This window comes from Exiguobacterium sp. s36, assembly GCF_018618345.1.
Lineage (GTDB): Bacteria > Bacillota > Bacilli > Exiguobacteriales > Exiguobacteriaceae > Exiguobacterium > Exiguobacterium chiriqhucha.
Map to the genome: position 1 here is coordinate 171225 of NZ_JACSLW010000002.1, position 57671 is coordinate 228895.

A 57671-nucleotide genomic window follows, 5' to 3' on the forward strand; every position below is an offset into this window, starting at 1 on the left:
TAGGCCGGTCTTTTCTTTCTCGTCTAAAAATAGCTCCAGTTCGGCGAGTGCAGTCTCGAGCGGACCGTCGATTCGGTCGACGGCCGGCAAACTGTTGATGAACTGCTTCCCATAACGGGTCGTCTCGACACGACGGTCAAAGACGAAGATGGCGCCGTAATCCTCTTTCGAGCGAATCAGACGGCCGACCCCTTGTTTAAAGCGGATTACCGCTTGCGGGAGTGACAGCTCAAAGAATGACGATTTGCCTGTCGCCTCGATTTTCTCGGACCGCGCCTGCATGACCGGTTGGTCGGGCGGGGCGAACGGGAGTCGGACGATAATGAGGCAAGTGAGTGCCTCGCCCGGAATGTCGACGCCTTCCCAGAAGCTGGCCGTCCCGAACAAAATCGATTGGTCGATGCGCTTGAATTGTTTCGTCAAACGGCTGCGTGATCCGCCGCTGACGCCTTGGGCGAGGAGCGTATAACCTTCATCAAGCTGGTCTTTGACGGCCTCGTGCGTCAACCGCAACAGTTCGTTCGATGTGAACAAGACGAGCATCCGTCCTTTCGTCACATTGGCGATTTGGGCAATCGAGCCTGCAATCTGTTCGACGAACCGCGGCAACGGAACCTCGTTGATGAGCGGGATATCGGATGGCACGAACAGTTTCGCTTGTTTCTTGAAATCAAACGGTGACGCCAGGACGACGCGACGGACATCCTCGCCGTCGAGTCCAAGACGGCGTTCGATGAATCCGAATCGGCCCGAAACGGTCATCGTCGCCGACGTCAAGACGGTCGAACGCTTGGCGAACAGTCGTTCATGCAAGAGCAGACCGATTTCGACCGGTTGCGTATACACCGAAGTCAACTTACGATTGGCCAGGTTGAGTTCGACCCAACTGACAGCATCGTCATCCCGCGTGAGCATCGTCTCGTAGAGCACGCTCTCGATATCGCGCACGTCCCCGATGAACGCCTTCAAATCCCCGAGTACGGCCCGTTGTTTGAACGTCATATGTTCTTTATGCTCATCGAGAAGGCGATGCAGTTGCCGGAGCGTCGTCCGGAGTGTCCGCAGACGGTCTTCGAGTCGCTTCGCCACTTCCCGAATCGGACGGAACGGCTCCCCTTCCCGCTCAAAGCGGACGGTTTGACGTTGCTCCCGCTTTTTACCGAGCGACTGGAGCGCCGTGAGCAAATCGTTCAGTTCATCGTCGACGCGGGCGAGCGCTTGATCGGTCGCCTTGCTGAACGCCTCGGCTTCTTCTGCGACGGCCGTCAAATCAGCGAGTCCGAGCACGCGTGAATGGAACTTGCCATCGGCGCCGTAACCGAACCACTTGAACAAGCGGTCGAACTGAATCGCGTCGAACGTCACACCGAAGTGATGCGACGCGACTTCCTCGACTTGATGGGCCTCATCTAAGATGAGCGGCGTATCGGTCGGAAGAATCCCGGCCTGATGCTGCAAATCAGAGAACAATAAGGCGTGGTTCGTCACGATGATATCGGCCTCTTTCGAGCGCAAGACGGCCCGGGTGAAGAAGTCCCGGCTATACCACGGGTCAAAGCGGCCGAAGTCCGAGGCCGCGTCGGCTTGGATGAGCCGTTTGAACGAGGCCGGCCCTTGTGACGCCGCGCCTGGTAGCGACAACTCTTCCAAGTCGCCTGTCACGGTCTCGGTCAACCAGACGAGTACCATCGCCTTGCACATCGCTGGGAGCAAGCCTTCGTTCTCCTCCTCGAGAATCATCTCGAACTTGCGGAGGTCGATGTAATTGCGTCTCCCTTTCAACAACGTGAATTCGACTTCAGGGAAAATCGCTTTTAAAATCGGCAAATCTCGAGTCAACAGCTGTTCCTGCAATTGAATCGTATGTGTGCTGACGACGACCGGTCGTTTCGTCTCGAGCGCGTGATGTGCGCTCGGAATCAAATACGCCAACGTTTTTCCGGTCCCTGTCCCCGCCTCGATTAACAGTGTCGCTTCGTCATCGAGCGCTTTATAGACGTGGCGCATCATCTCGAATTGACTTTGCCGCGGCTCGAATTGCCCGAACAATGCCGGGAGCGTCTCTTCAATCGTCCGGTGAAGGAACGGCTCGAACGGCTCGCGTTCGATGGCGGGTTCGAACGTGTCGACGAGACGTCTCAGTGCGATTTTCCGATGAATATCGTACGTCGTCTCGTCGTCGGCCCGGATCCCGACTTGAATGATCAACTCATCGAGCAGCGGCTCGACGTTGCTCGTCCACGACTCGGACAACCGCCGCAATTGTTTTAGCGTGACGAGCGGTAACGCTCGCAACCGCTCGACCAAGCGAACGAACAGTTCAGCCGTTGCCTCGGCGTCGCTGAGCGCGCGGTGCGCGTCGGTGTGGACGAGGTTGAACGTCTCGGCGAGCGACTCGAGTGCGTGGCTCTCGAGCGTCGGGTATAGAATCCGCGCCAGCTCGACCGTGTCGATGGCCCGGCCCTGGAACGGGATATACCCGGCCAACTCTAAGCTTTCATTCAAAAAATTCAAATCAAACGATACATTATGGGCGACAAAAATCCGCCCGTCTAGCATCTTCCATATATCTGGGATCACTTCCTCAAACGTCGGGGCTTCCGCCACGTCTTGATTCGTGATCGTCGTCAACTGCGTGATAAAAGGAGGGATTGGGCGACTCGGACGAATCAAGGTACTGTAGCGCTCAATCACTTCACTCCCTTGAACGACCACCGCCGCAAATTCAATCAATTCGTCGCCGGACTTGACGGAATGACCAGTCGTCTCCAAATCCACTATCACATAGGTGTCCATAACATCCATCCCATCTTCGGCACGCTCGTGCTTTCTGTCTGTCTCATCTTACCATAGAACGATACACGAAAAAACGGGGATGCCTCTCGCGGACATCCCCGTTCGTCTTATAAAATCGTATGGGCGATTTCTTCGTATAGAAGTTGATCAATCTCGTTTCGCTCGTTCAAGACGGCGACTTTCGGACGATGTTGTTTCGCTTCCTCGGCCGTCATTTGACCGTACGCCATGATGATGACGACGTCCCCGACTTGGAAGTGACGGGCCGCAGCCCCGTTCAAACAGACGACACCTGAGCCTCGTTCGCCCTTGATGACGTACGTCTCGATGCGAGCCCCGTTATGGTTGTTCGTGATGTGGACATGCTCGTTCTCCATGATCCCGACCGCATCCATTAAATCTTCATCGATCGTGATCGAGCCGACGTAATGTAAATTCGCCTCGGTGACGGTCGCCTTGTGTAGTTTTGCGTGCATAAATGTTCGAATCATTGGATTCATCCTTTCTTCCAAATCACATTATCAATCAAGCGGGCCCGTTCGAACTGCACCGCTACAGCAATCAATAGTTCGGTTGACGCGGAGGTCACCTCGGTCAACGTCGGATAGTCTTTGATTTCGACATAGTCGATCGTACTGCTCGGAATGTGCTTCAAGCGGTCCTCGAGCCGTGCCATCACGTCTCGAATCGCCTCACCTTGCGCAAGGGCGTCTCGCGCCTCAATCAAGGCACGGTTGATGTCACTCGCATCCGCCTTCTCTGACTCCGACAAATAGACGTTACGGGACGATTTCGCAAGGCCCGACGGTTCACGGATAATCGCACAGCGGCGAATCTCGACCGGGACGAAATAGTCGCGGACGTAACCTTCGATTAGAGCAACCTGTTGCGCATCCTTCAACCCAAAGTAAGCGCGGGTCGGACGGACGAGATTGAACAGTTTCGAGACGACGGTCAAGACGCCATCGAAATGACCGGGACGACTGGCCCCGCATAAGACGTCAGCGCCGGTGCGCACCGTCACACGTGCCATGTCGAGCGGATACATCGTCTCCGTGTTCGGGTAGAACAAGACGTCGACACCCGCCTCGCGAGCGAGTGCCTCGTCCCGCTCGAAATCACGCGGATAGCGGTCGAGGTCTTCGTTCGGTCCGAACTGGGTCGGGTTGACAAAGATACTCATGACGACGAGGTCGTTTTCTGACTTGGCCGCTTCGACGAGACTGAGGTGCCCTTCATGCAAATAACCCATCGTCGGGACGAAACCGATCGTCCCGACACCTGTCAATGCTTCTTGTAACGAACGTGGGGTCGTGACGATGTTCATGCCTTGCCCCCGTAGAGCGTGTCGAGCAATGACTCATCCATCGTGAACGTGTGCCGTTCGAGCGGGAACGAGCCGTCTTTCGTCGCATCGACGTAATTGCGGATTGCTGTCGTCGCTACTTCATTCACGTCGGCATATGCCTCGACGAACTTCGGAAGGCGGTCGACGCCATATTTCAAGATATCGTGATAGACGAGTACTTGGCCATCCACATCGGCACCCGCACCGATTCCGATGACCGGGATGCTGAGCGCCTCGGCAATCTTTTTGGCCAATTGATGCGGCACACACTCGAGGACGAGCATCTTCGCGCCGACCCGTTCCGCCTCGAGGCTATCGGCAATCAACTGTTCTGCGTCTTCGAGCGACTTGCCTTGTACTTTATAACCTTCGAGCACACCGACCGATTGCGGAGTGAGACCAAGGTGGGCGACACACGGCATACCGACTTTCGTCAGACGCTCGATCGTTTCAAGCACCTCACCCGCCCCTTCAAGTTTAATCGCATCGGCTTGTCCGTCTTGGAACAACGTCGCGGCCGCTTGAAGCGTGCGGTCGAAATCACCGTGGTATGTCGCGAACGGCATATCGACGATGACGAACGTGTCACGGGCCCCGCGGCGAACCGCTTTCGCGTGATGGACCATGTCCGAGATTGTCACAGGAATCGTCGAATCGTAACCGAGCACGACCATCCCGAGCGAGTCCCCGACTAAAATGATATCGACGCCTGCAGTCTCGGCCAGTTTCGCGGACGGGTAATCGTAGGCAGTCAACATAACTAATTTTTCTTCTTGCTTCATCTTCTTCAATAACGAAGTCATCGTATGCATATAGTTCTCCTCCTAATGTGGAGACAGGTTAGAAAAAACGCCTTCCTACACGAATGGTAAGAAGGCGCACGAAAACAATCTCAAGTAGATGAGTGTCCTTCTGTCCCTGTCAAAATGATCAAGGCAGACAAAAAAATGTAGTGACGGTCTGCAGTACTGGTACACTTCGCGAGCGATAGCGTCCGGCACATTCATTATAGACCACGAACCCGTTTCCATCAATCATTCCAAACTGCGATCTCGGCAGAATAAATCGGCTCGACCGTTCCTTCATGTTCCAACAGGAGTGCCCCTTCCTCTGAAATGCCGCGCATCGTCCCGCGTCTTGGCTTCCCTGACGCCGTCAACGTCACCGGTTCGTTTAGATAGGCGGCGTGTTCGAGCCAATGGGCGCGCACAGAATCAAATCCTGAGGCGAGGAACAAATCGTATTCCGTCTCGAGCTCGGCGAGCAAGTGCGCGAGCAACTCGCTTCTCCGATACGTCTGATTCGTTTCAAGCTTGATGGACGTCGCGCGATGGGCGAGCTCGTCCGGGATGACATCGCTATTGACGTTCAACCCGAATCCGAGGATGACGGCTTGAATCCGGTCACCCTCCGTCTGCATCTCGGTCAAGATGCCGCCGATTTTTTTCCCATTGAGCAACAAGTCATTCGGCCATTTGATGGTAGCCGGGATACCTTGCGCATGCAGGGCGCGCGCGAACGCGCTCGCCGCCATGAGCGTCAGCTTCGAGGCGTCGCGAATCGGCAACGCCGGGCGCAGGATGACACTCGCCGCGATATTGACGTGGCTCGGATTATACCAGTTCCGGCCGAGTTGGCCTCGTCCCGCTGTCTGCTCCTCGCTGATGACGAGCGTTCCTTCGAGGACGCCTTTTTGCGCCAATTCATGGGCGATGCGTTGGGTCGTATCGACTTGATCAAACGCATGGACGGATTGTCCGAAGCGTCCTATTCGGAACGATACGAACGCTGGCTCATCGAGTCGGTCGGTCTGGCCGAACAATTGATACCCTTTTCGAGGAATCGTCTCAATCGCATACCCATCTTGTTTTAACATCTCAATATGCTTCCAAATAGCGGTACGTGAAATATTTAATTGACGGGCCAACTCCTGACCACTCCAGACGGTCCCGTCCTGCAACAGGTTTAATACTTTTCCGCGTGTTGAAGCCATCGTTTCGCCTCCTTTCGTAACGGTTCCGGTTCGTTGGCGAGCTCGCCTTCCAGCACGAGCCGTTCGACGTGGGCGAGCACTTGTTTGATGAGCGGACCCTTGGCCCCGATTTGGAGCGCGTCACGGCCGTCGAAGCGAAGCTCCCGGCGCGATTGAATCGGCAACTGCCGCTTCAACTGTTCAGCCGTCTCCGTCCGACCCGACATGTCGAGATACGTCGAGAGCGTCGCCGTCGTCGTCTCGTAAATCGTGAACGTGTCGAGGCCGGTCGTGAACAACCGGGCGAGCACGTTCGCTTCCCGTTTCAGCGCGTTCGAGCGTTTCCACGGCGTCAACCAATCGGTCGCAGCGGCATGATGGACGAATAGCGCCCAGCCGCCGACCGGATTGACCGGCGTCCGTCTGTCGGCGATGACGCGCTCAATCAGTTCTTCCGAGACGTTCGGTAAGTACTGATGGATGCCGAGGTCCAGTATCGCCGCCAGCGCTTTTCGATACGCCGGACCGACCATCAGCTTCTCAAACTCGATGGCGACCCGCTCCATCGCGATGTCTTGCAGTTTATGACCGAGTTCGCGGGAAGCCCGTTGCACGTCGTCATCGAGACGGAAATCGAGCTGGGCCATGAAGCGGAACGCCCGCATGATGCGGAGCGCGTCCTCATTGAAGCGTTCGTACGGGCTGCCGACGGTACGAATGACACGCGCCTCAAGATCCATCCGACCGCCGAACAAATCGACGACGTTGCCATCGTGGAACGCCATCGCGTTCATCGTGAAGTCGCGCCGTTTCATATCCTCCTCGAGCGAGACGCCGAGCGACACGTGGTCGGGCCGTCTCGAATCCGAATAGGTCCCTTCCGACCGGAACGTCGTCACTTCGAACGGATGATGGTCGAGAATGACCGTCACTGTGCCGTGATCGATTCCGGTCGGTACCGATTTCGGGAACAAGCGCATGACTTCGTCCGGAAAGAGCGACGTGGCGATATCGATGTCATCCGGAAGCGTACCGCGCATATAGTCGCGGACGGCCCCCCCGACGATATACGCTTCGCCGCCGTGGGCGTTAATCGTTTCGATAATCTGTTTGGCGTATTCCCATTCCGTCATGGGCGCACCACCTGTTCATAAAGCGATTCATATGCCGTGACGATATCGGCCGACGCGAACTGTTTGGCCCGTTCGAGCCCGTTCGTGCGGAAGCGTGCATGCAGTTCCCCGTCAAGCAAAATCGCTTCGAGCGCTCTCGTCGCCGCGAGCGCGTCGCCGCGTTTGACGACGAACCCTTCCACGCCGTCAGTGATGACTTCCGGCAATCCGCCCGCATCGCTGACGACCGACGGGACGCCCGTCGCCATCGCCTCGAGCGCGACGAGACCGAACGCCTCTTTGTCCGATAACAGGATGTGGACGTCGCAAATCGACAAGAGCGCCGCCACTTGTTCTTGCTTCCCGGCGAAGATGACTTGCTCTTCGAGTCCCATTTCGCTCACGAGGCGGCGCATCGCTCCCATGAGCGGACCGTCGCCGACGAGGAGCAGTTTCTTATGTGGGACGTTCATCTGCTGGAACGCCTCGAGCACGAGATCGATTCGCTTCACTTGCCGGAAGTTCGAGATATGGATGACGACCCGGTCTTGATCGGACAAGCCATACCGTTCGCGGAGCGACGTGTCGGCCTGCGGTTGATAGACCGCCTCATCGATGAAGTTGTGGATGACGTCAATCGATAAGTCGGACCCAATCCGCTCGAGCGTCTCTTGCTTCAAACTGTCCGAGACGGCCGTGATGGCGTTCGATTGGCGTAAGCCGTACAAAATCGCCGGCTTCAATTCCTCATCTTCCCCGAGCACGGTGATATCCGTGCCATGGAGTGTCGACACGATCGGTGTCTTTGTCCCCGCCATCTCGCGTCCGAGGGCGGCACAGACGGCGTGCGGCACCGCATAGTGGGCGTGGATGACATCGAGGCCGAACGCCCGGATGACGCTCGCAATCTTCGACGCCAGCGTGATGTCGTACGGTGGATACCGGAACACCGAGTATTGATTGATCTCGACTTGGTGGAACGTGATGTTCGGATGATAGGCGTTCAATCGGAATGGGATGCTCGACGTGATGAAATGGACGTCATGGCCCCGGTCGGCGAGTTTCATCCCGAGCTCGGTGGCGAGAATGCCCGAACCCCCGACCGACGGATAACAGAGAACTCCGATTCGTAGACTCATGTGAGCTCACCTGCCCGATGGACGACGTACGGGCGACTCGTCATCAACCCTTCCGCATATGCGGTCCCGATTAAGCTGCCGAAGTGACGTTCCCGCGCCAACACCCGTTCGAGATAGGCGTCCGTGAGCGGCGTTGCCACGCCGTCGACCGGTGTGAACTGACTGGCATAGGCGCGCAAGGCGTCAAGTTTTTGCTCGATTGTCCCTGTGATGTCGATGCAGACGTCCGGTGTCGTATGGGCGTTAATCATATATTGATAGACGCTCGACGGCCGATATGCCGGGACGTCGGGCATGTATTTACGGATTCCGGCATTAAAGAGCGCCTCCTCGACGAGTCGGGCGCAGGCGCCGTGGTCGGGATGGCGGTCGATGCCGTATGGATACAGGACGTGTGTCGGACGCTCGGACCGAATCAATCGGACGATTGCCTCGATTTGCGTGGTGTCCCCGGTCAGGCCCCGGTCCGGGAACCCGAGATTGATGCGACGGATGCCGAGCACCCGATCGGCCGTTTCGGCTTCGATGCCGCGTGTGACGACGTCCCCGTTCGAAGACAGCTCCGCTCTCGTCAAATCGACGTATAGGACGTCGACCCCGGCCTCGGTCCATTGGGCGGTCATGCCGGCGATTCCGATTTCGATATCGTCTGGATGGGCCCCGATTGCTACTATTTTCATAAAATCACCTCTTCTGTGAAAATTATATCGGACTCATCGCAGAATGTCATATGTAGAGGGTAGTCAATCGAGAGGTTTTTCGAGTACGCTACTAGGTGGGAGGTGAACCAAATGACGGTACAATTACCGATTCGGTTTCGCAATATATTCTTTATTTTAATTGGTTCCTTTATCTTCGCGTTCGGCGTCTATCATTTCAACGTCCAGAACAATTTGGCGGAAGGCGGATTCACGGGCATCACCTTGATTCTGCGCGGTTTGTTCGACTGGTCGCCATCGATCACGAACTTGGCGCTCAACATCCCGCTCTTTTTTGTCAGCTACAAGCTGCTCGGGCGGACGACGTTCATCTATACGCTCATCGGGACGTTCAGTTTCTCGCTCTGGTACGCCCTCATCGCCAAGTACTCGAATCTAATCATCGATTTGACGGACGATATGGTGCTCGCGAGTCTATTCGCCGGTCTCTTCATCGGAGTCGGTCTCGGCATCATCTTCAATAACGGCGGGACGACGGGAGGTGTCGATATCATCGCCCGGCTCGTCCAACGTTATATTGGCTGGTCAATCGGCAAGACGTTCCTCGTGTTCGACTTTTTCGTCATCGTCCTCAGTTTGACGTATCTCGATATCCGCGAGGCAATGTACACGCTCCTCGCCGTCTATATCGGTGCCCGCGTCATCGACTCGATGCAAGAAGGGACATACGCCGGCAAGGCCGCCATGATTATCAGCGACCATCGTACGGCCATCGCTGACGGGATTCACGCCACGATGAACCGCGGGACGACACGGCTCCTCGCCAAGGGCGGCTATTCGAATAAAGAGCTCGAAGTGCTATACGTCGTCGTTGGACGAAACGAAGTCAATCGGTTGAAGACAATCGTCAAACAGATCGACCCGCACGCCTTCGTCACGTTCCACCACGTCTATGAGGTCGGCGGTGAAGGGTTCACGTTCGATGAGAACCGTGTCCCGCTGAAATAAGTCACGACAAACGACGCCCCGTTCGGATGAACGGGGCGTTTCATTATGGCTCGATCTGGACGATCTCAAAATCGAGTGGGCCGCCCGGTGAAGCGATTGATACGGATTGACCGACAACGCCTCCCATCAACCCGCTACCGAGCGGGGACGATACGGAAATCGTTCCTTCCGCCAAATCAGCCTCGAGCTCACCGACGAGGCGATACGTCTCATCGTTCCCGTCCGGTAATTCCCGAATGACGACTCGGCTCCCGAACGCGACGACGTCGGGCCGACCCTCGTCGACGATGACGGCATCAGCGAGCAGACGCTCCAGTTCGATAATTTTAGTCTCAATCCGCTCTTGTTCCCGGACCGCGTCCGCATACGTCACGTCTTCACGGAAATCACAAAACTTCCGGGCCGTCTTGACGCGTTCGAGCGCCTCGCGCCGGCTATCGCCACGCAACGTCTCGAGCTGCTCCTGCAAGCGGAGACGCCCCGCTTTCGTCAATCGTGGGTGATTCATCGGCTGCTCCTTTCAAAAGCGAAATGAAAAAGTCCCGTCACGTGGACGGGACCCTTGATTCTACTCATCACGTGGCATAAAGACGATGAGTGCCAAACGGATCAGTTCGGCGACGGCGACGAGTGTGGCCGCCACATATGTCCAAGCTGCCGCGTTGAGCACTTTGCGTGCGCCCGACTCTTCCGTTGCCGTGACGATACCGTGGCTCGTCAATTCAGCCATGGCCCGTTTCGAGGCATCGAATTCGACCGGTAACGTGACAAGCTGGAACACGACCGCCCCGAGCATCATGATGACACCGAGTTGGGCGAGACCCATCGCGCCGAGCAAGAAACCACCTAAGAGAAGTGGGAACGACAAGTTCGACGTGATGTTCACGACCGGGACGAGACGATGACGGACCCGCATCATCTTATAATCGGTCGCATCTTGAATCACGTGGCCGATCTCGTGGGCCGCAATCGCAGCGGATGAAATCGTCGCGCCTTGATACACTTCGCGCGACAGACGGACGACTTTATTGACCGGGTCGTAATGGTCACTCATCAAACCATCGACCATCTCGATCCGGACGTTATGAACGCCGTTTTGTTTCATGATGAAGTCAGCGACCTGTGCACCCGTGACTCCGCTTTGAATCGGTTGTTGGAGAAACTTTTTGTACGTACTTTTCACTCGCATCTGGGCCCATAACGGAATGAGCATAATCAGTGCAAGATAGAAAATATAGCCACCTAATGACATGTTCTCTATCACCTCTGCGTGTATTTGATAATCTGATTTTACATTCTAATGAACTTATTATCAAGCGAAGTGCGTAGGATGATGTGGTATCCCATAAAAAAACATATTCCGGTCAACCAGAACGACCCGTAGCCGATCCAGGCGATATGTTCGGCCAGTGACGGATAACGCGGCCATTGTCCGAGCATGTAGTCAACGACGTCGTTATGGATGACCCAGATGAGCGTCAAGACGAACGAGCGGACCGTCCATGTCATGAACGGTGCATACAACAGCGCCTGGAACGCCATCGCCCCGTGTGACACCATCAGCATGACGGCCATGAGCACGGTGAACGTCTCGGCATCCGGACCGAGTTCCCGTAAGAACAAGATGTTCATGATGACGGCCCATACCCCGTATTTGATGAGCGTCACGAAGGCGAGCGTCTCCATGAGGGGCGACTTCTTCCCGGCAATCCATAAGCCGAGCACGACCGTGAAGAAGAGCGAAGCTGTCGGACTGTCCGGCACGAACGGCCAATAGATGAGCGGTGTGTCACGGAGCTGGGGCTCATACCAGACATATCCGTAAATCGTTCCGAACAAGTTGATGATGAACAAGAGCACCAAGACGGTCCGATGGGTGAGAATCGGGCGTAGCATATGTATCATTCGTGTATTCCATCCTTTTTTTCTCTATTGTAGCGCAACGGAGGCGAAGTAAAAAGAAGCGTGACCCGTTAGACGGGCCACGCTTCTTGAACCAATCGATTATTGGTTGTTTTCGCCGCCTTCACCGTATGAAGCGATGAATTCAGACATGGCTTGGAGATCTTCATCCGAACCATCCCATTGACCGGCTGGCATCGTACCGACACCGTTGACCGCGATATCCGCGATCTCTTCGGCCGTATACTGTGTGCCGACGAGTGCAGGAGCTGCTGCCCCGCCTTCGAGGTTCTGACCGTGACAGTTCACACAAGACTGAGCCGAGTAAATCTCATAGCCAGGTGCGGCCGTATCGATTTCAGGGCCCTCGCCCGGAACTTCCAAGATCCCTTGTTCATGAACTTGATCCCAGTGCGTCGTTTGAACCGATTCCCACGTCAAGTAGAAAATCGACAACACGCCGAGAAGCATGAAGCTAATGGCGACCGGACGTTTGGCCGGACGGCGTTCGAGTCCTTGGTCGAGCCATGGTGCGATCAAGAGCGCCGTGAAAGCGACCCCTGGCAAGATGACCGTCCCAAGCAAGATCCAATCCCCTGCTGCGAACTGATACTTGAGCAATTGATACAAGAACAAGAAATACCAGTCCGGAAGCGGAATGTATGACGTGTTCGTTGGGTCGGCGATGTTTTGGAGCGGTGGGGCCTCGACAATCGTCAAGGCGATGAATCCGATCAAGAAGACCGAACCGACCATCCACTCTTTCAACAAGAAGTTCGGCCAGAACGCTTCCGTGCGTCCTGGATACTCTGAATAGTCTTTAGCAATATTTTGTTTCCGATTCGAGATTCCTACTCGAGAGTCGGTTACAAATTTCATCCCTTTACCGCGATGCATATCGTTTCTCCTCCTTTTTGTCTTCGATTCGGCTTATAGCGGTCCTGAGATCCCTTGCTTACGAATCATCAAGAAGTGGGCTCCGAGGAGTCCGAACAAGGCCGCCGGTAAGAAGAAGACGTGAATGGCGAAGAAGTTCGTGAGCGTCCGTGCGCCGACGATCTCGCCACCGGCGAGAAGCGTTTTGGCGATACCACCAATAACCGGGACACTCTCGGCAATTTGAAGTGTAACTTTCGTCGCGAACAACGCTTTCATATCCCACGGCAACAAGTACCCTGTAAGACCAAGCGCCAAGACAACGAAGAACAAGAGAACACCGACGACCCAGTTGAGTTCGCGAGGTTTCTTATACGACCCGGTAAAGAATACGCGGAGCGTATGTAAGAACAACATGACGATCGCAACCGATGCGCCCCAGTGGTGCATCCCACGAACGATTTGTCCGTGCGCGATCTCGTTTTGAAGATAGTACACCGACGCGTGCGCGTTGATGATGTCTGGTACATAGTACATCGTCAAGAACATCCCTGACAGAATTTGAATCACGATCGTGAAGAACGTCAGACCGCCGAAGCAATAAACAAATGCTGAAAAGTGATGGGCAGGGTTGACGTGTTCTGGAACTTCATGGTCAGCGATGTCGCGCCATAACGGCGTGATGTCGACGCGTTCATCGACCCAATCATAAATTTTTTGTAACATCGACTATTCCCCCTCTCACAACTGTGCGACTGGACTGCCCAAGTATAGGAAGCCGTCTTTTTCTTCTTTTTCGTAGCGTGCAAGTGGTGCAGTCGGAGGCGTACCAGGAATGTTCGTTCCATCTTTCTCATAGCGACCGAAGTGACACGGGCAGAAGAATTCTGTCGGTCGAGTCGGGTCTCCACCATATCCTACTTGGCAGCCGAGGTGCGTACAAATTGGAGACAAGGCGATGATTTCGCCGCTCTCATCTTTAAATACCCACGCCGAAAGCGTTTCTTCAAATTCATACCAAGCATCTTGCGTTTGTTTCTTAAAGTCGACACGTTGCGGCTCAGTCGTGATGTCATCAAGACTGATGACTTTTACTTTATCGCCCGCTCCCGATTTTTTTAAGACCGGATCGATCGCAAAGTTGACCATCGGACTGATCAATGTTGCCGCCATAAAGCCACCTACACCAGTCAACGTATACGTTAAGAACTGACGGCGTGTGACTTTTGACCCATTTTGAGCCATTTCGTTCCCCCCTCATTCGTGTGCATAACCCCATAATTCTTTATGCATTCTTCACAAAAATTTCTCACTCAACAAAATAGTATATCAATAAAACCTCCACGTCAACCGCTTCATGTCGCCATCCAACGGCTCGAAAGATCGGTAATGACTTGCGTCGCAAAATTTTGAACCATCGTGTGCGACTGCTCGCCGGACATGCCTTTCAACGCAAGCGGCGGAACGAAAATAATCGGCAGTTCAGAGCCCTTGAAACGCAAATCCGAGGAGATGAACAACACGTGGGTAAACCCCGATGCCGTCGCCTGAACAGTAACTTGTTCGGCGAGCGCACGCCCTGCCTCCGCGTCGACATAACTGATTGTCGGGCTTAGCATCGTCCGGCCGGACAATTGGCGCTCGGTTTCAAGTGCCACCGCCTGGATGACTTCGTTTCCTTCGGCTTTCCGCACCATGTCCTCATCAAACGCCAATTCGACGAGCGGGACGACGAGCGTATCGACGTATTGGCGTTCTGAGAGCGACTTCATCGCGTCTAGACCATCGAACCTCATCTTCCTCCTCCTCTCCATTAGACATACATCATTATGTTCATTGTAGCGTACCTACAATCGTTCCCTCTGCGAAACTTATGAACGAAATGTGAAATTATTGTGTATTCCTACGTCATTAATATACCAAAAAACAAGCGCAACCCATAACGGAAGCGCTTGTTTTTATTAAAATAATTTTGAGGCTCGGACTTGATGGAGCTGGCTCGTCAAGTTGCGGAACAATTTCTCGTCCCGTCGGTCGAGTGCCTTATCGATTTCGACGAGCAGACGCTCCTCCTCGAACTGGGCAACCGAGGCCCGAATGACCGTCTGGGCCGACGTCGTCACTTCGTCTTTCACTTCGGCGACGGGTTCGAACGGATTCAATTCCACGATATCAATCCACAGCTCATCAATCATCATGCCTTGAAAGTTCAACTCCACGTAGATGGCGCCGTCGTGGAGCCGGATGTCGTGATACGCCTTCTCGGGATTGACCGTGATGAGGTCATCCCGACGGTAACGGAACGGTTCGCCGTCAAATCCATACGCCGTCATGATCAGACTGCGCGGTGAGACCGAGGCGTTCGTGACGAAATGAACGTTCCCGAGTTTTTCTGGATGTCTGAGCCAGTAGTCGATAATCCACTTGGCTTCTCGTTTACGAAGCGTATGATGAGCGAGGAATCGCTTTAAAAATGTTCTTTTCCGCTCGACCATATGACCCCATCTCCTTTATATCGTTTAATCGTGATCCGTCAACCGTTCGAGCCGCTCTTCAAGTGCTTGGCGGTCATCGACATCGACAGTGTGCGCAAGCGTTTGCTCGAGCACTCGTTGCGCTTGGTCACGCTGTCCTTCTTCTATCAATAGTGTAGCCCATTCAATCGCAAATGACACGTCCTCTTTATAAACTTGCTCGATCGACCGGTATAACGTGACGGCCGTATCATAGTCCTCAAGTTCATAGGCCGCTTTCGCCTTGTACCATGTCATGAGTGGAGACGTCGAATGTTCCTCGAGCGCATCGATTGTCTCGAGGACGGCCTCCATGTCCCCGGCTTCGAACAAGACCGATAAGAGCAGCTCAGTCGCCTGAAGGGACTCCGGATTCAATGCGAGCGCCTCGCGCAGTTCCGTGACCGCCTCATCTGTCCGACCTTGTTTCAAGAACAGTTTCGCTTTTACCGTACGCAACTCGTCGTTATAGTCGTCGCGGTCAATCCCTTGGCCAATCACCTCGAGCGCCTCATCGAAGCGGCCGAGTTCGTCGAGCGCTTCCGTGTAAGGCAGATAGAGCGACGTGAAGTCCGGGTCCATCGAGCGAAGCGACTCAAACTGTTTGACGGCAATTTCGTCACGTCCGATGCGGTGGGCCGTCATGGCGTGACCGAAAATCGTGTTCAAGTTGCGGTCTTCCGCCTTCTCATACTCATCGAGTGCCTCTTCGAACGAACCGATCATCGTGAGCGCCTCGGCGTAATCGGCCTGATAATCGAGTTCTTCCGGCAAGCGCAAGTGCGGCAGACGCGCGTACAGCGGTACCGCCTGTTCGAACGATCCGATCGACGCGTACAACTCGGCCAATCCGTAGATGAGGAGCGGTTCGTCCGGGTTCGTCTCGAGCGCCTCCATCAGTTTCTTGACGGCGACCTCGTCCAACCCTTGTGATTGATATAAATCGGCGAGGAGGACGAGGCTACGCATATGCGCTTCCTTGTCCGTCGTATCGATTTTCTCGAGGACGGCAATCGCCTCTTCTTCCCGGTCACTGTCCAAGTAGGCCTCGGCGAGCGACAAGGCGACGTGCGGGTTGCCCGCATAATCGACATATAGCGCTGCGAGCAACTTGACGGCCCGATCGGCGAGGCCGAGTTCGAGGTAGAGATCGGCGATGGCCAACCGGTCCTCGTCCGACCCTTCCTTCTCGAGCGATTCGAGATGCATGAGGGCATGCTCCGTCTCACCTTTTTCAAGCATCTCAATGATATGGTTTAATTCTGTTTCGTCTAACATCGTCAAAATTCCTCCTAGCGGCTACTCGTATTGACGTTATTCTATCTCACGACCGAGTCGTTGTAAATCGTCACGGAAGCGCGGGTAACTCACGTCCGCTGCCTCGACATCGTCAATCGTCACATGTTCCGTCGTCAATAAGTCCGCAATTTGGAGCATCATCGCCAAGCGATGATCTCCGTGCGAGGAGACGTGTCCCCCGTGCAAACGGCTCGGATAGACGTCAAAGCCGTCATCCGTCTCGCGAAGGTCGACACCGAGCGCCTTCAATTCGCTCGCGACCGTCTGAATCCGGTCCGTCTCTTTCACGCGGAGCTCCCCCGCATCCCGGACTGACGATGGGCTCGACGCCTGCGACGCGACGAGGGCGAATAATGGCAACTCGTCGATTTGATGTGGGATGGCGGTCCCGTCCAACCGGATGCCGTGGAGCGTGCTCGTCGACACGGTGACGTCCCCGACCGATTCTTCTCCGAGTGCGCGGACGTTCGTCACGTCAACGTGCGCCCCCATCCGTTCGAGCGTGCGCAAAAAGCCAATCCGTGTCTCGTTCAAACAGACGTCGGTCGTCGTGACGCGACTATCCGGGACGAGCGCGGCCCCGGCCCACCAAAAGGCGGCCGAGGACGGGTCAGCCGGTACGGCCACCGTCGCGCCTTCCAGGACGGACGGCGACAGCCGAATCGTCCGAACCCCCTCTTCCGAGGTGATGTCAATCTGCCCGTTGAACAGCGGCAGCATGCGTTCAGTATGATCCCTCGACAAGACCGGCTCGCGCACGATCGTCGGGCTGTCCGCACGGAGTCCAGCCAATAAAATGGCTGATTTCACTTGCGCGCTCGCGACAGGCAACGTGTAATCGATGCCCGTCAACGCCCGCCCGCGGATGTGGAGCGGAGCGACGTCACCTGCAAGGTCGGCTCCCATGGCGCGCAACGGGGCAGTGACGCGTCGCATCGGTCTCTTCGAGAGCGAGGCGTCGCCGGTGAGCGTGAACGTCCCGTCGTAGCCTGCAAGCAGTCCCGTCAAGAGACGCATCGTCGTGCCGGAGTTCCCGCAATCGAGTTCCGCCGACGTGAGCGACGGGCTGCCAATGATGACGAGTCGTTCCGCTTGTTCATCGACTTGTGCGCCCAAACGACGGATCGCCTCGAGCGTCGACCGGCAATCATCACCGAGGAGCGGGTCGTACACTGTCGTCTGTCCGTGCGCCACGGCCCCGAGCAATAACGCCCGGTGCGTAATCGACTTATCGCTCGGTACGCGTATCAATCCGTTCAATCCCATCTTAAAACCACCCTTTCAACTGATTATACGCTTCGACGAGCCGTTCGGTCGTGACGCTCGTCACGGTCACTTCTTCACCGAGCAGTACGAAGCGAATCTGTCCAGTTCGATTCTTTTTATCGTGGCCCATCACCTCGAGATACGCCTCGAATGGCTGCCAGAGGACCGGCGTGATTGCTTGCTGTTTCATGAATCCGGCGAGCGTTTCCGCGCGTGAGAAGTCTCCGGCGACGAGGAAGGCGTACACCATTCCGTATAGGATGGCCTCCCCGTGCGCTAGTCGGTACGCCTCGACCGACTCCAACGCATGGCCGAACGTATGACCAAAGTTCAGCCATGCCCTTACGCCGTGTTCCCGTTCATCGGTCTCGACGACCTGTCGTTTCACTTCAATCCCACGTGCGAGCCACGCCTCCCAATCGAGCGGTCCTTGCGCCAAGGCGGTGAACAGCTCGGTCTCGAACGAGTACCCGAGGACGTATCGTGACAAGTAGGCATGTTTAATTAACTCGCCGAGCCCACTCAGCACGTCACGGTCCGTCAACGTCTCGAGGCGGTCGACGTTATAGTGGACGCCCGCTGGTTGATAAAAGGCACCGATCGCATTTTTGGCGAGCGGATGGTTGACCGCGACTTTTCCGCCGACCGCTGAATCGTGGGCGAGAACCGTCGTCGGCACTTGTATGTAATGCAGCCCGCGCATATAGACACTCGCCAAAAAGCCGGCCAAGTCCCCAATCATGCCGCCGCCAAAGGCGACGACGAGCGTGTCCCGGTCACAGCCGGACGTCAACCCGTCCGCGACGAGACGTTCAATCGTCGCGAGCGATTTCGATCCGTCGCCCGGACGGACGACCGACCAGACGATTGGACGCGCGCTTGCCTCGAGACGAGTCCGAAACGCCGTCCCGTGCAGGCGATCTACCGTCTCGTCCGTGATGACCCACACGGTTGAGCACGAGAAGTAAGGGACGCAGTCGAGCCAGGCGTCCCCTCGTTCAATTGTGACGTCGTATGGAGTCGAGGCGTTCACGCGAATCGTCACCACGTGCGAATCTCCTCGCGGTACGCGTCGACGCGCGCTTGGATGCGTCCGACCGTGTCATGTCCGAACGTCTCGCATAACTCACGGGCGAGTTCAAACGCGACGACGGCCTCGACGACGAGTGAGGCGGCCGGGACGGCACAGGCGTCACTTCGCTCGATTTGGGCGAGGAATGGTTCTTTCGTATCGATATCGACGGATTGGAGCGGCTTGTAGAGCGTCGGAATCGGTTTCATCACAGCGGTACAGACAATCGGCATCCCGGTCGTCATCCCACCTTCGAAACCGCCGAGATGATTGCTCAGGCGTGTATAGCCGTCCGGTCCATAGGCGATCGGGTCCATCACTTCCGACCCTGGTCGATACGCCATCTCGAACCCATCACCGAAAGCGACGCCTTTGATGGCGTTGACACTCATGACGGCGCGAGCGATGGCCGCATCGAGTTTCCGGTCATATTGGACGTACGACCCGAGCCCCGGGATGACACCATGCACTTCCGTACAGATGACACCGCCGAGTGAGTCACCGGCTGCTTTCGCCTCATCGATTCGACGCATCATCGCCTTGCCTGCCGTCTCATCCATCGTCCGGACCGGTGACGCCTCGATCGTGGCGCGCAATGTATCGAGCGACTCGTATGAGGCATCGGCCTCGACGCCGCCAATCACTTTGACATAGCTGACGAGCGACATCCCGACAGCAGCGAGCAATTGTTTGCTGAGTGCGCCGACTGCGACCCGAGCGGCCGTCTCACGTGCGCTCGAACGTTCGAGGACGTCCCGTAGGTCACGATGGTCATATTTCAAGCCGCCGACGAGGTCCGCATGTCCGGGTCGTGGGCGGACGACACGGCGTTTGATTTCCACGTCCGCATCAATCGGTTCGGCCTGCATCACGTTCCGCCAATGAGTATGGTCCTTGTTCTCGATCCAGAACGAAATAGGGGCCCCTGTCGTCACCCCGTGACGAATGCCGGCCCTCACCTCGATTCGGTCTGATTCAATTTGCATGCGGCGGCCGCGGCCGTAGCCGGACTGCCGTTTCGCGAGTTCCGCATTGATGGCTTGCACATCGACCTCAAGCCCGGCCGGTACACCCTCGATAATGATTGAAAGTCCAGGCCCGTGCGATTCTCCTGCCGTCAAATAACGCATAGCTGCCACCTCATTCTTCAAATTTTTCGTAGAAGAAGCTCTGCTTCATCTTGTAGCCGTATCGCTTCGGTTGAAAGATCTGCTCGGTCCCTCCGACGAAGAGGACACCGCCTGGTCGGAGCGATCGGTGGAACGATGTATAGACTTTCTCTTTCGCTTCCTCGGTGAAATAAATCAAGACGTTCCGACAGACGATTAAATCAAAATTCCGTTCATACACGTCGGCCAACAGATTATGTTTTTTGAACGTTACTAATTTTTTGATGTCCTCTGTGATGTAATAGTCGTCTCCACGGCGGGTGAAGTAACGTTGCCGAAACTCTGATGGCAAGTCAACGAGCGCCCGCTCATGATACTTGCCTTGTTTCGCTTTTTCGATCACCACGTCATCTAGGTCCGTCGCCGTGATTGTGAACTGGGCGGGTGACAAATGTTTAGATAACAGCATCGCCAACGAATACGGTTCTTCGCCCGTCGAGCACGCCGCGCTCCAGACGCGCAACTTGCCCTGGCTCTTACGGATGAGTTCCGGCAAAATGTCCGTCTCTAGTTGCTGCCAGCGGACCGGGTTCCGGTAAAATTCACTCACGTTAATGGTCATGCGATCCAAAAATTCATCGTATAAGCCCCGGTCCGACTCCATCGCTTTGAAGTATTCGATAAACGTGGCATACCCTTTCTTCTCGCGAAGTGCAATCATACGTCGCTTCATCTGGGCTTCTTTGTATAGGTTTAAGTCGATCCCCGACTTCATATAAAACTTTTTTACGAAGATGGCATAATCATTTATCACCAGTTCCAACCTCAATTCTTTCTCTTCTCCTAGATCATGTCGTGCCAAAACATGCGAAAGCGCTTCAATCCCAATATAAAAAGGGACAGGAGGCCCCCGTCCCTTTTATCGTCATCAAACGTGTGATGCTTCAGTGGCGAACCAGAGTGACAATTCACGCTCTGCGCTTTCCACGCTATCTGAACCATGGATGACGTTTTGTGACATCGTCGAGGCCAAATCGCCACGAATTGTTCCAGGTTGTGCGTCTAACGGGTTCGTCTTCCCGATCATCAATCGAGAGACGGCGACGATATTTTCGCCTTCCCACTCCATCGCTACAACAGGACCAGACGTTAAGAATTCGACAAGCTCTCCAAAGAACGGCTTTTCCTTATGTTCCGCATAATGCGATTGTGCGACTTCAACCGATGGCGTCAATAGCTCAAGACGGTTCAACGTATATCCTTTCTTTTCGAAGCGCGAGATGATTTCCCCAATCAGACCGCGTTTCACTCCATCCGGTTTTACCATTAAAAATGTTTTTTCCATTCCCCTAATCCCCCTAAATCAATATGTGTACCATGTACTTTATTAGTTTACACGGTCATCTTGATTATTGAAAGGGTTTACAAGATGGTTGTTACCATTTTCGTTTCCCGATATACTCGGCGATTTCAATGAGCGAGCGTTTGTCCGGTAAGTCCGGCAAGCCATCGAGACGTTGAATCGCCCGGTTCACGTACCGGTCGATCGTCCGTTGGCTTCGCTCGAGCGTCCCGTTGCGCTGCACTTCACGAACGAGCGTATGGGTCGTCGCGTAATCGGACGACTGGTTGACTTGCTGCAACCGACCAAAGAATTCAGGGTCTTCCGCTGAATAGAAGAGCGGCAACGTTTTATGACCGTGCTTCAAATCTTCTCCGACCGGCTTTCCAAGCTGAAAACTTTTCGCGGTGAAATCGAGCAAATCATCCGTCATTTGAAACGCCATCCCGATGTCATAGCCGAACAGCCGCAGCTGTTTGACGACTTCGGGTGACGCCCCTGAGACGACGGCCCCGGCCGCACAACTCGTCTCGATCAAGAGCGCCGTCTTTCGGGCAATCCGATCGAGATATCGTTTCGGGGACTGGCTCCAGTCGTATTGGTCTTGGATTTGATTGATTTCACCGATACAAATCAGTTCCATCGTGTCTGCCATGATTTCCATCACGCGCGGCGAGTCGACCTCAGAGACGAGTCGAATCGCTTCGCCGAACAACGTATTCCCTGTATACATCGCGACCTGCTCATCGTAACGTTCCATGACGGTCGGTTTGCCCCGGCGAAGTGTGGCGTCATCGATGACGTCATCATGGACGAGCGAGGCCATATGAATCAGTTCAAGACTCGCCGCCACTTTCGTCAAGCGGATGTCTTTCGCTTGCCCGAAACCAGCGCTCAGCAATACGAACGCCGGACGGATCCGCTTCCCGCCCGCATCAAGCAGTTGCTTCGAGGCCGCCTCGATGACCGGGTGATCCGTATGGACCCGCGTCGACAAGAAGCGATCGATCTGCTCAATCTCTCGGTTCATGTGGCGATAAAGTCGCTTCAAAGACATCGGTCACCACTTCTTTCCTAGGTGCATGGCACACGCACCGCCGGAGAACGCCTTCACTTCGACTTGTTCGAAGCCTGCCGTCTCGAACATGCGTTTTAGCGTCAACCGGTCTGGGAATTGGTCGGTCGACTCTTGGAGCCATTTGTATTGATCGTATGAGCCGGCGAACACTTTCCCAAATAACGGCATGACCGAGCCGAAATAGAAGCGATACAGTTCGCTGAACAGCGGTGCTGTCGGTTGGCTCGTCTCGAGACAGACGACCGTCCCGCCCGGTTTCAAGACCCGGTGCAGTTCACGGAGCACCGTCATGTAATCCGGTACGTTGCGAAGGCCGAAGCCGATCGTCACGTAGTCGAATGAGTGATCCCCGAACGGCAATGCCATCGCGTTACCATGGATGAGTTCGATCGTCGGATAATCGGCCACTTTTGCTTGGCCGACCGCGAGCATATTCTCGGAAAAATCAAGACCTTTGACGACACCGGTATTACCAGCCGCCTCGGCGAGTTGAATCGTCCAGTCGGCCGTCCCGCAGCAGACGTCGAGACATTTTGCGCCCGGGAACACTTGCATGCGACGCATCGTCGCTTTGCGCCACCATTTATGCAAACGGAAACTGATGATCGAGTTCATCGTATCGTAGCTCGGTGAGATTGATTGAAACACGTCATATACTTTTTGCTCTTTTTCTTTCGGTTGCAATACGTAACATCCTTTCCGTTCTAAGCGACAGCGTGCGCCAGGAGCGTCGTTAGCTGTTCTCGTTGATCTTGGCGCAGTACTGTCGCCTTTCGTTCGATGATCGTTTTTCCGTATGTGGTCAAGTAGGACCGACCTATCACCTCAGAAAACGTTTTAATCAATCCGAAGTTCGCTTCCATCCAAGTCGTGACGGATACGTCCGCATCAAGCGCGAGCGTACATTTCGCCCCATTGACAAGCTGGACCGACCGACCGAAGCGATTGCTATAGTCGGCAGGAAACAGTGCCAATATTTTATAAAATTGAGCCGAGGCGAAATCGCCGGCGAGCACTTTGAGTTGCCGCTCGAGCGAGCCGTTCGGGCAATCCTTTACTTGATCATGCAGTTCAAGTGCTTGATGTGCAAAATACGTCGCAAGCACGAGCTGACGTTGTTGATTCGATTCGATTTCAATCATCTCGACCATCCAACGAAGTAAAGGCATGTCGACTACGGGTACAATCTCGTGTCTCGTCAAATACGGATGGTTCATGCGTTCTTCGATTTGACGAGCAAGGTCGGTGACAACGGTTTCGTATGTCATCTGTTCCATGCTATCCCCCCTCGTCCTCTTCGTTGTCATTCTGACATAGTATAGCACATTTTTGTCACATTCACGCCATGGGAACTCGCTTTCCGACACAAAAAAAGCCGCCTTTCGGCGACTTATGTATTGCCCATTATTTGACCGCATCTTTAAGCGCTTTACCTGCTTTGAAGGCAGGAACTTTGCTAGCCGGGATTTCGATATCTTCTTTCGTACGTGGGTTGCGACCTTTACGGGCAGCGCGCTCACGAACTTCAAAAGTACCAAAACCGATCAATTGAATTTTATCACCGTTTTGGAGTGCTTCAGTGATAGATTCGAAAGTAGCTTCTACAACTTGTGTAGCTTCTTTTTTCGAAACATTTGCTTTCTCCGCAACTGCTTGGATCAATTCAGTTTTGTTCATCACGATTCACCTCCTCTCACTGAGAGTTTACGGGATTAATCATATCGTACAAACGTTGATATGACAACATTTTTTAAGCAATCGGTCTATATTCGACCCACTCAGTCGATCAGTTGTTTAAAAACTCGACTTCACCTTGTTCATTAATCGTGTACCCTTGCGAATAAGCCGGAGCGAATGGGGAGTCATTATAGAGCAAATACCGAATGTCCTCACCGACTTTTGGCTCTACATCCGTGTTCTCGAGGGCGGCCTCCAGGTCGGCCCGGTAGTCGACAAATAATTGTCCGGTCCCGTCGACATAGATCGGCAACTCGTTTTCCGTGTACGGACTCGGGATACTTGGCTCTTCAGAGACGAAGACGAGATCATAATCAATCGTGAATTGGTTCTTTCCGAGCGACCCGTCAAACGGGAACTTGCCTTCTTTGGCCCGGAACGCGTTAATATTCGTCTGTAACTGTTGCAAGCTTTCTGACACACGTAAATCAATGAGTTTGACCTTCGGCTCCGTCTCGGCGTCCACGAGGACGTACAAGAACAGACCGCCTCCTTCGAAGCTGTTCGCCGGCGGGTCGGCTAAATAACCAGGGACGAGCCGGGCGAACTCAATCGGATAACGTTCCATGAGTGGCGTCTCGGCCGGCCTTGTTTTAATCGGCAACACCCCGGTCGTCTCCTTGAACGAGTCGACGGCCGTCTGTACCGACTTCAGTTGGTCTTCATACGGGACGTTATCGACCCGGTTCGAATCCGGGAACATACATCCACTGAGCACGGTCGCCGCCAATAGACTCGCGACCAAAAAAATCCGTTTCACGTCTTATCCTCCTGTCGGTCCTGAAGCGACCACATAAATCATGATGATCGTCCCAAATAAAAATATGACGAATGCGATGACGCGGACGAGCGCCGCGAACCATCCCGTTAGTTTCGTATGGCTGACTGCCACCATGAGCGCGGCGATGGCAAACGCCCCGATGCCCGCAAATGAAATCCACATCTTGATCAGTGACGGTGTCACGTCTATCCCCTCGACTTTCTCTTTAAATCTAGCTCCGTACATTAGTGTAGCAAAAAAAACAAAGGAACTGAACGAAAACGTCAGTCCCTTTGCTCTACGTCGCCTTCGAAATGGAACACTTCTTCCATTTCATGCTTCTGCGGGCGTCTCATTAACTTTTGTACTTCATCATGTGGGCTCTTACCTTCGAATAACACGTTGTAGAGGGCCTCTGTGATCGGCATCTCGACACCGGCTTCCCGAGCGAGCGTATGCGCCGCCTCACAGGCACGCACCCCTTCCACGACCATGCCCATTTGACCGAGCACATCCTCGAGCTTCTCGCCGCGACCGATCGCGTTCCCGGCACGCCAGTTACGGCTATGCTGAGACGTGGCCGTGACGATCAAATCGCCGATTCCCGTCAAGCCGGAGAACGACGCCGGGTTGGCACCGAGTTTGACCCCGAGCCGGGCGATTTCGACGATCCCGCGTGTCATGAGGGCCGCTTTGGCGTTATCGCCATAACCGAGCCCATCCGTCATTCCTGCGGCAAGCGCGATGATGTTCTTGAGCGCACCGCCGTACTCCGCCCCGATGACGTCCGAATTCAAATAGACCCGGAACTGATCGTTCGTGAGCAACTCTTGAATCTCATCGGCCACGTCCAAGTCCTCGCAAGCGATTGTGATGGTCGTCAATTTACGGACGGCCACTTCCTCGGCATGCGTCGGTCCCGTCAAGACACCGATGGCCCGACGTTTCGACGGGTCGATCTCTTCGGCGATAATCTCCGACAGACGCTTATGCGTCTTCGGTTCGATTCCTTTGGCGGCATGCACGATGACCGCCGGTTCCGTAAGGAGCGCGTTCAACTCACGCGACACCGGACGAATCGCCGAACTCGGGACGACGAGGAATACGATGGAACGATCTTTAACCGCTTCCGCCAAGTCTGTCGTCGCCCGAATCGAAGTCGGCAACGGTGCGTCTTTCAAATAGGTCGCGTTCGTGTGGGCCGTGTTGATTTCATGAACGTGGTCTTCCTCACGTCCATATAGTAGAACATCATGTCCGTTGTCAGCGAGGACGAGCGATATCGCCGTTCCCCAGCTCCCTGCACCGATGACAGCTACTTTTGCCATAGGAGGCACCCCCATTACTAGTTTTTCTGACGAGCCACGATATGAATCGGTGTACCAGTAAAGTCAAATGCGCGGCGAATCTGGTTATCTAGATAACGTTTGTATGAGAAGTGAAGCAACTCTGGATCGTTGACGAACAACACGAACGTCGGCGGCTCGATGGCCACTTGCGTCGCGTAGTTAATCTTGAGTCGTTGTCCTTTGTCCGTCGGTGTCGGGTTCATCGCGACTGCGTCGACGATGACGTCGTTCAAGACGCTCGTCGAGATTCGACGGCGATGTGAATCAGCCACTTCTTTGACGACCGGCAGAAGTGTCTGCAATCGTTTCGACGTGAGTGCCGACAAGAAGACGATCGGTGCGTAGTCAAGGAACAAGAATTCTTTACGAATCTTCTCTTCCATTTTCTTCATCGTCTTATCGTCTTTGTCGACGGCGTCCCATTTGTTGACGACGAGAACGATGGCTTTCCCAGCTTCGTGGGCGAGTCCGGCAACACGTTTGTCTTGTTCGATGATGCCTTCTTCACCGTCGATGACGACGAGAACGACGTTCGAGCGTTCAATCGCTTTTTGGGCACGCATGACGCTGTAGCGCTCGGTAGATTCATACACTTTCCCGCGCTTGCGCATCCCGGCCGTATCGATGATGACGTATTCTTGCCCATCCCGTGTGAACGGTGTATCGATGGCATCACGAGTCGTTCCTGCGATGTCCGAGACGATGACGCGTTCTTCACCGAGAATCGCGTTCGTCAAGCTCGATTTCCCAACGTTTGGACGTCCAATGAGCGAGAACTGGATGACTTCTTCGTTGTACTCATAGTCGTCTTTGTCTGGAGCCATGTCGAGCACTTTGTCGAGCAAGTCCCCGAGACCAAGACCGTGCGTCCCTGAAATCGGGAACGGATCGCCGAATCCGAGTGAATAGAACTCATACATGAGTTCGCGCATCTCGAAGTTGTCGACTTTGTTGACGGCGAGGACGACCGGTTTGTTCGAACGGAACAACAAGTTCGCCACTTCTTCGTCTGCTGCTGTAATGCCTTCACGTCCGTTCACCATGAAGACGATGACGTCCGCCTCATCGATCGCAAGCTCGGCCTGATGCCGCATTTGCACGAGGAGCGGCTCATCACCGACCTCGATTCCGCCTGTGTCGATTAAATGAAACTTACGGTTCAACCATTCACCCGTCCCATAAATGCGGTCGCGTGTTACACCGGGCTTATCATCGACGATCGACACGCGATCTCCGATAATCCGGTTAAAAATCGTGGATTTCCCAATATTCGGGCGGCCTACGATGGCCACTGCTGGAATTCCCATATAAACACCTCTCTAACTTTCATTCAATAAGTCTATCGTTTCTAATTGCAACTGTACTATCATATCACAGGCGAATTTCTGTGACCATACAAAAAGAAGCGGGAGTCTGGCTCCCGCTTGAACGATCGTCTTATTTAGAATCGTCCGAGGCCTCGTCACCTGTCAATTCAGAGACAGAGAAACCTCCTTGGTCGCTATACTCGTCAAGCAGCGATTGATCCGCGTCGCCACGTGATGAATCGCTCGACTCGAGCGCACGCATCGACAACGAGATTTTCTTCTCGTCAAGATGGACGTCGAGTACTTTGACGGTTACTTCTTGGCCTTCTGACAAGACTTCAGACGGTGTCGCGATGTGTCGGTTCGCAATTTGCGAGATATGGAGCAAACCTTCAACTTGTGGTGCGACTTCGACGAACGCACCGAACGTGACGAGACGTTTGACTTTCCCTTCAATCACGTCACCTGGCTGAATTTTACCTTCTACCGATTCCCACGGTCCAGGCTGCGTCTCTTTAATCGACAACTTCACTTTCTCGTTGTCGAGGTCAAGTCCAAGCACTTTCACTTTGACTTTATCTCCTTCAGTCACAACATCGCTCGGTTTCTCAACCCGGCTATGCGCCATTTCCGAAATATGGACGAGGCCATCGACACCGCCGATATCGACAAACGCACCGAAATCTGTGAGACGTTGAACCGTCCCTTCGATGATTTGACCGACTTCAAGCGATTCGAGCGTCTCCGCTTTCTTGGCGCTCATTTCCGCTTCGGCAACCGCTTTATGCGACAAGATGACGCGATTTTTTTCGCGGTCAATCTCGACGACTTTAACCGTAATCGGTTTATTCAAGTAGGATGAGAAGTCTTCGACGAAATGGTTCTCTACGAGCGAAGCCGGGATAAATCCACGGATACCGATATCAACGACAAGTCCACCTTTGACCTTGTCTTTTACCATGACTTCGAATACTTCGCCGGATTCGAATTTCTCGACGATTTGATCCCAAGCTGCCTCGGCATCAACGTCTTTCTTCGAAACGACCACCTCTTCGTCCGTGACCTTTTTCACTTTGACACGGATTTCGTCGTTAACATGGAGTGATTCGTTTAAATCGTCTAAATGCATGCTTGATACTTCGCTGATTGGTAAAATTGCCTCGGTTTTATAACCGATATCGATCAACGCTTGCTTGTCCTCGATTTTGACGACAGTACCGGTCACAATTTGACCTCGATTGATTTCAAAATCAGGCATATCTTTCATTTCTTCGACCATTCCAACACTACCCCCTCACGATGAGTACAAAAAGGAGCGCCGTAAGGCGCTTACACCTAGTATAAACTTCTTATAATTCGAAAGATTTGTCAAGGTGTTATCAGGTTAGTTCCTCTCCTAGCGCGAGATTAAACCTGAAATTAACGAACGTTCCGTGAATGCTGCATGTACAAGTCACCGATTGTCGTCATAATCAAGTCGGCCGCGATTTGGGCGCTCGCCTTGTCCGCTTTCAAGCCGCTCATGTCGATCGGTTGGCCGATGACGACCTTCAGCTTCGAGCGGAACTTATACGTCCCGATAATCGCCACCGGAAGTACCGACGCGTCCGAACGGAGCGCGAAGAACCCGACGCCGGCTTGGGCTTTGCCGAGCGTACCGTCTTTTGACCGCGTTCCTTCCGGGAAAATCGAGATGACCTCGTCTTCCTTCAACTTTTGCAAGACGACCCGGAGTGCTTGTCGGTCTCCTTCCCCGCGTGACACAGGAATCTGTCCAGCCCGATTCAAAATGTGTTTCAATACCGGCACGTCGAACAACTCTTTTTTCGCGAAGAAACGAAGCTGACGCTGTTTCGGCATCGCCCCGGCGAGCATGACCGGGTCCCAGTTCGATTGATGGTTCGAACAGACGATCATCGAACCGTCGAGTGGGACGTTGTCGCGCCCGATATACTCGACACGGAAGCTCAATCTACGGATGACATTGACGACAGCTACGGCCAGTCGATACATGCCGAACGGTCCATCGTTGAGCGGTTTCATCGATCAATCACCTGCTTCATCAAGTGCTCGATCGCCTCGACGACGCCGTCAATCGACAGCTCGGTCGTATCGAGATAATGCGCATCGTCGGCCTGACGAAGCGGGGCGACCTCACGCTCGGAATCGCGTTTGTCCCGCAAGGCGATCTCGAGCTGTAATTGTTCAAGGTCGCTCGGCAATCCTTTCGATACGTTCTCCTCATGGCGGCGGCGGGCCCGTTCTTCGACCGTCGCCGTCATGAACACTTTCAAGTCGGCGCCTGGTAAGACGTGCGTGCCGATATCGCGGCCGTCCATGACGATTCCGCCTTTACTGGCGAGGTCGCGCTGTAAATCCAAGAGGGCAGCCCGTACTTCCGGTTGGCGCGCGACGAAACTGACGTTGTTCGTCACTTCGCTCGTCCGGATGACGTCGGTCACTTCGTCGGCGCCGTCGAACACACGTTGTCCGTTCTCGGACGGGACGAGCCGTAAATCCATGTTGCCGATCATCTCGGCGAGTTTCGGCCCGTCTTCGAGACCGACCCCGTCTCTGAGGGCACGATACGTCACGGCACGATAAATCGCACCCGTATCGATATAGACATACCCTAGTTTTTTGGCAAGTGTTTTCGCGATCGTACTCTTCCCGGCTCCGGCCGGTCCATCTAATGCAATCTGTAACGGTTTATTCATAAAAATTGGGTATCGGCTCATCCCGATACCCGCCTCCTCTCGGTCATTTGTTCCGAGAACATCATACCAGTTTTTTAACGTGAAGAAAATACAGAGCCCGTCCGTTTTCTCGCTTCAAGTTGGGCCCGGAAGCAATAACGTAAAATCGTTTCCTGGTCCCGGTGCGATAATTCTTCGAAACGAAGCGACAGCTCTTGTTTCGCCGCCTGTTCGTGAATCCGTACGAGTCGGCTCTTGACGCGGAACGTTTGCGGATTCCCGCGGTCGTCATTGATCTGGAACGAGACGATGATGGCCTCGTCGACAGCGACCGGTGCCCGATTGGAGATGATGCGCATGCCTCCGGCCGATAAGTCGAGTGATGTCGACTCGAACGACGGGAACGCCTGCCCATCTTCCGCGGATACGGTCACGCGAATCATCTCCGGCACCCGCAAATATTCACGGCGCTGGACCCGTTTGATTTTCTTCTCATCCGGCATCGGGAATGCATAACGAAGCGTCAACTGCGCATCGCTCACCCGTCTCGAAATGACGGTGTCGAAGGCATATAGTTGCTCTTCTCCTTTAAAGAAATAGACGCGCATCGGCTCGTCTTCGTGCAAGAAGAACGTCTTTAACGTATCCGTTTCACTCGGGGACTCGATCCAGACGACTTGATCGTTAATGGCCGCGACCTTCGTCTTTCCTTCTTTTCTCCCTTCGACTTCCACCCGTAACTCTTGACCTACTTTTAACATGAAACGATTCCCCTTTATTCTATTTATATTGACGATGATTGGAGCGATTGGCAGTGCGGACGAGCAATAAGGCGACCATCCATAAGACGACTATATAGACGACAGCCGGTACTTTGTTCATCGGTTCGACGAGCAAGATATAGTCGAACATGCCATGCAACAGCGTGGCCGCCATGACAGCGGTGAACAGCCAAAACCGCTCGTGGTTGGAATGTTTGGCCCGGCCGAGACAAAACCCCATGACGACGGCGAACAGCGCGTGGCCGCTCACCGGCAGCACGGCGCGCCAGATGGCGATCTCGATTGAGTCGTACACCCATAAATATAGAAAATTCTCTAACGTGGCAAAGCCGAGTGAACAGGCGACCGCATAGAGAATCCCGTCGTAGTAATCATCAAAGACTTTATGTATGTATATTGTATAATAAATCATGAACCATTTAAAAAATTCTTCTAAAAGCGCGGTGGCCACGAACGCCTTCCAAAACGGGCCCACGAGCACCCCTTCTTCCACGAACGCATACTGGACGAACATGATCGGAAAGACGAGAATGGCCCCGGCGACGAACGACCGGATCACATAGCCGAGCGGTTCCGCTTCCAGTTCATGCCGGAGATAGAAGTAGGAAAGAAGGGCAAACCCTGGCGCAACCGCAGACAAGGCGATTGCAATCATGATGCATCTCTCCTTTCTCACGTTAAGCATACACTGAAATAGAGGAAAGAAAAAGTAGGGCACGCCTAGAAATTGGAAGAAACGAACAAAAAAGTTGGAGGTCTGTTATGAATCATTTATTACTCATCCACACCGGCGGCACAATCGCCATGTCCCAATCGGGGTCGGGACATGTCATGCCGAGCGAGGTCAATCCGATTGATGCGACGTTGCCGAAAGCGACCGATATCGCCAACATCACAACGAAACACTTCTCAAACATCCCATCGCCGCACATGACGCCTGAAAAAATGCTCGAGCTCGCCCAGTTCATCAATCAACAACTGACGCAAGACACGTATGACGGGGTCGTCATCACCCACGGAACCGATACGCTCGAGGAGACGGCTTATTTCTTACAAATCACACTCGGTGCCCCGGTCCCGATCGTCTTGACCGGGGCGATGCGCTCGTCGAACGAAGTCGGCTCTGACGGCGAATTCAATCTCATCACGGCGCTTCGGGTCGCCCAAAGCGATGTCGCGCGTGGCAAAGGAGTACTCGTCGTCTTCAATGGCGAGATTCATTCCGCCTTCAACGTCACGAAAACGCATACGTCCTCGGTCGACACGTTCAAATCGGTCCACTTCGGGAACGTCGGCATGGTGACGAAAGACCACGTCCTCATCTATAGCCAACCGACGACGAAGCAACCGAAGATGATTTCAACAATCACAAAACGGGTCGCGGTGCTGAAAGTCGTTGCCGGGATGGACCCGGATTTGATTGAGGCGGTACTCGCGCTCGGCTATGACGGACTCGTCCTCGAAGTGCTCGGTCAAGGCAACGTCCCGCCATCGATCGTTCCCGCGCTCGAACTGCTCGTCGAACGCATGCCGGTCGTCATCGTCAGCCGCTGCTTCAATGGAATCGTTCAGGACGTCTACGGCTACGTCGGCGGTGGCCAGCAACTGAAAGAGATGGGCATCATCTTCTCGAACGGCTTGAACTCACAAAAAGCGAGACTGCGCCTTCTCGTCGAACTCGAGTCCGGTTCGTCGCAAGCGGTCATGGAACACAGCTTCAGTTTCCAACAATGAGTTGGCGACTTGCCAACCGATTCGTCCTTCCATACAATGAGGGATGAGGTGATTTCATTGAATAAACACGCTATCGTCGTCGGCGCCGGACCGTGCGGGCTGTCGGCTGCGATCGAATTGGAACGCATCGGCATCTCGTGCACGATTATCGAGCGCGGCAATATCGTCGATGCCATCTATCGGTATCCGACCCATCAGACGTTCTTCTCGTCTGCCAATCTGCTTGAAATCGGGAATATCCCGTTCATCTGTAAAGATTTGAAGCCACGCCGGCAAGACGCACTCGTCTACTATCGGGAAGTCGTCAGCCGGACTGGGCTCGATGTCCATCCGTTCGAGACGGTCGAGGCGGTCGAGCGGACCGAGAACGGTTTCGTCGTGCGGTCCCGACACGACCGGGACGGTGCCAAAGAGCGCCAGGCCGACTATGTAATCTTGGCGACGGGCTATTACGGACGCCCTCGTCGGCTTGACGTGCCCGGTGAAGAGTTGCCGCACGTCGCCCACTATTTCAAAGAGGCGCATCCGTTCTATCGGCAACACGTCACGGTCATCGGTGGGAAGAACTCCGCCGTCGACGCGGCCATCGAGCTCGAGAAGGCCGGTGCCCACGTCACGGTACTTTATCGCGGGGACGGCTACAGTCCGTCCGTCAAACCGTGGGTATTGCCGACGTTCGACTCGCTCGTCCGTCATGACAAGGTGCGGCTCGAGCTCGAAGCGGAAATCGTTCGCATCGAACCGCATCACGTCGTCTATCGTCAGCATGGTGAAGAACATCGGCTCGAGACCGACCACGTCCTCGCCATGACCGGCTACTTGCCCGACCATGGGCTGTTCGCCGATGCCGGGGTCCAAGTCGATGAGGAGACCGGTGTGCCGGCGTTCGATGAAGCGACGTACGAGACGAACGTCGACGGCTTGTTCATCGCCGGTGTCGTCGCGGCCGGAAACGATGCCAATAAGATCTTTATCGAGAACGGACGTTTCCATGGCCAAGCGATCGCCGAGACGCTTCGGGAGCGCAACGGTGTCACATCATAAATAAAGAGAGGGAAGACCTGATTTCAGATCTTCCCTCTCTTTTGTTATACCCAACCGCGGAAGCGCGACGCTTCTGCCATCTTACGCACACCGACCATATAGGCGGCGAGACGCATGTCGACCTTACGGGCCGACGAGGTATTGTATACCGTATTGAACGAGTGGACGAGCACTTTCTCAAGCTTCTCTTCCACTTCCTCTTCCGTCCAATAGTACCCTTGATTGTTTTGAACCCATTCGAAGTATGAAACCGTTACCCCACCGCTCGAAGCGAGCACGTCCGGGACAAGCAGGATGCCACGTTCCGTCAAGATGCGGGTCGCTTCGTTCGTCGTCGGCCCGTTCGCGGCCTCGACGACGATGGACGCTTTGATGTTGTCGGCGTTGTCCTCGGTGATTTGGTTCTCGATCGCGGCCGGGACTAAAATGTCGCAGTCGAGTTCGAGCATCTCTTTGTTCGAGATCGTGTTCTTGAATAAGGTCGAGATTGTCCCGAACGAGTCACGACGGTCGAGCAGATACGGGATGTCGAGACCGTTCTCGTCATGGATGGCTCCGTACGCATCGCTGACGGCGATGACTTTCGCTCCGGCGTCATGCATGAACTTCGACAGGAAGCTACCGGCGTTGCCGAACCCTTGGACGACGACGCGGGCGCCTTTTAACTCGATGCCGCGACGGAGCGCCGCTTCTCGAATCATGATGGCGACACCTTTTGCCGTCGCCGTCTCGCGACCGTGCGAGCCACCGAGCACGAGCGGTTTCCCGGTGATGAAACCTGGTGAGTTGAATTCATCGATTCGGCTATACTCGTCCATCATCCATGCCATGATTTGCGAGTTCGTGAACACGTCCGGTGCCGGGATGTCTTTCGTCGGCCCGACGATTTGACTGATAGCCCGAACGTAACCACGGCTCAACCGCTCAATTTCACGGAAACTCATCTCACGCGGATCACAAACGATTCCACCTTTACCGCCGCCATATGGCAGGTCGACGATGCCGGCTTTCAAGCTCATCCAGACCGACAACGCCTTCACTTCGACCTCGGTCACGCTCGGGTGGAATCGGATTCCACCTTTTGTCGGTCCGACCGCATCGTTATGTTGCGCACGATATCCCGTGAAAATCTTTGTCGATCCATCATCCATCCGAACCGGGATGCGGACGGTCAACATCCGAAGCGGCTCTTTCAAGAGCTCGTACATCTCTTCTGGATACCCGAGTTTATCGAGCGCCTCGTGTATCACTTCTTGTGTCGATTCAAGGATGTTTTTTCGTTTTTGATGACCTTTTTCTTGATCCGTAATCATGAAGGTTTCCTCCCCTAAATTGTCGATTCTCCCCCAAGAATCAACCTCGTATTCGTTTAAAAGTATATCTGATACGCGCCCAATTTGAAAGGCTTTTACAAAAATAATGAAAGCGTTTTCTAAAACGAAAAAAGAAGGGAGTGCCCCTTCTTACTTTTCAAGTGCGAGTGCGATGAATCGCTCTAACAGTTCACCGTACGAGATACCGACGGCGCGAGCGCTGTCCGGGAACAGGCTGAGCGGTGTCATGCCAGGCAGTGTGTTCGTCTCTAAAATATAGGCGAGCCCGTCTTCTGAGACGAGGAAGTCTGAACGGGAATATCCGCTGCAGCCGAGGGCACGGTGCGCTTGAATCGCAGCCGCCTGAACTTCTTCGGTCAACGAAGCCGGCAACTCGGCCGGACAGACGTGAATCGATCCACCTTCTGAATACTTCGACTCATAGTCATAAAACTCGTTTTTCGGGATAATCTCGATAACCGGGAGCGCGGCTTCGGCGCCATGGTTTCCGAGTACAGGTACCGTCAATTCACGACCTTTAATATATTGTTCGACCAAGACGGCCGTATCGCAGGCGAACGCTTTGTCGATTCCTTCACGGAGCATCGTTTCGTCCATCGCGATCGTCAATCCGTTCGAAGACCCTTCTTGGGCCGGTTTGACGACACATGGGAAATCACCGCCCCACTCGACGATTTTCGCGTCGATATCGTCCCCTGTCTCGATGAGGACGTCACGGGCGATTCGGATGCCGGCAGCGGCGAAGATGATTTTCGCACGGGCTTTGTCCATCGCGAGCGCGGACGCCAACACACCAGACCCCGTGTACGGCAAGCCCGCCATCTCCAAGAGCGACTGCACGCGTCCGTCTTCACCGTACTTGCCATGCAAGGCGCTGACGACGACGTCGGCTTGAAGCGTCAACAGCTCATTGGCCCGGTCCGGGTGAAAATCAATCGCCACGACGTCGTGACCCCGTTCTTCGAGCGCTTCAATCATTCCTTTACCACTCGTGAGCGACACTTCCCGCTCACCTGATACACCACCATATAATACCGCGACTTTCATCAAATCTCTCCTTCAGCTAGCTACTCCAAAATTCAAGTTTTATCATACCATGTGTCGGCGGAAAACAATAGAAACAGAACAGTAAAAAAGCCGTACTTACGCGAACGTATCGTACAGCTGTTTCACGGCCTGTTCAGTTTGAATCGTCTTGCCGTACTCCATCATGACGTACGGACTGACGGTCGTCGTTCGACCGTACTCCGACAAGATGGCGGCCAGTCGTTCTTCCACGTCTGGTTTGAGCACCTCGACAAAGTGCAGATAATATCGTCCCTCGTAATGATAGAACGCTCCGCCCTGCTCGGTGTCTCGCATATGTGGGAACAAGCGAATCGAGGCGTTGATGACGTCCTCGATATCGTCAAATTGATAAATCAAATGATGAATCACGTCGATGGTGAGCCGAATCTCGACTTGCTCTTGATCCGACTCTGCTACGGGCGCATCGACTTTCTGGACGTCGATGACGAGCCCGTCACGGGGAAACATCGTCACGTTCAAGTCAACGGTCCCTTGCGGCATGAAGCCAAATTCCGCTTCCGCCGTCTCAAGCAATTCCCGCCACAGGTCTTGACCGCTCTCCCCCACGATGGTATCGATGGCGATGCCTCGAGTGGATAGGTCGCTCGCGGTCAAATATACCCTTAAATGTTCTTTTGTTTGCTTTTCAAATCTCAAACGAAAACCTCCAAAGAATAATCAATCCTACTTTATAAGCTACTCCCGTTTGTTCGAGCTGTCAAATAGTTGACAACCACTCGGTCCACGCCTCGGGCGTGTCCCCGAGGAAGGCCGATCCGAATTCGGACGCTTGAAGGCTGACCGCGTAACCACCGGCCCCGATGACGAGGTTCGGGTGGTCGGCTTGGATGAACTGCATCGCGTCTTTCAGGCCATCGAGATGTTCTGTCAACGTACATGAGAAAATCAGACACTTGGCATCGATATCGTGCAACGCCTCGTTCAAATCCTCTTTCGGGAATCCCGCACCGAGGAAAATCACGTCATAACCGTATTGGCGTAAGTAAAGCGTCACGAACAAGAGCCCGATCTCATGCATCTCGCCCGGGGCACAGACGCAAATGATGCGCGGCAAAAAGGGATTCATCGGCATTTGGAGCGAGAGCGTCGATAGACGGGCACGCAAAAAGGCCGTCGCAAAATGTTCATGCGCAATCGTGATCGTCCCATTCTCCCAACGTGTCCCGATTTCCATCAATAACGGACCGATGATATCTTTCGTAACCTTTTCAAAACTGAACGTATTAAAGGCACGATTAATCAAATCGTGCGCCTTACGTTCATCAAATGAAAGTAACGCCTCGAGCAACCCGTCCATGAGCTCCTCGTCATAAAGGCGGGCAGGCTTCGGCTTCGGGGCTTCATGTAGCTGTTGAATTGCTTGGGATACGGTCAATCCTTCCCGTTGTTTTTCAACGACCCATTTTATCTTCTCGACGTCTTGGTCGGAATACAATCGATGACCCGAATCTGTCCGGCTCGGAACGATGAATTGATAGCGTCGTTCCCACGCCCGGATCGTGGTCGGGTTGACTCCGGTGAGTGACGCGACCGTCTTGATGGAGTACTTCGGCACAGCAGCCCCTCCTTTCCTACTAGTTCTTCTCTTTCAGTATAGACCCATCTGTACGGCTTTACCTGTTTTATTGTGCAAATCTTGTGAGAAATTGGTGAGATTGTGCATATTCACAACCTCGGGCATAAAATAATTAAAAAAATACGACGTTCTCGTCGTATTGTTTAGAAAAAGATGTCGTGACGACCTATATATAAAAATACAAGAATAATGGCAAACATCGTCAGTGTAAGCATCATGGCGAGCGGCCGCTTCAGCCAGTTGTCGTTCAATTTCTCTTTTCGCTCATGCTCTTGCCGTTCAGCGCGAGATGGCAACGTGTCCACCACTTGTTCACGAAGTGAGTCCGCTTGATTCCGATGTCGCAACGTGTGCCCTCCTTTACCTTTTTTATCATTTTACTATGATATCAATCAAAGGAAAAGATACGAGCCAACCGATGTTTCCAATCTGTCACATTTTTAGACACAAGTTGCTCCGACGGCGGGAACACGATTTCGCCGCAGATGTCGCAACAATCGCTTTGCTTGACCGGTTGCTCCGAGAAATAATTTAACAAATAATCGCGCCGGCACGTCTTGATGAGGGCATAGTCCATCATCTGCCCGAGTTGACGATACCGGGCCCGCTTTCTATCTTTTACCCAATCCACCGCCTCGGCAAGCGTCCGCTCGGCAAGCATCTGATTCAACAGTCCCCAAACCGGGTCTTCCTCGTTCAAGCGCAATAAGCGTGGCAACTGGGCCAGGCTCGTGCCATTGTCTCGTTCAAAATAAGCGAGACGGATATCTTTGTCTTTCGGATATTGCTGGTCAATCAAAAACTGTTGAATCCGCTCATCCCCTTCGGCGTATAGCAAGACCGCGAAAGCCGGCTCACCGTCACGCCCAGCCCGACCGATCTCTTGCATGTACGCCTCGAGCGTGGCCGGGATTTGATAATGGATGACGGAACGGACGTTATCTTTATTGACACCCATCCCGAACGCACTCGTACACACCATGATGGCGACTTCGTCACGTAAAAATTGTGACTGCACAAGGCGCCGGTCCTCGGTCGACATGCCACCGTGATAAAACAAGGCGTCATCGAGATGGAGGGCGAGCGCTTCGGCCTCACGCCGTGTCGCCGTATAGATGACGGCCGGTTTCGGCACGTCGTGGACGAGTTCACTCAGACGACGCATCTTATCTTCTGACCCGAGACGTTCCACGATGAGGCGAATCTCGGGACGGTTCGCCGAGTGGACGAACTGCGCCGGCGAGAAGAGCGCCAGTTTCTCGACAATATCTCGTTTCACCGTCTCAGGCGCGGTCGCCGTGACGGCCATACACTGCGGACTGCCGAGCTGTTTGCGCAGTTCACCTAGGCGCGCATACTCCGGCCGGAACTCATGGCCCCACTGCGAGATGCAGTGCGCCTCGTCGACGACGAGCATTTGAATTTTCGTCCGCGCCAGCGCCCGAGTCACATGGGGCACAGCGAGTTGCTCCGGCGATAAATACAAGAAGCGGTACCGTTTCAAATGATTTAAAATCTCTTGCTTCTCTTCGAGCGTCTCCATCGACGTCAATCGTGCCACCCCGCGTTCGCCGCGTTCGCGGATGTGGAGCATCTGATCCTCAATCAGTGACAAGAGCGGCGAGACGATAATCGTCAACCCGTCGTTTTTTATATAGGACGGGAGTTGGAACGTCAATGACTTCCCGGCACCAGTCGGCATGATGGCAAGCACGTCCTGCCCATCGGCGACCGCTTCGATCACCTCGCGCTGTCCCGGACGGAAACTGTCATAACCGAAAACTCGCTTCAACGTCTTCTCAAACAAATGTCTCACCTCGTTTCAATCGTGCGAACACCAATCGGATTTGATAGTAACTGATTCCGTCGATTTGTTCAAAAATCGGCTTGAGCGCCCAGCTCGATTCGTCACGTAGCTGCTCGACTTGCTTGATTTGCTCGAGCGGTACGAATTGATCGAGCGGAAATTCGTCCAAATACATCGCCATCTCGACGACGTGGTCTTCAATCGTACTGGTGCGTAATCGCCGCTGCGATTGCACTTGCTGGAACGACCGGCCGGCCAAGAACTGTTCATACGACCCCCGCGCCGATAAAGTCATCCGTTCACTCGATAAGCCGTGGGCGAATCCTAACAGTTTTGCATCTCGCGGCAGTTTCCATAGGAGCGCATTCCATCCGGCCAAAAAGTAAAGCCGGGCTGTCCGTGCATCAACGTCGAGGAGGGCCGCGATTTGCTCATACGTATATCCGGTCTCGAACGCCCCTGTGAACCGGTAGACGACAGCGGTCGCATAAGGATCGCCGATGTCTTCAAGCGCCGTCTCGAGCTCGTGGTGGAAGCTTTGAATCAACGGTCGCCATTCACGTTCGGTCCGCACGATTTGTTTGACCCAACGTTCGGCTAAACGGTCGGCCTGGACCGGATAAAACGTGCGCTCATGCTCGAGCGACATGAACGTCTGCACGAACAGACTGAGCCGTTTCCATGTCATCGTCGTATAGTCTCGATACTCACCGCCGAGACGGTCGAACAAGTCACTGACGGCCTCGGGCGAAGCGAGCATTGCCCCGGCTTCGGTCAAGGTAAAACTCGAGCGGTTGAGCCAACCACGCTTTTCGAACGAAGCGAGCAATTTCTCATAGTCGTACTTCGTGTAGGGGAACAAGCCAAAAATCGGTTCTAAATCATAAAAAAAGGCATCTTGCAGCGTCGTCGCCGATCGTTTTCCGTTCAATACGTGAAACAAACTACGCTCGCTGCGTTCACCTTTCAAGCGCTGGATGGATAGCAACAACACCCCGTCCGCCAAATGAACCATCGTTCCACCTCCTTGTTAAAATTATGCTTCCAAAACGTTATTCGTTTCCTCATTGAAATATTTGGGTATGTAGACTACAATTACTCATAGTCAGTAGAAAATCATTTCTATGCAGAGAGACGAAACGTATGGAGGGTTACAAATGGCAAAATTTACGATTGTTGATAAAGATACATGTATCGCATGTGGGGCCTGCGGAGCAGCTGCCCCAGACATCTTCGACTATGATGACGAAGGCCTCGCGTTCAACTTGATGGACGACAACACGGGTACGATTGAAGTCCCGGATGAGTTGTATGAGGACTTGATGGACGCCTTCGAGGGCTGCCCGACCGACTCAATCAAAGTCGCAGACGAATCATTCGACGGCGACGCACTCAAGTACGAATAAGCGAGACATGTGTGCCATCTTGGCGCACATGTCTTTTTTTAACGTGTCGCTTTGCGGAAACCGGCCTCCCGCGCCTCTTCTTCTGTACAGAACATCTCTTCCGGGATCGTGCGCTCATAGCTCGCCCCGCCCGAAACGTGATAAATCTTCTCTCCGTCCCGATTGATATTCCCTTTAATGTCACATCCATCCGTGTCTCGTTTCGGCTGGGCCGGCTCGGTCGCCTCGTGGTCGAATCCGTTGCCGGTCACATAATCCTCGAGACTCCAAATTCCGAGCAATTCCCGACGCGCGGCCTGTTCGACGTCCCGGAACGCATCGACGTGTTGCGTGTTCGGCGCGTATACATAGGCGACGCGCGCCAGACCGCGACGTAACAATTCCTCGTTCAGCATCGCATCGTCGTACCAGACGTAGGCGAGCGTCCGTTGATAGCGATCGTAGCGCCCGACATCATACTCGAGCGTGATCGTATCCCCTTCCGGCAGCCACCGTTCGACGAATGATTTCGCATCCTCTCCGAACGGCTGGACCGGTAGCGTCGGATGGCTCGTCTCCGGTGTATCGACGAGCAGAAGGCGAATCGATTCGGTCGCTCCGTTCTCAAACTCGACTTTGAGCGTGTCCCCGTCGATGACGCGGTCGAGCGTGACCGTCTCGGTCTTCCCGAGCGGCCGCGCGACTTGTTGCGTGACCGACGCCGACGGAAAGTCGGCCTCGAGTTCGACGAGCGACTCCGGCGGATCGATTTGTTCAGCGAACCAGTCATCGACTGAGCAGCCTGCGAGCGAGATGCTCAGCACGACAGCGATCAGCAGTTGCCACCATTTTTTCAATTGTCTCACCTCTACACCAGTATAACAAAAAAGGTTGTTTGACTTAAGCGTCAAACAACCTTGGTGAAATGGACATTTGTCCTTTTGGTGATTAGCGTTTCCCTTTAATATATGGGATACCGACCGATTTCGGTGCATCCGCACGTCCGACGACACCCGCGAGGGCAAGAATCGTAAGCGCATACGGTGCAATCAAGAGCAACACTTGCGGCACGTTGCTGATGACCGGCAAGTTACTGCCGATGATCGACAACGCTTGGGCGAAACCGAAGAAGAGGCCGGCTCCGAGCGCGCCGAGCGGGTTCCACTTCCCGAAGATCATGGCGGCGATGGCCAAGAAACCTTGACCGACAATCGTCGTCCCACTGAAGTTCGTCGTGACCGTGACGGCGTAGACCGCACCGGCGAGACCGCCGAACGCACCTGAGAGCATGACGCCCATGAAGCGCATTTTCGTGACGTTGATTCCCATCGTGTCAGCCGCCATCGGGTGTTCCCCGACCGAGCGGAGACGAAGGCCGAACGGCGTCTTGAAGATGACGAACCAGACGACGAACGCGAGCGCGATGGCGATGAACGACGTGTACTGGACGTTGATGAAGAACATGCGTAGCACCGGGATATCCGATAAAATCGGCACGTTCTCTTTCGCAATCCGATACTCGATGAAATCGGTTTGTCCTTTGTTGTAGAGGACACGGACGACGAAGATGGCGAGACCGATCGCGAGCATGTTGATGGCGACCCCGAGCACCGTCTGGTCAGCGCGCCAAAGGATGGCCGGCACTGCCAAGAAGAGCGAGAAGAGCGCACCGACGACCATGGCGACCAAGAGCGCAATCCAAGGACTGAGACCGCCGAGCCCCATGCTCGTCAACGTGAGCGTCGTGATGATGCCCGTGGCGGCACCGATGACCATGATGCCTTCCAAGGCGATGTTGACGACACCCGAACGTTCACTGAAGATGCCGCCGAGCGCCGCGATGATGAGTGGAGTCGCATAGGCCAACGCGACCGGGACGACAATATAGAGGACTTCTAAGAAGCTCATTTTTTCTCCACTCCTTTCTTACGATTTCCTTTGAATTTGTCAATCACGTAGTTGAACGCATAACCCGACGCCACGAAGATGACGATGGCCGCGATGATGACTTTGACGAGCTCAGACGGAATGTTGGCACCGAGCTGCATCGCGAGTCCACCGATGTTGAGTCCGGCGAACAAGATGGCTGCCAAGACGACACCGATGGCCGTGTTCGCACCGAGAAGGGCGACGGCAATCCCGTCGAATCCGACCCCAGTGAACGAGGCGCTGAGCGTCATGCCGTTGAACGTACCAAGGCCTTCCATCGCGCCGGCGAGTCCAGCGAACATACCTGAGATGACGAATGACAGGATGATGTTGCGATTGACGCTCATCCCCGCGTATTGTGACGCGTGTTTGTTGAATCCGACGGCCCGAAGCTCATAACCGAGCGTCGTCCGTTGCAAGATGTAGTAATAGACGATGGCCGCGAGCACAGCGATGATGACACCCCAGTGCAAGCGGGAGAACTGCGTCATTTCTTGAAGCCATGGCGACGCGAGCGACGCGGACTCGTTGATTGACTCGGTCCGTTCGTTCGTTACCCCGATGACGCTACGCAAAATCGCGTTCGTCGTGTACAAGGCGATATAGTTCATCATGATCGATGTGATAACTTCATGGACGTGGAACTTGGCTTTCAAGAAACCAGGGACGAACGCCCAGAGCGCTGCCGCGAACATGGCCGCGAGAAGCGCGAGCGGGAGGTGGATGAACATCGGTAAATCAAAGTTGATTCCGACATAAACGGCTGCCACCCAACCGATTAACACTTGACCTTCGACCCCGATGTTGAAGAGACCAGTCCGAAACGCGAACGCGACCGCTAAACCTGAGAAGATGAGCGGCGCTGCGGCACGAAGTGTTTCTCCGATTGCATATGGGCTTCCGACCATACCTTCGAATAATGAAGAGAACCCTTGAATCGGGTCATAGCCGCCAATCAGCATGACGATTGCCCCAACGAGAAGTCCCATCAAAATCGACAAGAGCGGGATGAGCAGTCGATTGAATCCTAACTTATTCATACTGTTTCTTCTCCTCTCTTACCGCCGGCCATCAAGAAGCCGAGTTCTTGCTCGGTCGTTTCTTTCGGATCACGAATCCCGACAATCTTACCTTCATATAAGACGGCGACTCGGTCCGCGACGTGTAAAATCTCTTCGAGTTCGAACGAGATTAAGAGGACGGCGCGTCCTTTCTCACGTTCTTTGATGAGCTGTTCATGAATGAACTCGATTGCACCGACGTCAAGTCCACGCGTCGGTTGGGCTGCAATCAACAAGTCAGGTGACCGGTCGACTTCACGGGCGATAATCGCTTTCTGCTGGTTACCACCTGATAAGGCACGGGCCGGTACATCGACCGATGGAGTTCGGACGTCAAACTTCTCAATCAACGCCTTCGCTTTCTCAGCCACAGCTTTATAGTTCATCAAACCACGCTTCGAGAACGGCTCTTTGTAATACGTTTGGAGGACCATGTTGTCCCGAATCGAATAGTCGAGGACGAGTCCGTGTTTATGACGGTCTTGCGGGATGTGACCGACGCCAGATTCCGTCACTTTACGTGGCGTGAACCCAGTCACGTCTTTCCCATTCAACAATACTTTTCCAGACTCCGGTTTCTTCAAGCCTGAGATGGCTTCAATCAACTCGGTCTGTCCGTTTCCGTCAATCCCGGCGATTCCGAGAATCTCTCCTGAACGAATCTGTAAATCCAAGCCGTCGACGGCTTCAAGCCCGCGACTGTCTTTGACGACGAGTTTTTGCACGTCGAGGACGACTTGCTGTGGATCTGCCTTGGAATATTCCGCATCAAAGTTAACTTCACGCCCGACCATCATTTCAGCCAAACGGTCTTCATTGACCGTCTCATCGATATCGACGGTGCCGATATAACGTCCGCGACGGATAACCGTACAGCGGTCGGCCACTTGCATGATCTCTTTCAGTTTATGCGTGATCAAGATGATCGATTTACCTTCTTCGATCAAACGCTTCATGATTTGAATGAGTTCTTGAATCTCTTGTGGCGTCAATACAGCGGTTGGCTCGTCAAAAATCAAGATTTCAGCGCCGCGATAGAGCGTCTTCAAAATTTCGACACGTTGTTGCATCCCGACCGAGATGTCCTCGATTTTAGCGTCCGGATCAATGCGGAGACCGTATTGTTCCGAAATCTCCATAACTTTTTTACGCGCCGTGGCCCGGTCGACCGTCAATCCGCTCTTCGGCTCTGAGCCGAGGATGATGTTCTCGGTCACCGTGAACTTCTCGACGAGCATGAAGTGTTGGTGTACCATACCGATTCCAAGGTCGTTGGCGATGTTCGGATTCTCAATGTCCACTTTCTCCCCGCGCACGCGGATTTCCCCACCTTCCGGCTGATAAAGGCCGAACAGGACGTTCATGAGCGTCGATTTCCCGGCACCGTTCTCGCCGAGCAACGCATGAATCTCTCCTTTGCGCAATTGGAGGGTGATATTGTCGTTGGCAACGAACGTTCCGAACTCTTTGCGAATATTGAGCATTTCAATTACATATTCCAAGAAAGTCCACCCCTAACTTTAAGTAAAGGGAGACCGCATGGGTCCCCCCTAACTCAATGAATTATTTTACTGTTTTCATGAACTCTTCGAACTCAGCGTCAGTCGCTGGAGCCGTGATGTCACCGTCGATCAACTGTGTGCGGTACTCTTCCACTTTTGTGAGGACGTCAGCTGAAACGTTCTCATCAGAAGTTTCAGCAATCCCTACGCCGTCATCTTTCAAAGAGAACTCAACGATTTCGCCTGCAGGGAACTTATCTTCCATTGCAAGTTTCGATACTTCGTAAGTAGCCGTGTCAACACGTTTGACCATTGAAGTAAGTGTTACGTTCTCTGGAAGACCTTCTTCGTATTGGTCGCGGTCAACACCAATGACCCATACATCTTCGCCGTTCTTCTTACGGTTTTTCGCTTCTGTGAATACCCCTACCCCAGTACCGCCTGCTGCGTGGTACACGATATCAGATCCTGCTCCGTACATACCTGAAGCGATGGCAGTTCCTTTTTCAGCTGAGTTGAAGTCTTCAGCGTATTTCACGTCGATTGTTGCATCCGGGTTAACAGCCATGACGCCCGCTTTGTAACCGTTCTCGAACTTCTTGATCAAGTCAGACTCAACACCACCGACGAATCCAACTTTGTCAGTTTTCGTAGTGAGACCAGCGACGACACCAACGAGGAATGAACCTTCTTGCTCTTTAAACGTGATCGATGCGACGTTCGGCGCATCGACGACCATGTCGACGATCGCGAAGTTGTTGTCTGGGAACTGCTCAGCAACTTTTTGGATGTCTTCGCCCATCAAGAAGCCGATTCCGTAAATCAAGTTGAAGTTATCGCGTGCCAATTGCTGCAAGTTAGGCTGATAATCCGCTTGTTTTGATGATTGAAGATATTTGAAGCCTTCGTTTTCAGTCAAGCTGTTGTCTTTCCCGAACTTCGTAAGACCTTCCCAAGCTGATTGGTTGAACGATTTATCATCGACACCGCCAGTGTCGGTTACCATGGCTACTTTGAAGTCGCTGCCTTCGCCGCCGCCGTCGCTGTTTGAAGCACCTTCATTGTCATCCCCGCCACATGCTGCGAGTACTGTTGAGAGTGTGAGGCCTGCTGCTAAAGCTGAAAGAATCGTTTTTTTCTTGTTCATCGTCGTGTTTCCCCTTTCGGATCATAACAATTAAGGTTGTCATGTCATCAGTAGTCTTTACACCGGTATAAGAAAGCGCTTTCACGCTGTTCCCCAAAAATAACCGTTTCCGGATAAAACGAACGTGCTTAGACGCGTTTGCGAACGACGTGGAAGTCGAAGCGGTCCGCTCGGAAAAAGTTCGCCGAATCGAGCAGCGGTAAGTCGCTCTCATCGTAATGCAATTGCTTTAATGCCAGTAACGGTTGGTCCGTTTGAAGTTGCGTCGAGATTTCCGCGTTCACACTCGGTTCGATGTGCGTGATCGCATAAGCGACCCGACGTCCTACCTCTTGTTCGAGCGCATCAAACAACGACTTACCTTCCGTCAACGCTTTAGGATTCGAGACGAGGTGGGCCGGAATTTTATCGACACAGTATACAACTGGTGTCTCGTCTGCATAACGAATCCGGACAATCCGATAAATCGGCGAGTTCGGTTCAATTTTCAGACGCTCAGCTTCTCTCTCGGTCGCTAGAACCTTTTCGGCCACCAATACTTTCGTTCCTGGTGTCATCTTGGCGCGCATAATCATGTCCGTGACACTGAACAGTTCTTCAATCCCTGAAGTGAACGGGGGTTTTGAACTGATAAATGTTCCGACGCCATGTTTCCGCACGACAAATTTCTCGTCTTCGAGGATACGAAGGGCTTCCCGGAGTGTCGCTCGACTGACTCCTAGTTGCTTCGACAACTCGAACTCTGAAGGAAGCTTCTCTCCTTCACGATAGACACCATCGTCGATATCTTGCTTGATTTTCTCAATCACGCGAAGATAGAGCAAGCGATGATCGAGCTTGATCGACATGGGCCTCACCACCTTTACCTATTCTAACCAGTGCTCAGACATCTGACGTATGAATGTCCTTGCCAATATTAAGTATAGGGATTCGAGAAATAGAACGCAATACTTTTTGTTCGGAATCAGGGAAATATTTTAATGTGAAGGGATTATGTATACCTCTTAGTCTATATTACCTGTTGTGGAGCCGTTTGAAAAGAAATCGTAACATGTAAACGGTATTAAAAAATGAAAGCGGTTCAACGATTTTAGTAGTATGTCTTAATGTATCAAATAGGTCAGATGTGCTATATTAGTTTGTCCCAACATGACGTTGACCCCAATCGTCACGTTTGAACCGGATTATCTGAAATTATATAAAAAACGAACGATTAGGATTTCTTATACCTAATCGTTCGTTTTACTATTTATACTTCTGGTTGATTAATGAGCACTTTCCGCGGCTTTGAGCCTTCTGACGGCCCGACATATCCAGCCTGTTCGAGCGAATCAATCAATCGGGCGGCTCGATTATAACCGATGCGGAATCTTCGTTGAATCATCGAAGTCGATGCCGTCTCTTGCGTCAAGATGAATTGAATGACTTCTTCGAACAACGAATCGTCCGAGTCAATCGTCGTGACCTCCTCTTCTTTCGGCATCATCGCCTCGACGTATTGGGCCCGTTGTTGGGCGATGACGTGATTGACGACCGTCTCGACTTCTTGATCCGAGACGAAGGCGCCTTGGACACGGATTGGTTTGTTCATCCCGTTGGCGAGCATGAGCATATCACCGCGTCCGAGCAACTTCTCCGCCCCGCCACCGTCAAGAATCGTCCGTGAATCCGTTTGTGACGAGACCGCGAACGCAATCCGGGACGGGATGTTCGCTTTGATGACACCGGTGATGACATCGACCGATGGACGCTGGGTGGCGAGCACCATATGAATCCCTGCTGCCCGCGCCATCTGGGCGAGACGCATAATCGCGTCCTCGACGTCGTTCGAGGCGACCATCATCAAATCGGCGAGTTCATCGACGATGACGACGATGAACGGCAGACGCTTCGCATCCTCATCGTCCGACTTGTCGACGAGTTCGTTATAACCTTCGATGTTCCGGACGCCATAGCGGCTGAACAGCTCATAGCGCCGCTCCATCTCGGCGACGACTTGTTTGAGCGCTTGGGCCGCTTTCTTCGGATCGGTCACGACCGGCGTCAACAAGTGCGGGACACCGTTATAGACGTTCAACTCGACCATTTTCGGGTCAATCATCATGAGCCGGACCTCATCAGGACGCGTCCGCATCAAGAGTGACACGATCATGCCGTTGATGCAGACCGATTTCCCTGAACCAGTCGAACCGGCGACGAGCAAATGCGGCATCTTGTTCAAGGCGATCGTCACCGTCTCGCCGCTGATGCTGCGGCCAAGGGCAACGAGAAGCGGCGACTGTTCGCGCTTGACCGGATCGGCCTCGAGCACTTCACGGAGACAGACCGGCGCCACTTCCTGGTTCGGCACTTCAATCCCGATGGCCGCTTTGCCAGGAATCGGGGCCTCGATCCGGATATCTTTCGCGGCGAGCGCGAGGGCAAGGTCGTCACTGAGCGACGTGATGCGGCTCACTTTGACCCCGATATCCGGTTGCAGTTCATACTTCGTCACGGTCGGACCGAGATGAATCTTCAATACTTTCACACCGACACCGAACGATTTGAGCGTTTGGACGAGTTTCGTCGCGTTCGCTTTCAAACGGGCGTTCTCACCGGACAAGTCGGTCACGACCGGTTCACTGAGAATCGTGAACGTCGGCAGCTCATACGTGTCTGACACATCCTGTGACGCCGTCATCATCATATCCTCGGTCGGCAGGTCGGCCACTTCTTCAGCAGAGGCCGTCTCCTCCACTTTCGGACGCTTCTCGGCGACGACTTTCTCGCTGAACCCGACAATCGGGATATCATGCATCGTCACCGCGTCCGCCTCAGGCTCGGCTTCGGCAGGGATCGGCTCGACCTTCGCCGGGGCCGGGACGGCCTTCTGACGCTTCACTGGAGCCGGTTTGACCCGTTCCCGGTCGTGCCATTCTTGCTTGATGGCCGTACCCGTCTCAAGTAACCGTGAACCCATCGTCCGCCAAATCGTCGGCGATAATAGGGAAATCCCGACGATCATGCAGAGGGCTCCTAAAAAGATGATTCCGAAGTCGGAGAGCAAGTATTGGTTGAGTTGATAGAGCGATCCGTTAATGGCGCCTCGTTCGGCCCCCCATACCAAGTCCCCGAACATGAGGAACGACGTGAACAACAATAGGATCCCGGCCCGTTGCATCGGACGAAACTCGTTTAAAAAGACGAGCAACGTGAACGCGATTGCCAAATACGTCAGTGCCCCCCAGCCCCCGAACAACGTCGTCGCGAGGAGCGACGTCTGATTGCCGACCCATCCAAAATCGAACAGGGAGAAGATGAACGCCGTAATCGACAGGACGAAGGCGATCCAGCCATATGTACGTAGTGGGATGGGCTGTTTTTTCGCACGTCTCGTCGTCGGTCGTTTCCGCTTCACCGGGGTTTTTCTCGTTTTTTGTGCCACCTTAGATTCCTCCTAAAAAAACAAGGCAAAAGTCTGATGACTTTTGCCTTAATCTCAATTCCTTAAATCTCCATGATGATCGGCAAGATCATCGGACGACGTTTCGTCTGCTCGTACAAATAGACGCTGAGCCGTTCGCGGATATTTGATTTCAACTCGGTCCAATCACTTCCAGCTTGGAGACTCTTCTCAATCTGTTTCGTGACGATGCGGTTCGCTTCTGAAATCATCTCTTCCGATTCACGCATATAGACGAATCCGCGCGAGATGAGTTCAGGTCCTGAAATCAATTTCTTCTGTTTCCGGTTCAACGTGACGACACAGAGAACGACACCGTCTTGCGACAAGAGACGACGGTCACGGAGCACGATATTCCCGACGTCCCCGACACCGATTCCATCGATTAAGACGTTTCCAGCCGGCACTTTGCGGCTCATCCGGGCTTTGCGGCCCGTGAACTCAACGACATCCCCTTTTTCAACGATGAAGATGTTGTTCGACTTCACACCGACTTGCTCGGCGAGTTTCGAGTGGGCCATCTGCATCCGGTACTCCCCGTGAATCGGGAGGAAGTACTTCGGTTTGACGAGGTTCAACATGAGCTTGAGCTCTTCAGCCGAACCGTGTCCAGAGACGTGTACTTTGCGTTGGTTATAGATGACGTTGGCGCCTGAGCGGAAGAGCAAATCAATCGTCTTCGAGACCGACTTCTCGTTCCCCGGAATCGGCGTCGCCGCGATGACGACCGTATCGTTCAGGCGGATGTTCACTTGTTTATGGGCGTTGCGCGCCATGCGCGTCAAGGCCGCCATCGGCTCACCTTGCGAACCAGTCGTCAAGATGACGACTTTGTTGTCAGGCAAGCGATTCACTTGTGAAAGCTCGACGAGCGTCTTCGGCTTGAAGCGCAAGTAGTTCAGCTTCTGGGCCACTTCGACGATATTGACCATGCTGCGGCCGACGACGGCCACTTTACGGTCGTTCGCTTCGGCTGCCGCGAACACTTGTTGCAGACGGTGCACGTTCGAGGCGAATGACGCGACGATGACGCGGCCTTCGGCTTGATAGATGACGTCGTTCAACTCGGCACCGACGAGCGATTCCGAACCGGTTTGACCCGGACGTTCCGCGTTCGTCGAATCCGACAAGAGGCAAAGGACGCCCCGTTGGCCGATGGCCGCCAACTTGTTGAAGTCTGACTGTTTCCCATCGACCGGTGTGTAGTCAAACTTGAAGTCGCCCGTGTGAACGATGGCGCCTTGTGACGTTTGGATACAGACCCCGACACAATCCGGGATCGAGTGGTTGACGCGGAAGAAAGTGATGAAATGATCAGCGATAGTCAATTTCGTTTTGGCGTCAATCAATCGGAGGTCGACTTCTTTCAATAAGCCAGCCTCTTTCAATTTGAGCTCGATTAAACCGAGCGTCAATTTCGTCCCATATACGGGAACGTGTTTCAAATCACGGAGTACGTAGCTGAGTCCACCGATATGGTCTTCGTGACCGTGTGTGATGAAAATCGCGCGTACCCGATCTTTATTTTCTTTCAAATACGTAATGTCCGGGATGACGATATCAATCCCGAGCATCTCATCGCCTGGGAACATAAGGCCGGCATCGATGACGAAGATGTCGTCGTCTAGTTCCACGACGTACATGTTCTTCCCGATTTCGCCTACGCCTCCAAGCGCAAAGACGCTAACGTTCTCTGTCTTCTTCTTTGACACTAACAAAAACCTCCTAGATGTTGCATATTCTGTTTCGTCCACTTATCGCTACTGAATATTGTATCGGAAAACTGCTGATATGCCAACATTTCCGTTCAATCGACGAGAGGTTTCATCACATCGGCAAGCGGCATCGTCGCTTTGTCATCCGGACGTTTCCCGGAAGCGAGCTGACGAATCGACAAACCGAAGTCCATTTGTAAGTGTGGGTAATCTGGAAAACTTCTCCAATCCCCGCCCCATTCGAAGCCGAGCGCCTTGCCGAGCTCCCCTAGTTCTTGCCAATCCGGTTCATCCGACCGATTGTGGTCCGACTCCAAATCATAGTCGGCGCGGTTGTTGTGAATGATGACGAAGTCGACGGCAAGGCCATAGTTATGGTAGCTCTCACCTGCTTTGGCGTTCGTCACGACTTGACCTGGTTTCGAACGACCTTGGGCGTACAGGGCGTTCTGCTCATCGGCTGAACGGTATCCTGACGTCAGGCGAACCTCGAGACCGAGGCACGAATAGGCTAGCCGTACGAAAGATTCACTCCGCTCCCGGACGTGCGGATGCAGTTTGGCGAACGCCTTCTCGCTACGCTCGACGATGACCGCTTCCGAGCGCGAGTTGCGCTCACACATCCCCGCCTCGAACGTCGGTTCATCGACCCATGGCATCGGCCCCGGACGTGACAACGTATACGCTAAAAAGATTCCGACTAAAAAAGCCGTCATCGCGAACGTCAAGACGCCGGTCCATTTCATCGGCGCAACCGTTTACGGAGTCCTTTGACGAGCGGTAATCCTGTTTCAAGGGCGAAATAGAGCGGACGATTCAAGACGAGATCGAACTCGCCAACCTTCTCGATCATATCGCTACCCCAACCTGATTTGAACGCATACAGACCCGCATACTCATCATCGGCGTCGGTGCTGCCCGATACGCCACCGAAATCATAGCGTTCGGCCCCGCTCGCCTTGGCCGCTTGCATCATCGTCCATTGCATGAGGTGGTTCGGCATGAAGTCACGGAACTCGTTCGAAGACGCGCCGTACAAGTAATACGAGCGTCGTCCGGCTAACGTCAACAGACCGCCCGATAAGACGAGCCCGTTCGGGTACTTGTCGTGCAACTCATTCAGTTCCGGCAACGCAGCTTTAATCTTTTCAATCTGTTCGCCCGTCTGCTTTTGACGGTTCAACAGACTTGTCCGTTTCTTCTCCACCGTCTCCGTCTCGAGGGAACGTTCAATCTTGCCGAGGTCACGTTCGGCTTTTTCGAGCGTGGCCATCTGTTGGTCGAGCGCGAGCTTCGGTTCGAGTTTCGTCAAGAACAGACGCGCGTCCCCTGGCTGCAGGCAATCGTATAAGTTCTCGAAGTAATCAAGGCCCCGGATGGCAAAGCCGTCCCGCTCGCCTGTCACTTTCATCAACTCCGCGAACGTCTGGAGACCATCGCGACCGACTTCCGTGCAGACGATTCCTTTTCGTTCTGCCAAACGCACGTTATAGCGGAACTTATGATGGAACTTGCCAAAAATCTCTTTCTCGCTCGGACGCAAGTCCGTCTCCATCGTGAACCGAGGCTGGGCGTAATCGAACCCGCCGCCGTATCCTTTATGGGCGAAGCCAAGACTCGCCATCTCGGTCAATAGACCTGGCACTTCATCTCGATCGATATTCGGATCAATTTTCACGGTGATCGCTTTGTTCGCCTTGGCGACCCGTTTCGCTTCTTCGGTCAACGCGGTCAACGAAGCCACATCGTCATAGTCGACGACGAAACCGCGCGGCGCGTAGCAAAGCGTGAACGGGAGTTTAGGTACGCGTTTGAACAAGAGTAATGCGACCCCGCTCGTCACACCACCGGTCGCGACGGCGATCCGCTCGGCGAACCAGCCGTTTTGTCGTTTGACGTTGGCCCAACTTGAGAGTTGAAGCAAATCCCCACGGTCATGTGTTTTGACGAACTCGTCATGCTCTTTTTCTGTCAAGGTGATCGGTTGTACTGCCATAAATCATGATTCCTCCGTCTTCAAAATTGTCGCTCGGACGATCGCTTCTTCATCTAGCGGAATTTTCTCATTGCCAATGATTTGATATTTCTCATGTCCTTTGCCGGCCAGGACGACGATGTTATCGGACTCGGCCAATTTGGCCGCGTAGCGGACCGCCTCTTCGCGGTCCCCGATTTCAACGAAATTGTCGTGGGTCATCCCGGCAGCGATGCCGCTCGTGATTGAGTCGTAGGCTTCAAAGCGTGGATCGTCCGTCGTGATGACGACCGTTCCCGCATACTTCGAGGCCATCTCTCCCATCGTCGGTCGCTTCGTAACGTCACGATTTCCGCCTGTCCCGATTAAGAACACAATCTTCTCTTTCGGCACGCCGACGAGCGACTTCAAGCATTGCTCGATACCGTCGGGCGTGTGGGCGTAATCCGCATAGACGTTATAGCCCGGCACATCGAGGCGTTGCATGCGTCCTTTGGCCGGATGGATCGCTTCGAGCGCCTGGACGATTTCGGGCAAGCGATAGCCTGCCGCGAGCAGGCAACCTGTCGCGAGCAAGATGTTATACACGTTGAAGCGGCCGATGAATTGAACCGTCAACGGATGGCGTTCGCCTTGATAGTTGAGGCAAAAGCTCGTCTCTGACAGCGTCTGAACGATATCTGATGCCGTCACGTCTGCCATCGCGTCAATCGCATAAGTAATCACTCGCGCCCCTGTCATCGTCTCATACAGCTTGCTATACGGGTCGTCTGCGTTCAGTACGGCGACCTTGTGACGTGACGCCATCTGTCCGAGTTGTGCGAACAGTAGGCCTTTCGCTCGCGCATAGTTCTCGAACGTGCCGTGGAAATCGAGATGGTCGTGCGTCAAGTTCGTGAAACCGACGATATCAAAGTCCGTCCCGATGACACGGCCGAGTTCGAGTCCGTGCGATGACACTTCCATCATCACATCGGTCACGCCTTCTGCGTGCATCCGGGCGAGCAACTGTTGTAGCTCCGAGCTTTGCGGTGTCGTATTTTTACTTGGAACGACCGTATCGTTGATGCGGACCTCGACCGTGCCAATCAATCCGGTGCTATGACCGAGCTCGGTGAGGACGTCGCGCAGAATCGTCGTTGTCGTCGTCTTGCCGTTCGTCCCCGTGATCCCGAACAGACGCATCTGTTCAGACGGATACTGATAGAACGCCGACGCTAAGAGGCCGACCGATCGTGTGCTGTCGCGCACGATTAAGTTCGGTACGCTTAACGAGAGCGGACGCTCGCTGACGACGGCTACGGCCCCTTTGCTGACCGCCAATTCGGCATAGTCATGGCCGTCGACCGTATAGCCTTTGATGGCGACGAACAGCGTCCCAGGGACGACTTCTCTCGAGTCGGTCGTCACATGGGTCACTGGGATGGCTTGTAAGTTTGGTTGATTAATCAATTGAATGTGTTTAGCTAAATCCGTTAAGTTCAAGTCTTTCCCTTCTTTCACCTGTTCCTGTACAAAGTAAAGAATACCTCTTAATCAGTGTAGAGAACTTACAATTCGGTTTCAAGTCAGTCTTCGGACGGAAGGACATAAGATTTGGCAGGGGCGTGGCTGAGCACCTCTCTGATTAAGGCGTTGACACCATGCACATCGATGCGATCGATTTTATCGAGCACCTCGTTCAAGTCCTCGACATCGTCGAGCAGGACGAGGTTTCGACCGTTTCGGTTCATGCGGGCACTCGTACTCTCATTCCCGAGGACGAGCGACCCTTTCAATTGGCGCTTGCCTTTCTCGACTTCCTCGTCGGACAATCCGTCCGCGATCAACGTCTCGAGTTCGCGCGTCATAATCGTCTCGACTTGGGCGAGCGTATCCGGAGATGTCCCGATATAGATGGTGAACGTCCCGTGGTCATCGAACGTCGTGTAGTACGAGTAAATCGAGTATGCCAGCCCCTCTTCTTCTCGAATCGACTGGAAAAGACGTGATGACATCGTGGCCCCGATGGCATTGTTCATCAAGGCCAAATGCGGCAGACGGTCATCTTTGGCGGCAATCGCCTCAAAGTTCCAACAGAGGTGTGCTTGCTCTGTCTCTTTCTGTTTTTTCATCACGTCACTGTATAAAATCGGAGTCGTCGATTCTTTCGGAGATTCCCCTGATGGGAGGTCGGCAAACCTTGTCTTGACCGCCTCAATCAATTCATCGGTCACATGCCCGGCGATTGAAACGACGACACGATTGCCCGTGTACGTCGAAGCGACGTAACGGAGCAGTTGGTCCCGCGATAGGCTGAGGACGCTCGCTTCCGTCCCGAGAATCGGTTCGGCAAGGATGTCGTCCTTATAGACGGCTTTCGCGAGCAGCTCGTGGACGAGGTCTTCCGGTGTGTCCTCATACATTTTAATTTCTTCTAAGACGACCCGCTTCTCTTTCTCGAGCTCCGTCTCATCAAATAACGAGTCGAACAGCATGTCGGCGAGCGCATCGAACGCGATGACCGCGTGCTCGTCAAGCGTCTTCACGTAATAGCACGTATGATCTTTCGACGTGAACGCGTTGACGCTACCCCCGAGCTCATCGAAGAACGACGCGATTTCTTTTGCCGTTCGCGTCTTCGTCCCTTTAAATAACATATGTTCAATCAAATGGCTGATGCCAATCTCGGTCATGTCTTCGGTCCGAGTTCCGGCTTTGATAAAGACACCGGTCGACGTGCTACGGACATCCGCCATCGGCTCAATCACGATGCGGACGCCGTTGTCTAATGTGATCCATTCCATGTTATCACTCCTATGAAAAAGGCCATCGCACCAGACGATGGCCATCATGATTAGTTTGTCGAGCGTGGCGGACGACGGTCTCCGTCACGACGCGGCGGACGGCTGTCACGTGGTGGACGGCTTTCGCGCTGCGCTTTACGTTTTGCTTCGTATGCTTCACGTTCTTCCGGTGATAATCCTTCAAGGATGAGCACTTTGTGTGAGGCATTGACTCGGCCTTTGTCGTCAATCTCCGTCACACGGACTTTGATTGTATCGCCGAGTTTAACGACGTCTTCCACGTTCGCGACACGCTCTAAGCTGAACTCAGAGACGTGGACGAGCGCGTCTTTCCCTTTGAACAATTCGACGAACGCGCCGAACTTCTCGATGCGGCGGACCGTTGCATCGAACTCTTCGCCGACGACGACTTCACGGACGATGTCGCCGATGAGGGCCATCGCCATATCGATGCCATCTTGATCGGTCGACGCGATGAAGACCGTTCCGTCTTGCTCGATATCGATTTTGACGCCCGTTTGGTCGATGATGCTGTTAATCATCTTCCCGCCCGGTCCAATCACATCGCGGATCTTATCCGGATTGATCGTCATCGTCACGATTTTCGGTGCATACTTCGACAACTGCGGACGCGGTGCGTCGAGCGTCTCAAGCATATGATTCAAGATGTGGAGACGGCCTGAACGTGCTTGTTCGAGTGCCTCTTCCAAAATCTCACGCGTGATTCCGGCGATTTTGATATCCATTTGGAGCGCCGTGATCCCGTCTTTCGTTCCAGCGACTTTGAAGTCCATGTCACCGAGGTGATCTTCAAGTCCTTGGATGTCCGTGAGAACCGTGTAATGTTCGCCTTCCATGATGAGACCCATCGCAATCCCGGCAACCGGTGCCTTGATTGGAACCCCTGCATCCATGAGAGCGAGTGTCGAGCCACAGATTGACGCCTGTGAACTTGAACCGTTCGACTCGAGTACTTCCGAGACGAGACGAATCGTGTACGGGAAGTCGGCTTCTTTCGGGATG

General features: G+C 53.8%; 59 protein-coding genes (2 of these 59 cut by a window edge). 4 read left to right on the forward strand and 55 right to left on the reverse strand.

Annotated features, from left to right (window positions below):
* From dinG to bshB1, 8 genes are all read right to left on the reverse strand, one after another.
* Positions 1–2796: the 5' portion of an ATP-dependent DNA helicase DinG gene (gene dinG / locus KNP95_RS06350; RefSeq protein WP_214836212.1), read on the reverse strand. It extends 15 nt beyond the left edge of the window; 2796 of the gene's 2811 nt are visible here — the first part of the coding sequence; the start codon lies at positions 2794–2796; its stop codon lies beyond the left edge, outside the window.
* A gap of 107 nt (positions 2797–2903) precedes the next feature.
* A complete protein-coding gene (gene panD / locus KNP95_RS06355; protein ID WP_021067221.1) occupies positions 2904–3287 on the reverse strand; it encodes an aspartate 1-decarboxylase in 384 nt (127 codons plus the stop codon).
* A gap of 5 nt (positions 3288–3292) precedes the next feature.
* The gene (gene panC / locus KNP95_RS06360; RefSeq protein ID WP_214719755.1) at positions 3293–4123 is read right to left on the reverse strand and encodes a pantoate--beta-alanine ligase; all 831 of its coding nucleotides are present in this window, start codon (positions 4121–4123) and stop codon (positions 3293–3295) included.
* Complete coding sequence (gene panB, locus KNP95_RS06365) at positions 4120–4956, reverse strand: 3-methyl-2-oxobutanoate hydroxymethyltransferase (RefSeq protein WP_214836215.1); 837 nt, start codon at positions 4954–4956, stop codon at positions 4120–4122. The genes panC and panB overlap by 4 nt, the downstream gene beginning before the upstream one ends.
* 218 nt (positions 4957–5174) lie before the next feature.
* Complete coding sequence (locus KNP95_RS06370) at positions 5175–6137, reverse strand: biotin--[acetyl-CoA-carboxylase] ligase (protein WP_214836218.1); 963 nt, start codon at positions 6135–6137, stop codon at positions 5175–5177.
* The gene (locus KNP95_RS06375) at positions 6110–7249 is read right to left on the reverse strand and encodes a CCA tRNA nucleotidyltransferase (RefSeq protein ID WP_214836221.1); all 1140 of its coding nucleotides are present in this window, start codon (positions 7247–7249) and stop codon (positions 6110–6112) included. Before KNP95_RS06375 ends, KNP95_RS06370 begins: the two co-directional genes overlap by 28 nt.
* Complete coding sequence (bshA, locus tag KNP95_RS06380) at positions 7246–8367, reverse strand: N-acetyl-alpha-D-glucosaminyl L-malate synthase BshA (RefSeq protein ID WP_021067216.1); 1122 nt, start codon at positions 8365–8367, stop codon at positions 7246–7248. Before bshA ends, KNP95_RS06375 begins: the two co-directional genes overlap by 4 nt.
* On the reverse strand, positions 8364–9047 hold the full coding sequence (gene bshB1, locus KNP95_RS06385; RefSeq protein WP_214832833.1) for a bacillithiol biosynthesis deacetylase BshB1: 684 nt from the start codon (positions 9045–9047) through the stop codon (positions 8364–8366). Before bshB1 ends, bshA begins: the two co-directional genes overlap by 4 nt.
* Before the next feature lie 111 nt (positions 9048–9158).
* Here bshB1 and KNP95_RS06390 point away from each other — a divergent pair, with 111 nt between their 5' ends.
* Positions 9159–10034 carry a YitT family protein gene (locus tag KNP95_RS06390; protein WP_214836224.1) on the forward strand — a complete coding sequence of 292 codons (876 nt, stop codon included), beginning with the start codon at positions 9159–9161 and terminating at the stop codon, positions 10032–10034.
* Positions 10035–10077: 43 nt separating this feature from the next.
* On the opposite strand, the gene KNP95_RS06395 is transcribed toward KNP95_RS06390, so the two are convergent.
* The 27 genes from KNP95_RS06395 to prsW all read right to left on the reverse strand — a co-directional run bounded on the left by KNP95_RS06395 (position 10078) and on the right by prsW (position 31777).
* On the reverse strand, positions 10078–10542 hold the full coding sequence (locus KNP95_RS06395) for a GreA/GreB family elongation factor (protein WP_214836227.1): 465 nt from the start codon (positions 10540–10542) through the stop codon (positions 10078–10080).
* 60 nt (positions 10543–10602) lie between these two features.
* Entirely contained in the window at positions 10603–11286 is a 684-nt protein-coding gene (locus KNP95_RS06400; protein WP_214836230.1) for a zinc metallopeptidase, read from the reverse strand.
* A gap of 38 nt (positions 11287–11324) precedes the next feature.
* Positions 11325–11939 (reverse strand): DUF1405 domain-containing protein, encoded by a 615-nt coding sequence (locus KNP95_RS06405; protein ID WP_214836233.1) that lies wholly within the window; start codon positions 11937–11939, stop codon positions 11325–11327.
* 99 nt (positions 11940–12038) lie between these two features.
* Positions 12039–12833 carry a menaquinol-cytochrome c reductase cytochrome b/c subunit gene (locus KNP95_RS06410; protein WP_021067210.1) on the reverse strand — a complete coding sequence of 265 codons (795 nt, stop codon included), beginning with the start codon at positions 12831–12833 and terminating at the stop codon, positions 12039–12041.
* Positions 12834–12866: 33 nt separating this feature from the next.
* Positions 12867–13538, reverse strand: coding sequence for a menaquinol-cytochrome c reductase cytochrome b subunit (qcrB, locus tag KNP95_RS06415; RefSeq protein ID WP_021067209.1), 672 nt, complete (start codon positions 13536–13538; stop codon positions 12867–12869).
* A gap of 15 nt (positions 13539–13553) precedes the next feature.
* The gene (locus tag KNP95_RS06420) at positions 13554–14057 is read right to left on the reverse strand and encodes a QcrA and Rieske domain-containing protein (protein ID WP_021067208.1); all 504 of its coding nucleotides are present in this window, start codon (positions 14055–14057) and stop codon (positions 13554–13556) included.
* Between the two features lie 110 nt (positions 14058–14167).
* Positions 14168–14608 (reverse strand): DUF2487 family protein, encoded by a 441-nt coding sequence (locus KNP95_RS06425; RefSeq protein ID WP_021067207.1) that lies wholly within the window; start codon positions 14606–14608, stop codon positions 14168–14170.
* 165 nt (positions 14609–14773) lie between these two features.
* Complete coding sequence (locus KNP95_RS06430; protein ID WP_214836235.1) at positions 14774–15307, reverse strand: ReoY family proteolytic degradation factor; 534 nt, start codon at positions 15305–15307, stop codon at positions 14774–14776.
* A gap of 24 nt (positions 15308–15331) precedes the next feature.
* Positions 15332–16603, reverse strand: a complete 1272-nt coding sequence (locus KNP95_RS06435) for a tetratricopeptide repeat protein (RefSeq protein ID WP_214836238.1) — start codon at positions 16601–16603, stop codon at positions 15332–15334.
* Positions 16604–16639: 36 nt separating this feature from the next.
* Positions 16640–17890: a 3-phosphoshikimate 1-carboxyvinyltransferase gene (gene aroA, locus KNP95_RS06440; protein ID WP_214836241.1), complete on the reverse strand. Its 1251-nt coding sequence runs from the start codon at positions 17888–17890 to the stop codon at positions 16640–16642.
* 1 nt (position 17891) lies between these two features.
* Entirely contained in the window at positions 17892–18938 is a 1047-nt protein-coding gene (locus KNP95_RS06445; RefSeq protein ID WP_214833631.1) for a 3-dehydroquinate synthase, read from the reverse strand.
* Complete coding sequence (gene aroC, locus KNP95_RS06450) at positions 18932–20092, reverse strand: chorismate synthase (RefSeq protein ID WP_214836244.1); 1161 nt, start codon at positions 20090–20092, stop codon at positions 18932–18934. Before aroC ends, KNP95_RS06445 begins: the two co-directional genes overlap by 7 nt.
* A gap of 10 nt (positions 20093–20102) precedes the next feature.
* Positions 20103–20882, reverse strand: a complete 780-nt coding sequence (locus KNP95_RS06455; protein WP_029595663.1) for a CheR family methyltransferase — start codon at positions 20880–20882, stop codon at positions 20103–20105.
* Positions 20883–20999: 117 nt separating this feature from the next.
* Entirely contained in the window at positions 21000–21416 is a 417-nt protein-coding gene (gene ndk / locus KNP95_RS06460) for a nucleoside-diphosphate kinase (protein WP_214832849.1), read from the reverse strand.
* A 91-nt stretch (positions 21417–21507) separates the two neighbouring features.
* Positions 21508–22470 (reverse strand): polyprenyl synthetase family protein, encoded by a 963-nt coding sequence (locus KNP95_RS06465; RefSeq protein ID WP_214832851.1) that lies wholly within the window; start codon positions 22468–22470, stop codon positions 21508–21510.
* A gap of 3 nt (positions 22471–22473) precedes the next feature.
* Entirely contained in the window at positions 22474–23175 is a 702-nt protein-coding gene (locus KNP95_RS06470) for a demethylmenaquinone methyltransferase (protein ID WP_214719767.1), read from the reverse strand.
* Between the two features lie 20 nt (positions 23176–23195).
* Complete coding sequence (locus KNP95_RS06475; protein ID WP_021067197.1) at positions 23196–23768, reverse strand: heptaprenyl diphosphate synthase component 1; 573 nt, start codon at positions 23766–23768, stop codon at positions 23196–23198.
* A 127-nt stretch (positions 23769–23895) separates the two neighbouring features.
* Positions 23896–24168 (reverse strand): HU family DNA-binding protein, encoded by a 273-nt coding sequence (locus KNP95_RS06480; protein ID WP_021067196.1) that lies wholly within the window; start codon positions 24166–24168, stop codon positions 23896–23898.
* Between the two features lie 109 nt (positions 24169–24277).
* Positions 24278–24988: a hypothetical protein gene (locus KNP95_RS06485; protein ID WP_021067195.1), complete on the reverse strand. Its 711-nt coding sequence runs from the start codon at positions 24986–24988 to the stop codon at positions 24278–24280.
* A gap of 3 nt (positions 24989–24991) precedes the next feature.
* The gene (locus tag KNP95_RS06490; RefSeq protein WP_021067194.1) at positions 24992–25192 is read right to left on the reverse strand and encodes a DUF2768 family protein; all 201 of its coding nucleotides are present in this window, start codon (positions 25190–25192) and stop codon (positions 24992–24994) included.
* Positions 25193–25272: 80 nt separating this feature from the next.
* Positions 25273–26316 carry an NAD(P)H-dependent glycerol-3-phosphate dehydrogenase gene (locus KNP95_RS06495; RefSeq protein ID WP_214836248.1) on the reverse strand — a complete coding sequence of 348 codons (1044 nt, stop codon included), beginning with the start codon at positions 26314–26316 and terminating at the stop codon, positions 25273–25275.
* A 17-nt stretch (positions 26317–26333) separates the two neighbouring features.
* Complete coding sequence (gene der, locus KNP95_RS06500; protein ID WP_021067192.1) at positions 26334–27644, reverse strand: ribosome biogenesis GTPase Der; 1311 nt, start codon at positions 27642–27644, stop codon at positions 26334–26336.
* Positions 27645–27774: 130 nt separating this feature from the next.
* Positions 27775–28923: a 30S ribosomal protein S1 gene (gene rpsA, locus KNP95_RS06505; RefSeq protein WP_021067191.1), complete on the reverse strand. Its 1149-nt coding sequence runs from the start codon at positions 28921–28923 to the stop codon at positions 27775–27777.
* 140 nt (positions 28924–29063) lie between these two features.
* The gene (locus KNP95_RS06510) at positions 29064–29687 is read right to left on the reverse strand and encodes a lysophospholipid acyltransferase family protein (protein ID WP_214836251.1); all 624 of its coding nucleotides are present in this window, start codon (positions 29685–29687) and stop codon (positions 29064–29066) included.
* Complete coding sequence (cmk, locus tag KNP95_RS06515) at positions 29684–30361, reverse strand: (d)CMP kinase (RefSeq protein WP_214836452.1); 678 nt, start codon at positions 30359–30361, stop codon at positions 29684–29686. Before cmk ends, KNP95_RS06510 begins: the two co-directional genes overlap by 4 nt.
* Positions 30362–30435: 74 nt before the next feature.
* Positions 30436–31101: a flagellar brake protein gene (locus tag KNP95_RS06520; protein WP_214836254.1), complete on the reverse strand. Its 666-nt coding sequence runs from the start codon at positions 31099–31101 to the stop codon at positions 30436–30438.
* A 19-nt stretch (positions 31102–31120) separates the two neighbouring features.
* The gene (gene prsW, locus KNP95_RS06525) at positions 31121–31777 is read right to left on the reverse strand and encodes a glutamic-type intramembrane protease PrsW (RefSeq protein WP_021067187.1); all 657 of its coding nucleotides are present in this window, start codon (positions 31775–31777) and stop codon (positions 31121–31123) included.
* 107 nt (positions 31778–31884) lie between these two features.
* Here prsW and KNP95_RS06530 point away from each other — a divergent pair, with 107 nt between their 5' ends.
* The gene (locus KNP95_RS06530; protein WP_021067186.1) at positions 31885–32856 is read left to right on the forward strand and encodes an asparaginase; all 972 of its coding nucleotides are present in this window, start codon (positions 31885–31887) and stop codon (positions 32854–32856) included.
* A 36-nt stretch (positions 32857–32892) separates the two neighbouring features.
* Positions 32893–33900, forward strand: a complete 1008-nt coding sequence (locus KNP95_RS06535; RefSeq protein WP_214836454.1) for a YpdA family putative bacillithiol disulfide reductase — start codon at positions 32893–32895, stop codon at positions 33898–33900.
* 44 nt (positions 33901–33944) lie between these two features.
* Here KNP95_RS06535 and KNP95_RS06540 read toward each other — a convergent pair whose 3' ends face one another.
* The 7 genes from KNP95_RS06540 to KNP95_RS06570 all read right to left on the reverse strand — a co-directional run bounded on the left by KNP95_RS06540 (position 33945) and on the right by KNP95_RS06570 (position 40721).
* Positions 33945–35213 carry a Glu/Leu/Phe/Val family dehydrogenase gene (locus tag KNP95_RS06540; protein ID WP_021067184.1) on the reverse strand — a complete coding sequence of 423 codons (1269 nt, stop codon included), beginning with the start codon at positions 35211–35213 and terminating at the stop codon, positions 33945–33947.
* 150 nt (positions 35214–35363) lie between these two features.
* Positions 35364–36281 (reverse strand): D-alanine--D-alanine ligase, encoded by a 918-nt coding sequence (locus KNP95_RS06545; RefSeq protein WP_214836257.1) that lies wholly within the window; start codon positions 36279–36281, stop codon positions 35364–35366.
* 96 nt (positions 36282–36377) lie between these two features.
* The gene (locus KNP95_RS06550) at positions 36378–36959 is read right to left on the reverse strand and encodes an adaptor protein MecA (RefSeq protein WP_021067182.1); all 582 of its coding nucleotides are present in this window, start codon (positions 36957–36959) and stop codon (positions 36378–36380) included.
* 61 nt (positions 36960–37020) lie between these two features.
* Positions 37021–37878, reverse strand: coding sequence for a MerR family transcriptional regulator (locus KNP95_RS06555; protein ID WP_214752191.1), 858 nt, complete (start codon positions 37876–37878; stop codon positions 37021–37023).
* Between the two features lie 164 nt (positions 37879–38042).
* Complete coding sequence (locus tag KNP95_RS06560) at positions 38043–38246, reverse strand: hypothetical protein (RefSeq protein ID WP_214719577.1); 204 nt, start codon at positions 38244–38246, stop codon at positions 38043–38045.
* A 41-nt stretch (positions 38247–38287) separates the two neighbouring features.
* A complete protein-coding gene (locus tag KNP95_RS06565) occupies positions 38288–39715 on the reverse strand; it encodes a RecQ family ATP-dependent DNA helicase (protein ID WP_214832281.1) in 1428 nt (475 codons plus the stop codon).
* The gene (locus KNP95_RS06570; RefSeq protein ID WP_251026087.1) at positions 39699–40721 is read right to left on the reverse strand and encodes a YpbB family protein; all 1023 of its coding nucleotides are present in this window, start codon (positions 40719–40721) and stop codon (positions 39699–39701) included. The genes KNP95_RS06565 and KNP95_RS06570 overlap by 17 nt, the downstream gene beginning before the upstream one ends.
* A gap of 142 nt (positions 40722–40863) precedes the next feature.
* On the opposite strand from KNP95_RS06570, the gene KNP95_RS06575 reads away from it, so the two are divergent.
* Positions 40864–41112, forward strand: coding sequence for a ferredoxin (locus KNP95_RS06575; protein ID WP_021067177.1), 249 nt, complete (start codon positions 40864–40866; stop codon positions 41110–41112).
* Positions 41113–41150: 38 nt separating this feature from the next.
* Here the strand turns inward: KNP95_RS06575 and KNP95_RS06580 are convergent, their stop codons facing one another.
* The 13 genes from KNP95_RS06580 to pnp form a co-directional block, all read right to left on the reverse strand.
* Positions 41151–41957, reverse strand: coding sequence for a thermonuclease family protein (locus tag KNP95_RS06580; RefSeq protein ID WP_214836261.1), 807 nt, complete (start codon positions 41955–41957; stop codon positions 41151–41153).
* Positions 41958–42039: 82 nt separating this feature from the next.
* A complete protein-coding gene (locus tag KNP95_RS06585; protein ID WP_214752194.1) occupies positions 42040–42999 on the reverse strand; it encodes an ABC transporter permease in 960 nt (319 codons plus the stop codon).
* The gene (locus tag KNP95_RS06590) at positions 42996–44060 is read right to left on the reverse strand and encodes an ABC transporter permease (RefSeq protein ID WP_214719401.1); all 1065 of its coding nucleotides are present in this window, start codon (positions 44058–44060) and stop codon (positions 42996–42998) included. Before KNP95_RS06590 ends, KNP95_RS06585 begins: the two co-directional genes overlap by 4 nt.
* A complete protein-coding gene (locus KNP95_RS06595; protein ID WP_214719402.1) occupies positions 44057–45583 on the reverse strand; it encodes an ABC transporter ATP-binding protein in 1527 nt (508 codons plus the stop codon). Before KNP95_RS06595 ends, KNP95_RS06590 begins: the two co-directional genes overlap by 4 nt.
* 61 nt (positions 45584–45644) lie before the next feature.
* Positions 45645–46730 (reverse strand): BMP family lipoprotein, encoded by a 1086-nt coding sequence (locus KNP95_RS06600; RefSeq protein ID WP_214836264.1) that lies wholly within the window; start codon positions 46728–46730, stop codon positions 45645–45647.
* A gap of 128 nt (positions 46731–46858) precedes the next feature.
* Entirely contained in the window at positions 46859–47578 is a 720-nt protein-coding gene (locus tag KNP95_RS06605) for a GntR family transcriptional regulator (RefSeq protein ID WP_021067171.1), read from the reverse strand.
* A 401-nt stretch (positions 47579–47979) separates the two neighbouring features.
* Complete coding sequence (locus KNP95_RS06610; protein ID WP_214836268.1) at positions 47980–50154, reverse strand: DNA translocase FtsK; 2175 nt, start codon at positions 50152–50154, stop codon at positions 47980–47982.
* A 62-nt stretch (positions 50155–50216) separates the two neighbouring features.
* Positions 50217–51884, reverse strand: a complete 1668-nt coding sequence (locus KNP95_RS06615; RefSeq protein WP_021067169.1) for a ribonuclease J — start codon at positions 51882–51884, stop codon at positions 50217–50219.
* Between the two features lie 95 nt (positions 51885–51979).
* A complete protein-coding gene (locus KNP95_RS06620; RefSeq protein ID WP_021067168.1) occupies positions 51980–52633 on the reverse strand; it encodes a M15 family metallopeptidase in 654 nt (217 codons plus the stop codon).
* The gene (locus KNP95_RS06625) at positions 52630–53883 is read right to left on the reverse strand and encodes a lipid II:glycine glycyltransferase FemX (RefSeq protein ID WP_214836272.1); all 1254 of its coding nucleotides are present in this window, start codon (positions 53881–53883) and stop codon (positions 52630–52632) included. Before KNP95_RS06625 ends, KNP95_RS06620 begins: the two co-directional genes overlap by 4 nt.
* Before the next feature lie 3 nt (positions 53884–53886).
* Positions 53887–55347 (reverse strand): UDP-N-acetylmuramoyl-L-alanyl-D-glutamate--2,6-diaminopimelate ligase, encoded by a 1461-nt coding sequence (locus tag KNP95_RS06630; RefSeq protein ID WP_031200186.1) that lies wholly within the window; start codon positions 55345–55347, stop codon positions 53887–53889.
* 83 nt (positions 55348–55430) lie between these two features.
* The gene (locus KNP95_RS06635) at positions 55431–56648 is read right to left on the reverse strand and encodes a M16 family metallopeptidase (protein WP_029595681.1); all 1218 of its coding nucleotides are present in this window, start codon (positions 56646–56648) and stop codon (positions 55431–55433) included.
* Positions 56649–56698: 50 nt separating this feature from the next.
* On the reverse strand, positions 56699–57671 hold the end of the coding sequence (pnp, locus tag KNP95_RS06640) for a polyribonucleotide nucleotidyltransferase (protein ID WP_021067164.1). It continues 1244 nt past the right edge of the window; only the last 973 of its 2217 coding nucleotides appear in the window; its start codon lies off the right edge, out of view — the gene reads right to left on this strand; it ends in the stop codon at positions 56699–56701.

What these genes read in the sequence shown, in the direction of transcription:
- panD (WP_021067221.1), bottom strand. Translation starts at nt 3,287, where the DNA reads ATGATTCGAACATTTATGCACGCAAAACTACACAAGGCGACCGTCACC.
- KNP95_RS06570 (WP_251026087.1), bottom strand. Translation starts at nt 40,721, where the DNA reads ATGGTTCATTTGGCGGACGGGGTGTTGTTGCTATCCATCCAGCGCTTG.
- KNP95_RS06545 (WP_214836257.1), bottom strand. Translation starts at nt 36,281, where the DNA reads ATGAAAGTCGCGGTATTATATGGTGGTGTATCAGGTGAGCGGGAAGTG.
- KNP95_RS06430 (WP_214836235.1), bottom strand. Translation starts at nt 15,307, where the DNA reads ATGGTCGAGCGGAAAAGAACATTTTTAAAGCGATTCCTCGCTCATCAT.
- qcrB (WP_021067209.1), bottom strand. Translation starts at nt 13,538, where the DNA reads ATGTTACAAAAAATTTATGATTGGGTCGATGAACGCGTCGACATCACG.
- KNP95_RS06395 (WP_214836227.1), bottom strand. Translation starts at nt 10,542, where the DNA reads ATGAATCACCCACGATTGACGAAAGCGGGGCGTCTCCGCTTGCAGGAG.
- KNP95_RS06540 (WP_021067184.1), bottom strand. Translation starts at nt 35,213, where the DNA reads ATGATTACGGATCAAGAAAAAGGTCATCAAAAACGAAAAAACATCCTT.
- KNP95_RS06435 (WP_214836238.1), bottom strand. Translation starts at nt 16,603, where the DNA reads ATGTTAGACGAAACAGAATTAAACCATATCATTGAGATGCTTGAAAAA.
- KNP95_RS06605 (WP_021067171.1), bottom strand. Translation starts at nt 47,578, where the DNA reads ATGTCGATCAAGCTCGATCATCGCTTGCTCTATCTTCGCGTGATTGAG.
- KNP95_RS06410 (WP_021067210.1), bottom strand. Translation starts at nt 12,833, where the DNA reads ATGCATCGCGGTAAAGGGATGAAATTTGTAACCGACTCTCGAGTAGGA.
- KNP95_RS06625 (WP_214836272.1), bottom strand. Translation starts at nt 53,883, where the DNA reads ATGGCAGTACAACCGATCACCTTGACAGAAAAAGAGCATGACGAGTTC.
- KNP95_RS06530 (WP_021067186.1), top strand. Translation starts at nt 31,885, where the DNA reads ATGAATCATTTATTACTCATCCACACCGGCGGCACAATCGCCATGTCC.
- panC (WP_214719755.1), bottom strand. Translation starts at nt 4,123, where the DNA reads ATGAACATCGTCACGACCCCACGTTCGTTACAAGAAGCATTGACAGGT.
- KNP95_RS06600 (WP_214836264.1), bottom strand. Translation starts at nt 46,730, where the DNA reads ATGAACAAGAAAAAAACGATTCTTTCAGCTTTAGCAGCAGGCCTCACA.
- aroC (WP_214836244.1), bottom strand. Translation starts at nt 20,092, where the DNA reads ATGCGTTATTTGACGGCAGGAGAATCGCACGGGCCTGGACTTTCAATC.
- KNP95_RS06520 (WP_214836254.1), bottom strand. Translation starts at nt 31,101, where the DNA reads ATGTTAAAAGTAGGTCAAGAGTTACGGGTGGAAGTCGAAGGGAGAAAA.
- KNP95_RS06535 (WP_214836454.1), top strand. Translation starts at nt 32,893, where the DNA reads ATGAGGGATGAGGTGATTTCATTGAATAAACACGCTATCGTCGTCGGC.
- bshA (WP_021067216.1), bottom strand. Translation starts at nt 8,367, where the DNA reads ATGAGTCTACGAATCGGAGTTCTCTGTTATCCGTCGGTCGGGGGTTCG.
- KNP95_RS06405 (WP_214836233.1), bottom strand. Translation starts at nt 11,939, where the DNA reads ATGATACATATGCTACGCCCGATTCTCACCCATCGGACCGTCTTGGTG.
- KNP95_RS06375 (WP_214836221.1), bottom strand. Translation starts at nt 7,249, where the DNA reads ATGACGGAATGGGAATACGCCAAACAGATTATCGAAACGATTAACGCC.
- bshB1 (WP_214832833.1), bottom strand. Translation starts at nt 9,047, where the DNA reads ATGAAAATAGTAGCAATCGGGGCCCATCCAGACGATATCGAAATCGGA.
- rpsA (WP_021067191.1), bottom strand. Translation starts at nt 28,923, where the DNA reads ATGGTCGAAGAAATGAAAGATATGCCTGATTTTGAAATCAATCGAGGT.
- KNP95_RS06425 (WP_021067207.1), bottom strand. Translation starts at nt 14,608, where the DNA reads ATGAGGTTCGATGGTCTAGACGCGATGAAGTCGCTCTCAGAACGCCAA.
- KNP95_RS06420 (WP_021067208.1), bottom strand. Translation starts at nt 14,057, where the DNA reads ATGGCTCAAAATGGGTCAAAAGTCACACGCCGTCAGTTCTTAACGTAT.
- KNP95_RS06475 (WP_021067197.1), bottom strand. Translation starts at nt 23,768, where the DNA reads ATGGAACAGATGACATACGAAACCGTTGTCACCGACCTTGCTCGTCAA.
- ndk (WP_214832849.1), bottom strand. Translation starts at nt 21,416, where the DNA reads ATGGAAAAAACATTTTTAATGGTAAAACCGGATGGAGTGAAACGCGGT.
- prsW (WP_021067187.1), bottom strand. Translation starts at nt 31,777, where the DNA reads ATGATTGCAATCGCCTTGTCTGCGGTTGCGCCAGGGTTTGCCCTTCTT.
- KNP95_RS06480 (WP_021067196.1), bottom strand. Translation starts at nt 24,168, where the DNA reads ATGAACAAAACTGAATTGATCCAAGCAGTTGCGGAGAAAGCAAATGTT.
- KNP95_RS06465 (WP_214832851.1), bottom strand. Translation starts at nt 22,470, where the DNA reads ATGTCTTTGAAGCGACTTTATCGCCACATGAACCGAGAGATTGAGCAG.
- KNP95_RS06390 (WP_214836224.1), top strand. Translation starts at nt 9,159, where the DNA reads ATGACGGTACAATTACCGATTCGGTTTCGCAATATATTCTTTATTTTA.
- cmk (WP_214836452.1), bottom strand. Translation starts at nt 30,361, where the DNA reads ATGAATAAACCGTTACAGATTGCATTAGATGGACCGGCCGGAGCCGGG.
- aroA (WP_214836241.1), bottom strand. Translation starts at nt 17,890, where the DNA reads ATGGGATTGAACGGATTGATACGCGTACCGAGCGATAAGTCGATTACG.
- der (WP_021067192.1), bottom strand. Translation starts at nt 27,644, where the DNA reads ATGGGAATTCCAGCAGTGGCCATCGTAGGCCGCCCGAATATTGGGAAA.
- KNP95_RS06510 (WP_214836251.1), bottom strand. Translation starts at nt 29,687, where the DNA reads ATGAAACCGCTCAACGATGGACCGTTCGGCATGTATCGACTGGCCGTA.
- KNP95_RS06590 (WP_214719401.1), bottom strand. Translation starts at nt 44,060, where the DNA reads ATGAATAAGTTAGGATTCAATCGACTGCTCATCCCGCTCTTGTCGATT.
- KNP95_RS06495 (WP_214836248.1), bottom strand. Translation starts at nt 26,316, where the DNA reads ATGGCAAAAGTAGCTGTCATCGGTGCAGGGAGCTGGGGAACGGCGATA.
- KNP95_RS06370 (WP_214836218.1), bottom strand. Translation starts at nt 6,137, where the DNA reads ATGGCTTCAACACGCGGAAAAGTATTAAACCTGTTGCAGGACGGGACC.
- KNP95_RS06635 (WP_029595681.1), bottom strand. Translation starts at nt 56,648, where the DNA reads ATGGAATGGATCACATTAGACAACGGCGTCCGCATCGTGATTGAGCCG.
- KNP95_RS06400 (WP_214836230.1), bottom strand. Translation starts at nt 11,286, where the DNA reads ATGTCATTAGGTGGCTATATTTTCTATCTTGCACTGATTATGCTCATT.
- KNP95_RS06575 (WP_021067177.1), top strand. Translation starts at nt 40,864, where the DNA reads ATGGCAAAATTTACGATTGTTGATAAAGATACATGTATCGCATGTGGG.
- panB (WP_214836215.1), bottom strand. Translation starts at nt 4,956, where the DNA reads ATGCATACGATGACTTCGTTATTGAAGAAGATGAAGCAAGAAGAAAAA.
- KNP95_RS06620 (WP_021067168.1), bottom strand. Translation starts at nt 52,633, where the DNA reads ATGAAATGGACCGGCGTCTTGACGTTCGCGATGACGGCTTTTTTAGTC.
- KNP95_RS06585 (WP_214752194.1), bottom strand. Translation starts at nt 42,999, where the DNA reads ATGAGCTTCTTAGAAGTCCTCTATATTGTCGTCCCGGTCGCGTTGGCC.